At 72.7% G+C, this 56,208-nt stretch carries 51 protein-coding genes (1 of these 51 only partly in view); 28 read left to right on the top strand and 23 right to left on the bottom strand.

The genetic code is table 11. The annotated features are described in order from the left end of the window. Positions 1–101: 101 nt before the first annotated feature. A complete protein-coding gene (locus tag BKA18_RS21890; RefSeq protein WP_366048543.1) occupies positions 102–3,047 on the bottom strand; it encodes an FAD-binding and (Fe-S)-binding domain-containing protein in 2,946 nt (981 codons plus the stop codon). A 318-nt stretch (positions 3,048–3,365) separates the two neighbouring features. Between BKA18_RS21890 and serC the strand changes: the two genes are divergently transcribed. Then, positions 3,366–4,484 carry a phosphoserine transaminase gene (serC, locus tag BKA18_RS21885; RefSeq protein WP_366048544.1) on the top strand — a complete coding sequence of 373 codons (1,119 nt, stop codon included), beginning with the start codon at positions 3,366–3,368 and terminating at the stop codon, positions 4,482–4,484. A gap of 151 nt (positions 4,485–4,635) precedes the next feature. After that, entirely contained in the window at positions 4,636–5,076 is a 441-nt protein-coding gene (locus tag BKA18_RS21880) for a PPOX class F420-dependent oxidoreductase (protein ID WP_366048545.1), read from the top strand. Positions 5,077–5,112: 36 nt separating this feature from the next. Here BKA18_RS21880 and BKA18_RS21875 read toward each other — a convergent pair whose 3' ends face one another. Further along, on the bottom strand, positions 5,113–6,108 hold the full coding sequence (locus BKA18_RS21875) for an SdiA-regulated/phytase-like domain-containing protein (protein WP_366048546.1): 996 nt from the start codon (positions 6,106–6,108) through the stop codon (positions 5,113–5,115). Between the two features lie 131 nt (positions 6,109–6,239). On the opposite strand from BKA18_RS21875, the gene BKA18_RS21870 reads away from it, so the two are divergent. Further along, a complete protein-coding gene (locus BKA18_RS21870) occupies positions 6,240–6,941 on the top strand; it encodes a GDSL-type esterase/lipase family protein (RefSeq protein WP_366048569.1) in 702 nt (233 codons plus the stop codon). A gap of 30 nt (positions 6,942–6,971) precedes the next feature. On the opposite strand, the gene BKA18_RS21865 is transcribed toward BKA18_RS21870, so the two are convergent. Next, positions 6,972–7,559 carry a TetR/AcrR family transcriptional regulator gene (locus BKA18_RS21865; protein ID WP_366048547.1) on the bottom strand — a complete coding sequence of 196 codons (588 nt, stop codon included), beginning with the start codon at positions 7,557–7,559 and terminating at the stop codon, positions 6,972–6,974. Between the two features lie 372 nt (positions 7,560–7,931). Between BKA18_RS21865 and BKA18_RS21860 the strand changes: the two genes are divergently transcribed. Beyond that, positions 7,932–8,930, top strand: a complete 999-nt coding sequence (locus BKA18_RS21860) for an aldo/keto reductase (RefSeq protein ID WP_366048548.1) — start codon at positions 7,932–7,934, stop codon at positions 8,928–8,930. A gap of 289 nt (positions 8,931–9,219) precedes the next feature. On the opposite strand, the gene thpR is transcribed toward BKA18_RS21860, so the two are convergent. After that, positions 9,220–9,789 carry an RNA 2',3'-cyclic phosphodiesterase gene (thpR, locus tag BKA18_RS21855; protein WP_366048549.1) on the bottom strand — a complete coding sequence of 190 codons (570 nt, stop codon included), beginning with the start codon at positions 9,787–9,789 and terminating at the stop codon, positions 9,220–9,222. 118 nt (positions 9,790–9,907) lie between these two features. Further along, positions 9,908–10,300, bottom strand: a complete 393-nt coding sequence (locus BKA18_RS21850) for a nuclear transport factor 2 family protein (protein ID WP_366048550.1) — start codon at positions 10,298–10,300, stop codon at positions 9,908–9,910. Between the two features lie 102 nt (positions 10,301–10,402). Between BKA18_RS21850 and BKA18_RS21845 the strand changes: the two genes are divergently transcribed. Further along, complete coding sequence (locus tag BKA18_RS21845; protein WP_366048551.1) at positions 10,403–10,846, top strand: MarR family winged helix-turn-helix transcriptional regulator; 444 nt, start codon at positions 10,403–10,405, stop codon at positions 10,844–10,846. A gap of 153 nt (positions 10,847–10,999) precedes the next feature. Here the strand turns inward: BKA18_RS21845 and BKA18_RS21840 are convergent, their stop codons facing one another. Then, the gene (locus BKA18_RS21840) at positions 11,000–12,430 is read right to left on the bottom strand and encodes an MFS transporter (RefSeq protein ID WP_366048552.1); all 1,431 of its coding nucleotides are present in this window, start codon (positions 12,428–12,430) and stop codon (positions 11,000–11,002) included. Between the two features lie 29 nt (positions 12,431–12,459). After that, positions 12,460–12,924: a MarR family winged helix-turn-helix transcriptional regulator gene (locus BKA18_RS21835; RefSeq protein WP_006603817.1), complete on the bottom strand. Its 465-nt coding sequence runs from the start codon at positions 12,922–12,924 to the stop codon at positions 12,460–12,462. A gap of 124 nt (positions 12,925–13,048) precedes the next feature. Here BKA18_RS21835 and BKA18_RS21830 point away from each other — a divergent pair, with 124 nt between their 5' ends. Continuing rightward, positions 13,049–13,228: a ribbon-helix-helix protein, CopG family gene (locus BKA18_RS21830; RefSeq protein WP_366048553.1), complete on the top strand. Its 180-nt coding sequence runs from the start codon at positions 13,049–13,051 to the stop codon at positions 13,226–13,228. A gap of 12 nt (positions 13,229–13,240) precedes the next feature. Here the strand turns inward: BKA18_RS21830 and BKA18_RS21825 are convergent, their stop codons facing one another. Next, entirely contained in the window at positions 13,241–14,713 is a 1,473-nt protein-coding gene (locus tag BKA18_RS21825) for an NCS2 family permease (RefSeq protein ID WP_366048554.1), read from the bottom strand. A gap of 272 nt (positions 14,714–14,985) precedes the next feature. On the opposite strand from BKA18_RS21825, the gene BKA18_RS21820 reads away from it, so the two are divergent. From BKA18_RS21820 to BKA18_RS21800, 5 genes are all read left to right on the top strand, one after another. Further along, positions 14,986–15,249 carry a DUF2530 domain-containing protein gene (locus tag BKA18_RS21820; RefSeq protein WP_093484657.1) on the top strand — a complete coding sequence of 88 codons (264 nt, stop codon included), beginning with the start codon at positions 14,986–14,988 and terminating at the stop codon, positions 15,247–15,249. A gap of 74 nt (positions 15,250–15,323) precedes the next feature. Then, on the top strand, positions 15,324–17,738 hold the full coding sequence (locus BKA18_RS21815) for an HAD-IC family P-type ATPase (protein ID WP_366048555.1): 2,415 nt from the start codon (positions 15,324–15,326) through the stop codon (positions 17,736–17,738). Positions 17,739–17,882: 144 nt separating this feature from the next. Further along, entirely contained in the window at positions 17,883–18,092 is a 210-nt protein-coding gene (locus tag BKA18_RS21810; RefSeq protein ID WP_366048556.1) for a hypothetical protein, read from the top strand. Between the two features lie 51 nt (positions 18,093–18,143). Then, complete coding sequence (locus BKA18_RS21805; RefSeq protein WP_366048557.1) at positions 18,144–18,320, top strand: hypothetical protein; 177 nt, start codon at positions 18,144–18,146, stop codon at positions 18,318–18,320. 79 nt (positions 18,321–18,399) lie between these two features. Beyond that, positions 18,400–19,047, top strand: coding sequence for a class I SAM-dependent DNA methyltransferase (locus BKA18_RS21800; RefSeq protein WP_366048558.1), 648 nt, complete (start codon positions 18,400–18,402; stop codon positions 19,045–19,047). Between the two features lie 149 nt (positions 19,048–19,196). Here the strand turns inward: BKA18_RS21800 and BKA18_RS21795 are convergent, their stop codons facing one another. After that, the gene (locus BKA18_RS21795; protein WP_366048559.1) at positions 19,197–19,931 is read right to left on the bottom strand and encodes a TetR/AcrR family transcriptional regulator; all 735 of its coding nucleotides are present in this window, start codon (positions 19,929–19,931) and stop codon (positions 19,197–19,199) included. A gap of 117 nt (positions 19,932–20,048) precedes the next feature. On the opposite strand from BKA18_RS21795, the gene BKA18_RS21790 reads away from it, so the two are divergent. Both BKA18_RS21790 and BKA18_RS21785 read left to right on the top strand, forming a co-directional pair. Further along, positions 20,049–20,645 carry an NADPH-dependent FMN reductase gene (locus tag BKA18_RS21790; protein ID WP_366048560.1) on the top strand — a complete coding sequence of 199 codons (597 nt, stop codon included), beginning with the start codon at positions 20,049–20,051 and terminating at the stop codon, positions 20,643–20,645. 28 nt (positions 20,646–20,673) lie between these two features. Next, positions 20,674–22,239, top strand: a complete 1,566-nt coding sequence (locus tag BKA18_RS21785; protein WP_366048561.1) for a DHA2 family efflux MFS transporter permease subunit — start codon at positions 20,674–20,676, stop codon at positions 22,237–22,239. A gap of 181 nt (positions 22,240–22,420) precedes the next feature. Here the strand turns inward: BKA18_RS21785 and BKA18_RS21780 are convergent, their stop codons facing one another. Continuing rightward, positions 22,421–23,008: a GNAT family N-acetyltransferase gene (locus BKA18_RS21780; RefSeq protein ID WP_366048563.1), complete on the bottom strand. Its 588-nt coding sequence runs from the start codon at positions 23,006–23,008 to the stop codon at positions 22,421–22,423. A gap of 235 nt (positions 23,009–23,243) precedes the next feature. On the opposite strand from BKA18_RS21780, the gene BKA18_RS21775 reads away from it, so the two are divergent. After that, positions 23,244–23,465: a DUF397 domain-containing protein gene (locus BKA18_RS21775; protein ID WP_366048564.1), complete on the top strand. Its 222-nt coding sequence runs from the start codon at positions 23,244–23,246 to the stop codon at positions 23,463–23,465. Positions 23,466–23,537: 72 nt separating this feature from the next. Here BKA18_RS21775 and BKA18_RS21770 read toward each other — a convergent pair whose 3' ends face one another. Both BKA18_RS21770 and BKA18_RS21765 read right to left on the bottom strand, forming a co-directional pair. Beyond that, positions 23,538–26,744 carry a sacsin N-terminal ATP-binding-like domain-containing protein gene (locus BKA18_RS21770; protein WP_429638759.1) on the bottom strand — a complete coding sequence of 1,069 codons (3,207 nt, stop codon included), beginning with the start codon at positions 26,742–26,744 and terminating at the stop codon, positions 23,538–23,540. 726 nt (positions 26,745–27,470) lie between these two features. After that, the gene (locus tag BKA18_RS21765) at positions 27,471–28,376 is read right to left on the bottom strand and encodes a DUF3027 domain-containing protein (RefSeq protein WP_366047651.1); all 906 of its coding nucleotides are present in this window, start codon (positions 28,374–28,376) and stop codon (positions 27,471–27,473) included. A 393-nt stretch (positions 28,377–28,769) separates the two neighbouring features. Between BKA18_RS21765 and BKA18_RS21760 the strand changes: the two genes are divergently transcribed. The 4 genes from BKA18_RS21760 to BKA18_RS21745 all read left to right on the top strand — a co-directional run bounded on the left by BKA18_RS21760 (position 28,770) and on the right by BKA18_RS21745 (position 32,422). After that, complete coding sequence (locus tag BKA18_RS21760) at positions 28,770–30,203, top strand: MFS transporter (protein WP_429638501.1); 1,434 nt, start codon at positions 28,770–28,772, stop codon at positions 30,201–30,203. Positions 30,204–30,272: 69 nt separating this feature from the next. Beyond that, positions 30,273–30,776, top strand: coding sequence for a hypothetical protein (locus BKA18_RS21755; protein ID WP_093484647.1), 504 nt, complete (start codon positions 30,273–30,275; stop codon positions 30,774–30,776). Positions 30,777–30,792: 16 nt separating this feature from the next. Next, positions 30,793–31,560 (top strand): futalosine hydrolase, encoded by a 768-nt coding sequence (locus BKA18_RS21750; RefSeq protein ID WP_366047650.1) that lies wholly within the window; start codon positions 30,793–30,795, stop codon positions 31,558–31,560. Positions 31,561–31,570: 10 nt separating this feature from the next. After that, the gene (locus tag BKA18_RS21745; RefSeq protein WP_366047649.1) at positions 31,571–32,422 is read left to right on the top strand and encodes a 1,4-dihydroxy-6-naphtoate synthase; all 852 of its coding nucleotides are present in this window, start codon (positions 31,571–31,573) and stop codon (positions 32,420–32,422) included. Between the two features lie 39 nt (positions 32,423–32,461). On the opposite strand, the gene BKA18_RS21740 is transcribed toward BKA18_RS21745, so the two are convergent. Continuing rightward, positions 32,462–32,845 carry a cold-shock protein gene (locus BKA18_RS21740; RefSeq protein WP_283112432.1) on the bottom strand — a complete coding sequence of 128 codons (384 nt, stop codon included), beginning with the start codon at positions 32,843–32,845 and terminating at the stop codon, positions 32,462–32,464. A 194-nt stretch (positions 32,846–33,039) separates the two neighbouring features. Between BKA18_RS21740 and BKA18_RS21735 the strand changes: the two genes are divergently transcribed. Next, on the top strand, positions 33,040–33,318 hold the full coding sequence (locus BKA18_RS21735) for a hypothetical protein (RefSeq protein WP_078568803.1): 279 nt from the start codon (positions 33,040–33,042) through the stop codon (positions 33,316–33,318). Here BKA18_RS21735 and BKA18_RS21730 read toward each other — a convergent pair. Both BKA18_RS21730 and BKA18_RS21725 read right to left on the bottom strand, forming a co-directional pair. Next, positions 33,255–33,920, bottom strand: a complete 666-nt coding sequence (locus tag BKA18_RS21730) for an HAD family hydrolase (RefSeq protein WP_366047648.1) — start codon at positions 33,918–33,920, stop codon at positions 33,255–33,257. The genes BKA18_RS21735 and BKA18_RS21730 overlap by 64 nt on opposite strands. 167 nt (positions 33,921–34,087) lie before the next feature. Then, positions 34,088–35,266 carry a serine/threonine-protein kinase gene (locus BKA18_RS21725; RefSeq protein ID WP_366047647.1) on the bottom strand — a complete coding sequence of 393 codons (1,179 nt, stop codon included), beginning with the start codon at positions 35,264–35,266 and terminating at the stop codon, positions 34,088–34,090. 176 nt (positions 35,267–35,442) lie between these two features. Between BKA18_RS21725 and BKA18_RS21720 the strand changes: the two genes are divergently transcribed. After that, entirely contained in the window at positions 35,443–37,959 is a 2,517-nt protein-coding gene (locus BKA18_RS21720) for a helicase-associated domain-containing protein (protein WP_366047646.1), read from the top strand. A gap of 200 nt (positions 37,960–38,159) precedes the next feature. Further along, on the top strand, positions 38,160–39,812 hold the full coding sequence (locus BKA18_RS21715) for a DNA repair helicase XPB (protein ID WP_366047645.1): 1,653 nt from the start codon (positions 38,160–38,162) through the stop codon (positions 39,810–39,812). A 34-nt stretch (positions 39,813–39,846) separates the two neighbouring features. Here BKA18_RS21715 and BKA18_RS21710 read toward each other — a convergent pair whose 3' ends face one another. Both BKA18_RS21710 and BKA18_RS21705 read right to left on the bottom strand, forming a co-directional pair. Further along, positions 39,847–41,130 (bottom strand): glycosyltransferase 87 family protein, encoded by a 1,284-nt coding sequence (locus BKA18_RS21710; RefSeq protein ID WP_366047644.1) that lies wholly within the window; start codon positions 41,128–41,130, stop codon positions 39,847–39,849. A gap of 236 nt (positions 41,131–41,366) precedes the next feature. Then, positions 41,367–41,576, bottom strand: a complete 210-nt coding sequence (locus tag BKA18_RS21705; protein WP_040898647.1) for a hypothetical protein — start codon at positions 41,574–41,576, stop codon at positions 41,367–41,369. Positions 41,577–41,948: 372 nt separating this feature from the next. Between BKA18_RS21705 and BKA18_RS21700 the strand changes: the two genes are divergently transcribed. Further along, a complete protein-coding gene (locus BKA18_RS21700) occupies positions 41,949–44,069 on the top strand; it encodes a HelD family protein (protein WP_429638499.1) in 2,121 nt (706 codons plus the stop codon). A 40-nt stretch (positions 44,070–44,109) separates the two neighbouring features. Here the strand turns inward: BKA18_RS21700 and BKA18_RS21695 are convergent, their stop codons facing one another. Both BKA18_RS21695 and BKA18_RS21690 read right to left on the bottom strand, forming a co-directional pair. Beyond that, on the bottom strand, positions 44,110–45,138 hold the full coding sequence (locus tag BKA18_RS21695) for a hypothetical protein (RefSeq protein ID WP_366047643.1): 1,029 nt from the start codon (positions 45,136–45,138) through the stop codon (positions 44,110–44,112). A 165-nt stretch (positions 45,139–45,303) separates the two neighbouring features. Next, the gene (locus BKA18_RS21690; protein WP_366047642.1) at positions 45,304–46,014 is read right to left on the bottom strand and encodes a copper homeostasis protein CutC; all 711 of its coding nucleotides are present in this window, start codon (positions 46,012–46,014) and stop codon (positions 45,304–45,306) included. A 327-nt stretch (positions 46,015–46,341) separates the two neighbouring features. Here BKA18_RS21690 and BKA18_RS21685 point away from each other — a divergent pair, with 327 nt between their 5' ends. Both BKA18_RS21685 and BKA18_RS21680 read left to right on the top strand, forming a co-directional pair. Next, positions 46,342–47,025 carry an HD domain-containing protein gene (locus BKA18_RS21685; RefSeq protein WP_366047641.1) on the top strand — a complete coding sequence of 228 codons (684 nt, stop codon included), beginning with the start codon at positions 46,342–46,344 and terminating at the stop codon, positions 47,023–47,025. Between the two features lie 227 nt (positions 47,026–47,252). After that, positions 47,253–48,548, top strand: a complete 1,296-nt coding sequence (locus tag BKA18_RS21680; protein WP_366047640.1) for a Cmx/CmrA family chloramphenicol efflux MFS transporter — start codon at positions 47,253–47,255, stop codon at positions 48,546–48,548. Between the two features lie 95 nt (positions 48,549–48,643). On the opposite strand, the gene BKA18_RS21675 is transcribed toward BKA18_RS21680, so the two are convergent. From BKA18_RS21675 to BKA18_RS21665, 3 genes are all read right to left on the bottom strand, one after another. Continuing rightward, positions 48,644–49,186 carry a pyridoxamine 5'-phosphate oxidase family protein gene (locus BKA18_RS21675; protein ID WP_366047639.1) on the bottom strand — a complete coding sequence of 181 codons (543 nt, stop codon included), beginning with the start codon at positions 49,184–49,186 and terminating at the stop codon, positions 48,644–48,646. A gap of 188 nt (positions 49,187–49,374) precedes the next feature. Continuing rightward, the gene (locus tag BKA18_RS21670) at positions 49,375–49,650 is read right to left on the bottom strand and encodes a DUF4031 domain-containing protein (RefSeq protein WP_366047638.1); all 276 of its coding nucleotides are present in this window, start codon (positions 49,648–49,650) and stop codon (positions 49,375–49,377) included. A 51-nt stretch (positions 49,651–49,701) separates the two neighbouring features. Continuing rightward, a complete protein-coding gene (locus tag BKA18_RS21665) occupies positions 49,702–50,064 on the bottom strand; it encodes a hypothetical protein (RefSeq protein ID WP_006603849.1) in 363 nt (120 codons plus the stop codon). 129 nt (positions 50,065–50,193) lie between these two features. On the opposite strand from BKA18_RS21665, the gene BKA18_RS21660 reads away from it, so the two are divergent. From BKA18_RS21660 to BKA18_RS21645, 4 genes are all read left to right on the top strand, one after another. After that, the gene (locus BKA18_RS21660) at positions 50,194–51,141 is read left to right on the top strand and encodes a MurR/RpiR family transcriptional regulator (protein WP_429638498.1); all 948 of its coding nucleotides are present in this window, start codon (positions 50,194–50,196) and stop codon (positions 51,139–51,141) included. Between the two features lie 200 nt (positions 51,142–51,341). After that, on the top strand, positions 51,342–52,280 hold the full coding sequence (gene murQ / locus BKA18_RS21655; RefSeq protein WP_006603851.1) for an N-acetylmuramic acid 6-phosphate etherase: 939 nt from the start codon (positions 51,342–51,344) through the stop codon (positions 52,278–52,280). 80 nt (positions 52,281–52,360) lie between these two features. Further along, a complete protein-coding gene (locus tag BKA18_RS21650) occupies positions 52,361–54,181 on the top strand; it encodes a PTS transporter subunit EIIC (RefSeq protein WP_366047637.1) in 1,821 nt (606 codons plus the stop codon). A 49-nt stretch (positions 54,182–54,230) separates the two neighbouring features. Then, positions 54,231–54,521, top strand: coding sequence for a hypothetical protein (locus BKA18_RS21645; protein WP_366047636.1), 291 nt, complete (start codon positions 54,231–54,233; stop codon positions 54,519–54,521). Positions 54,522–54,835: 314 nt separating this feature from the next. Here the strand turns inward: BKA18_RS21645 and groL are convergent, their stop codons facing one another. Then, a protein-coding gene (groL, locus tag BKA18_RS21640; RefSeq protein ID WP_006603858.1) for a chaperonin GroEL crosses the window boundary here: on the bottom strand, positions 54,836–56,208 show its 3' portion. 253 nt of this gene lie beyond the right edge of the window; the window shows 1,373 of its 1,626 coding nt (coding positions 254–1,626); its start codon lies off the right edge, out of view — the gene reads right to left on this strand; it ends in the stop codon at positions 54,836–54,838.

Genomic DNA, 56,208 nt, shown 5'->3' with positions numbered 1-56,208 from the left:
GCGCGCCCGGCGCACACCACGGCGGCGGGTTCCCCGCTCTCCTCGGATCCAGCGCCACGGCGGCCTCCGTACCCGCCCCCCCGCGCCACGTCCGGCTCCCCCTACCCCTCCGCCCCTCCCGCCCCGGCCGAGTCGTCCTCACCCAGCTCCTCCTCCAACGCCTCCGCCAGCACCTCCGCCAGATGCCGGCCGGGGCGATCGCCCAGCTGCTCCAGCTGCGTGCGGCAGGAGAAACCATCGGCGAGGATTTCCGTGTCGGGGGTGGCTTCCCGGACGGCCGGGAGGAGTTGGTCCTCGGCGCAGGCCACCGACACCTCGTAGTGGCCGCGTTCGAAGCCGAAGTTGCCGGCCAGACCGCAGCAGCCGCCGGTCAACGAGCCGGTGAGTCCGGCGCGTTCGCGTAGCCGGCGGTCGGCGGCGTCGCCCAGGACCGCGTGCTGGTGGCAGTGGGTCTGGCCGGCGACGGGGCGGTCGAGGTGCGGGGGGCGCCAGTCGGGGGCCAGTTCCTCCAGGGCCTGGGCGAAGGTCCGTACGGAGGTGGCCAGGTGGGCTGCCCGAGGGTCATCGGAGAGCAGTTCGGGCAGGTCCGTGCGGAGGGCGGCGGCGCAGCTGGGTTCGAGGACGATCAGGGGGCGGCCGTCCTGGAGGAGCGGGCCGAGCACGTCCACCGTGCGGCGCATGACGGCGCGGGCCTGGTCGAGCTGGCCGGTGGAGACGTAGGTCAGGCCGCAGCACAGCGGGCGGTGGCGGCGCGGGAGGGGGGCAGCGCCCGTGCGCAGGGGCGCGGTCGGCGGGAGGAGGGGGCGCAGGCCGGCCGCTTCCAGGACGCGGACGGCGGAGCGGCCGACCTGGGGGGAGAGGTGGTTGGTGAAGGTGTCGGGCCAGAGGACGACCGTACGGCCGGAGGCGGAGTCGGGGGCCCCGGTGGTCCGGCGCCGGTGCCACCACCAGTGGGTGAAGGTCTCGGTGGCCAGGGTGGGGATCGGGCGCTCGGGGGCGATCCCGCCGAGGCGTTTGCCGAGGGCGGCCAGGGGCGTACGGGCGAGGGCGTTGAGGGCCGGGGCCAACGGGGCGGCGGCGTGCAGCCACTGGGGGAGGCGGCCCATGGAGTAGTGGGCGGCGGGGCGCCGCCGGCCCTCGTAGTGGTGGTGGAGGAACTCCGCCTTGTAGGTGGCCATGTCGACGCCCACGGGGCAGTCGCTGCGGCAGCCCTTGCAGGAGAGGCAGAGGTCGAGGGCGTCGCGTACCTCCGGCGACTGCCAGCCGTCCGTGATCACCTCGCCGGCCAGCATCTCGTGCAGCAGCCGGGCCCGGCCCCTGGTGGAGTGCTGCTCCTCGCCGGTGGCGCGGAAGGACGGGCACATGACGTCCGCCGAGGCCGGACCGGTGGTGGTGTTGCGGCATTTGGCGACGCCCACGCAGCGGCGGACGGCCGCGGAGAAGTCGCCGTGGTCGTGCGGGTAGCCGAACTCGACCGGGACCGGGCGCTTGGGCAGCAGCTCGAAGCGGAGGTTCTCGTCGAGCCGGGCGGGACGGACCAGCATGCCGGGGTTGAGGCCGGCGGCCGGGTCCCAGAGCGACTTGAACCGCTCGAAGAGGCCGACCAGCTCCGGGCCGTACATCTTCGGGAGGAGCTCGGCGCGCGCCTGGCCGTCGCCGTGTTCGCCGGAGAGCGAGCCGCCGTGCGCGACGACCAGCTCGCCCAGGTCGTAGGAGAACTCCCGGAAGCGGCGGATGCCGGGGGCGGTCAGCAGGTCGAAGTCGATACGGATGTGGATGCAGCCGTCGCCGAAGTGGCCGTACGGCGTGCCGCGCAGGCCGTGCTGGGCCAGCAGGGCACGGAAGTCCCGCAGATACGGGCCGAGTCGGGCCGGGGGAACGGCACAGTCCTCCCAGCCGGGCCAGGCTTCGCTGCCGTCAGTCAACCGGGTGGCGGTGCCCGAGGCATCCTCGCGGATCCGCCAGAGCGCGCGCTGTCCGGCCGGGTCGGTGACGAGGGCGTGGTCGGTGGTGCCGTCCGCGGCCGCCGCCCGGCACAGCGCCTCGGCACGGGCCGCCGCCTCGCCGGGGCTCGCGCCGCCCATCTCCACGAACAGCCAGGCGCCGCCCTTGGGCAGCCCGGCCGCGCTGCCCACCAGGTCGGCGGCCATCCCCTCGACGGTCATCGGGCGGTGCGGAAGGAGGGTGTGCGCGGCCTCGGCGGCGGCGCTCTCGTCGGGGTAGCCGAGGACGGCGAGGGCCCGGGCGGCGGGGGTCTCCACCAGGCGTACGGTCGCCTCGGTCAGCACCCCGAGGGTGCCCTCGCTGCCGGTCAGGGCGCGGGCGAGGTCGGTGCCCGCTTCCGGGAGCAGCGCGTCCAGGGCGTATCCGGAGATCCGGCGGGGGAGGTCGGGATAGCCGGTGCGCAACAGCGCCAACTCCGCGTCCACCAGCGCTTTCACGCCGTCCCGCAGCCGCGGCGGAAGGCCGGTGGGGGCGCCGGTGGGGTCCGTGCCCCGGCCGGCCCGTACCTGCTCGCCGCCGTAGGTGAGCAGCTCCAGCGCGCGGACGCTGTCGGCGGTGGTGCCCCAGGCCACCGAGTGCGAGCCGCAGGAGTTGTTGCCGATCATGCCGCCGAGGGTGCAGCGGCTGTGGGTGGAGGGGTCGGGTCCGAAGGTCAGCTGATGGGCACCGGCCGCCGCCCGCAGGTCGTCGAGGATGACGCCGGGCTGGACGACGGCGGTGCGGGCGGCGGGGTCCAGCGACACGATGCGGTTCAGGTGCCGGGTGAAGTCCAGCACCACGCCCACCCCGGTCGCCTGCCCGGCGATGCTGGTGCCGCCACCGCGCGGCACCACCGGCACCGCATGCTCCCGGCACACCCGCAGCGCCGCCGCGACGTCCTCGGCGTCCCGTGGCGCGACGACCGCCATGGGCACCCGCCGGTAATTCGAGGCGTCCATCGTCACCAGCGCCCGGTCGGCCGCGGCGAACGAGACCTCCCCCCGCACCGCGGCCGCCAACTCCTCCGCCAGATTCCGCTTCTCCGTCTCCGTGCGATCAGCCATGTCCCCAGCCTGCCCACTGGGACGGGGGCGTGGCCCGTCGGCGGGGCCGTTAATTGGGGAGGGCGGGGGCAAATTTCGGACGGTGGCCGGCAGGCGGTCCCCCGGCCGCGAAGCGTCCGGCCGGTCCCCGTGGCCGTCGACCCGGCGGTACGGCTCTTGGGGCGGGGCGCTGGCCGGGGCGCCCCATACGGGTGACGGCGGGGACGGCGCGGAGGGCTAGGACGGGCCGCCGCCCGGCCGTCCACCGTACGGGCGGCCGGCATCTCACCCGCTGGACGCGCCGCCGAACCCCGCAGCGCGACGGATTAGGCTTCCCCCGTGGCTGATATCCAGATCCCCGCTGACATCAAGCCCGCCGACGGACGCTTCGGCGCGGGCCCCTCCAAGGTGCGTACGGAGGCGCTCGGCGCCCTGGCCGCCACCGGTAGCTCCCTTCTCGGCACGTCCCACCGCCAGGCCCCGGTCAAGAGCCTGGTCGGCAAGGTGCGCGACGGCGTGCGCGACCTCTTCCAGCTCCCCGAGGGTTACGAGGTCGTCCTCGGCAACGGCGGTTCCACCGCGTTCTGGGACATCGCGACGCACGGTCTGATCGAGCGCAAGTCCCAGCACCTCTCCTTCGGTGAGTTCTCCTCGAAGTTCGCGAAGGCCGCCAAGCTGGCCCCGTGGCTGGACGAGCCCACCGTCATCTCCGCCGACCCGGGCAGCCACCCGGACCCGGAGGCGGAGGCGGGCGTGGACGTCTACGGCTTCACCCACAACGAGACCTCGACCGGTGTCGCCGCGCCCATCAAGCGCGTCGCGGGCGCGGACGAGGGCGCGCTGGTGCTGGTCGACGCCACCTCCGGCGCCGGCGGTCTGCCCGTGGACATCACCGAGACGGACGTCTACTACTTCGCCCCGCAGAAGTCCTTCGCCTCCGACGGCGGTCTGTGGCTGGCGGCCTTCTCCCCCGCCGCCCTGGAGCGCGCCCGCGCCATCCACGCCTCGGGCCGCCACATCCCGGAGTTCTTCTCGCTCCCCACGGCGATCGACAACTCCCTGAAGAACCAGACGTACAACACCCCGGCGCTGTCGACCCTCTTCCTGCTCAACGAGCAGCTGGAGTGGATCAACGGCCAGGGCGGCCTGGACTGGGCGGTGCGCCGCACCGCCACCTCCTCGCGCACCCTCTACGGCTGGGCCGAGGACTCCAAGTACGCCACCCCGTTCGTCGTCGACCCGGCCAAGCGCTCGCAGGTCATCGGCACCATCGACTTCGACGAGGGCATCGACGCCGCCGCCGTCGCCAAGGCCCTGCGCGCCAACGGCATCGTCGACACCGAGCCCTACCGCAAGCTCGGCCGCAACCAGCTGCGGATCGCGATGTTCCCGGCGATCGACCCGGCGGACGTCGAGGCCCTGACGGCCTGCGTCGACTACGTGATCGGCAAGCTGTAGCGGCGGGTCCGGCCCGGCCGGACCCGCACCACAGGCCCCGGCGGGCTTCCCGCCGGGGCCTGTGCCGTCGGGGTGGGCCGCACCGCCGGACTCCCCCGAACGGACGCATCGCATTGTGACCGAACGGGCCGGATATGCCTGTATGGGTGCCATGACGAATCCCCCGGTGCCCGGCCTCGCACCCTTCGAACGGCAAGGCACGATCCTGCTGACCACGTACAAGCGGGACGGCACGGGCGTCGGCACACCCATCAATATCGCCGTCGACGGCGATCACGCCTATCTGCGGACGTACGGCAGCGCCTGGAAGGTCAAGCGGATGCGGAACTTCCCGGAGGTGGAGATCTGCGCGTCCACCTGGCGGGGGCGGCCCACCGGGCCCCCCGTCCGGGCGCGGGTGCGGCTACTGGATCCGCAGACCCGGGAGTACCGCCGCGCGGAGCGCTCGCTGACCCGGAAGTACCCGCTGATCCACGGACTGCTGGTACCCCTGGCCCACCGGCTGAAGAAGGAGCCGACGCTCCATTACGAGCTACGCCTGGCCGAGGAGGCGGGAGCAACGGGCGAGGGCCAGGGCCAGGGCCAGGGCTAGGGCCAGGGCTAGGGACTGTCCCCGGCTCCTGCCGGCCTACCGCCGCCGGAACAGCCTCCGCACCCCGACCACCAACGCCGTCGCCACGCCGAGAACCATGGCCCCCTTGATGAAGGACGGGTCCATATCGGTGCCCGAACTCCCCTTCCCTTCCCGCCCGTTGGCGCCGTCCCCGTTCGCCGGGTCGTCCTTCACCGAGTCCGGCAACTGCCCCTCGCTCAGGCCGACCGGCTTGACCTCGCTGGACTCGCCCTCGGAGCCGTACATCAGGGTGCGGCCGTCGAGGGTGAAGGTGACCGATTCGCCCTGCTGCTGCACTGGTACGCCCACGCTGCCGAGGTCCTTGGGGCGGCCGTTCTGCCAGCGGTAGATCCGGGCGCCGAAGTAACTGCGCAGCACCAGCCGGCTGCCGTCGGGGGAGAACGCACCGTCGGTCACCCACAGGTCGATCGGGGCGACCTTGCGGAAGGTGTTGGTGGTGCCGGCGGTCAGCCGCTGCGGGCCCTCGTAGAGCGCGCCGCCGCCGTCCTGTTTCTTGCTGGCGATGTAGACCCGGCCCGTCTTGGGGTGCACCATCAGCGCCTCGGCGTCCCGCGGGCCGTCCGCGTACTTCACGGTGAACTGGGTGGCGGTGACGGTGGCATCGCGCAGCGTCTTCGGTTCGGGGAGGCGGTAGATCCAGACGTGGTCCCAGGAGCCGCCGAGGTTGTCGCCGATGTCGCCGACGTAGAGGTTGCCGTCCGGGCCGACCGAGATCGCCTCGACGTCGCGGGGCGAGCCGATGCCGCGCAGCGTGATCCTGGCGACCGTGCGGCCCGATCGTGCGTCGACGGCGTAGAGGTACGGGCCGTCGTCGCTGTCGTTGTGGGTCCAGTAGATCCCGGGGTGCGCACGGCTGGCGGCCAGGCCGCTGGACTCGGTGATCCGGGGGTCGCCGATGGTGAAGCCGTCGGGCTCGTCGGCGGCGGCGGGCACCATGGACGCCGACCACAGGATTCCCGCGGCACCGGCCGCGCACAGAAGCGAACGCATGGGCACAGACTGCCATCCCGGACGGCGGCAGGCGGACCGACGGCGGTCGTCGCGGGGCCGGACGGGCGGGCGTGGCCAGCGTCACGTACCCGGGAGTAGGGGTTCTCGGCCATCATGACCGGATGAGGATCATGTTCGTCGGTGACTCGATGACGATAGGGAGCACCGGCGATTTCACCTGGCGCTACCGGATGTGGCAGCACCTGAACGCGACGTCCGGCGACCCGTACCGCATCGTCGGCCCGCGCCGGGCGCTCCATGACCCCGCCACCGGCACCGCCGCCTCGTCCGCCTACGCCGACCCGGACTTCCCCGAGGAGGCCCGCTGCCATCTCGCCGGCTGGGGTGAGGGCTGGCTGCACATGGCCCCGCTGATCGGCGACGTGGTGCGCCGGTACGAGGCCGACACCCTGCTGGTCTCGCTCGGCCTGATAGACCTCGGCTTCTACACGAACGCCGAGCAGACCGCGGAGAACGTCCGGCGCTTCGTGGCCGCGGCACGGCAGGCCGCGCCGCACGTGCGGGCGGTGCTGATGCCGGTGATACCCAATGTGCGGGCCGCGACGGACGCCGCGTTCGGTGTGCAGTGCGCGCGCTTCAACGAGCTGCTGGCCAAGGCCGTCGCCGATCTCTCCGTCCCCGGCTCGCCGTTGCTGCTGGCCTCCGTACCGGACGGGTGGGACATCGAGCGCGCCACCTACGACGGGACGCATCCCTCGGCGCGGGGCGAGCGGCTGCTGGCGGGGGCGTTCGCCGATGCGCTGCACCAGGCGTGGGGCGTCGGCGGCCCGTACTCCGCCACCGGGCTCCAGGAGGCCCTGCCCGCACCGTGAGGTCGGGTCGCCGGTACGGTCCGGCACCGCTCAGGAGGCGGCCGGCGCCGTCCACGAGTCGGCCAGCGCACACAGCTCCGCCAGCGCCGCCTCCGTCCGCGCACGGTCGCCGGTGACCAGGAAGTCGGCCCGCAGGCCCGCGTAGGCGCTGTTCAGAAACGTGGCGTGCACCCGCGCCGGGCCGGGGGCGAGGCCGCGGGCGCACAGGGCGCCGGCGACGAAGTCGGCGCGGTCCGCAAGGAACTTCGGGACCCGGCCGCCGAGCCGGCCGGCCGCCGCCAGCCCCTCGATCTCGTGCAGGAGTCTGGTCGCGCCGAGGTGTTCGGGCTCCAGGTGGCGCCGCCAGGAGTCCTGTATGAGCGCACCGATGCCGCGCGAGGCGTCGTCCCAGCCCTCGGCGGCCCGCAGCTGGGCGTGCTGGATCTCGTCCAGCCGTGCCAGGACGGCGGTGAGCAGATCGTCCTTGTCCGCGAAGTGGTGGGTGAGCACCCGGGTGCTGTGCCCGAGCGCCCGGGCCAGCGGGCGCAGGGAGAGGTTGACGAGCCCGGTCTCGGCGAGATGGCCGATGGCCGCATCGAGGATCTCGGTACGGCGGTGGGGGTCGCGGGGCCTGGCCATCGGTCGGACTCCTCGTGAGGCGGGGATCGCTGGGCGGGCGTGGGGGCTCTCCGGGCACTGCGAGCTGCACGGACACTGCGCGGACCCACCACCTACCCTAATTAAGGAAACAGACGTTGCGGCAAGGGCCTGCCGTTGCGCCCGCCGGTCGCGGAGGCGTCACCCTCCCCCCTCGCTCTGCGTCCTGACACCCCGTACCGTCACCCTCCGGACCAGCGCCTTCGCCCGACGTAGGCGTACTTCCCATAGCCAGCTGTCACATGACGACCTGTCAGGCATCGAGGAAGAGGCCATGCCCTCCGCACCGAACACCCGGAGGCGCTCCCCTGGGTCCTTGCTTCGAGCGCACTTCAAGGCGTTGGCTGAACAACCATGAAGTACACGCAGCTCGGACGTACCGGACTCAAGGTCAGCCGACTCGTCCTCGGCACGATGAACTTCGGACCCCAGACGGACGAGTCCCACAGCCACACGATCATGGACGCGGCGCAGACCGCGGGCATCAACTTCTTCGACACCGCCAATGTCTACGGCTTCGGCGCCGACAAGGGCCGTACCGAGGAGATCGTCGGCTCCTGGTTCGCCAAGGGCGGCGACCGGCGGGACAAGACCGTGCTGGCCACCAAGGGCTACGCCAACATGGCGCCGGAGGGCGGCAAGGTCTGGCCCAACCACGACAAGCTCTCCGCGCTCAACATCCGGCGCTCGGTGGACGCCAGCCTCAAGCGGCTGGGCACCGACTACATCGACCTCTACCAGTTCCACCATGTCGACCGGGACACGCCCTGGGACGAGATCTGGCAGGCCATGGACGTCCTCGTCCAGCAGGGCAAGATCCTCTACGTCGGTTCCTCCAACCACGCCGGCTGGCATCTCGCCCGCGCCAACGAGACCGCCGCCCGTCGCGGTTCGTTGGGCCTGGTCAGCGAGCAGTGCCTGTACAACCTCGCCGAGCGGCGCGCCGAGATGGAGGTCATCCCGGCCGCCGAGGGCTACGGCCTGGGCGTCATCCCCTGGTCGCCGCTGCACGGCGGACTGCTGGGCGGCGCACTGCGCAAGGAGCGCGAGGGCGGAGGGGGCCGCTCGACCGTCGGACGCTCGGCCGATGCCCTCGCCAACTCCGCGATCCGCGCCCAGATCCAGTCCTACGAGGATCTGCTCGACAAGCACGGTCTGGAGCCCGGTGAGGTCGCGCTGGCCTGGCTGCTCACCCGTCCCGGCGTCACCGGCCCGATCGTCGGCCCGCGCACCGCGGACCAGCTCGCCTCCGCACTGCGCGCCGTCGAGCTGACCCTCCCGGACGAGCTCCTCGCCTCGCTCGACGAGATCTTCCCCGGCCCCGGGCCGAGCCCGGAGGCCTTCGCCTGGTGAGCAGGGCGGGCGCCCGGAGCCGGCACCGGCCGGACGCCGGGCGCCCGTCGGCGGGCGCGGCGGTGCTCAGCGCAACGCCGCCGCCACGATCACGACGATGAGCAGCACGGCGAGAAGTCCGGACATGATCCGGTTACGGGTTTTGGGATCCACCCCCTGAGCGTAACCGGGGCAGATCCGAACGATTCAGCGGCCCGGGTCGGTATCGCCCGGCGCCCGGCCGGGGACGAGCAGCCGGACGGGGACGGGCCGCCGGACGGGGACGGGCAACCGGACCGGCCCCGGCGGCTCAGTGGCCGAGCGGCCAGGACCCGACCTCTTCGTACCTGGGCTGGCGGCCCGCCTCGCCGGGTGCGGGGAGGCGGCTGTGCATCAGCGAGAGGGCGTCGACGGTCCAGGTGGTGCCGGCGAACTCCTTGAGCGCGTGTGCATACGGGCGCAGATCCAGGTGGGGGACCCGGTTCCGGGCCAGGGTGAGGTGCGGCGTGTAGGGGCGGTGCTCGTCGTCCATGGCGAGGCCGGCCCGGCGGCCCGCCGCCGACGCCGAGTCGGCGAGCCGGCGCATGGCGGGGCGGTCGCCGTCGGCCCCGGCCCACACCACCCGGTCCGAGAAGCGGCCCCCGCCGGCGATCCGCAGCTCGTACGGGTCACGGCGATGCGCGGCGCGGGCCAGGCGCTCCCGGAGCCCGGGGACCAGGTCCTCGGGCACCTCGCCGTAGAAGGCCAGGGTGAAGTGCCAGCCGTCGCGGCCGGTCCACCGCAGCCGGTCGGCGGCCGGGAGGGCCTTCAACTGCGCGACCTCGGCGGCCAGTTCTTCCAGCGCGCGAGGGGAGGGCAGGACGGCCGCGAAGAGTCTCATGCGGCCAGTGTGGCGCAGCACACCGCCCGTCCAGCGGATGCCGGACCGACCTGGCGCCGCGGACGGCCGTGTTGAGCAGCACGGCCGACCGCCCCCGCATACCGCTCGTCATCCCACCTCAGCGGGCGCTGCCCAGGTCCCGGTCCGCGTCGGACCCTTCGAGCATGAGGGTGGTCTCCTCGATGCGGCGAAAGCGGCCGTCGGCTGCGAATTCCCCGAACACATAGACCTCCGTGCGCACGGCGGATCCGTCCTTCTTCGTGACGTGGACCGTGTGCCGGTCGGCGTAGCGGAGGCCGTCGGACAGCTCGTCGTGGACCTCGATGGAGCCGTCGACCACGACCGTGCGGAGGTGGGCGATGTGCTGGAGGAATTCGTTGCGGTCGGCCCACCCTCCGTCCGTGCGCTGACGGTAGTCGGGGGCGAAGTGCCGGTCGGCGGCTTCGTCGAGGCCGAGTGCGGGAGTGAAGAGCAGGTCGGTGAGTGCGGCGGCGATACCGGTGCGGCTCATGGCGCGATCCTTTCGGGCGTCCCTCACGGGAATGCGTGCGCTGCGCACGCTTCTCGCTCACCATAGCGCACATGCGTGCGCAGCGCACGCTAATCTGGCGAGATGAAGACCGCTGTTGGAGACGAGATCGCCGATGCCCTGGGCGTGCTGCTCAGGCGCAGCACCCGCACGAAGCTGTATCGCACGCTGACCGACGGCATGGGGGACGCCGTGGACGAGCTGACCTACCCGGTTCTCAGCGGGCTGGCCAGGACCGGGCCGCGCAGCGCCGCCCACCTGGCCCCCGATGTGGGACTCGACCGCTCCGGCGTCACCCGCCGCGCGTCCAGACTGGAGGAGGCCGGTCTCGTACGGCGCGAACCGGACCCCGCGGACCGGCGCGCGACGCTGCTCGCCCTTACGGAAGAGGGCGAACGCACGGTGGAGATCCTGCGCCGGCGCCTGTCCGCCCATATCGAGGCCAGCCTCGCCTCCTGGCCGGCCGGCGAAGCCAAAACCTTCGCGCGCCACCTCCGGCGCTTCCTCGCCGAGGGGCCGTTCGCCTAGGGACGAGGTGCGGTGCCAGCCCCCGCGAGCCCTGCAAGATCCAAACGACAGCCCCTAGCCACCACCGGCCGGCGCCCCATCACGCGGGCGCCGGCCGGTCGTCCTCCACCAGGGCGGAAAGCCCTGCCAGGCGGCCCAGGGCGGAAAGCCCCGCTAGGCGGCCGGTGCCAGGTCCCTCTCTGCGGACGAGGTGGTCGGGCAGCTGCGGGGGACGACGGCGACGTGCCGTCGGCCGCGGCGCAGGTCGATCTTGAGGCGCAGACCGCCCACCCGCGCGAGGATCAGACCGATGACGAGCGCGGCACCCATGGAGATCGCGCCGCCCGCCACGAAGCCGGTGCGGGGGCCGAAGGTGTCGGTGACCCAGCCGACGACCGGGGCGCCGAGCGGGGTGCCGCCCACGAAGACCATCATGAACAGGCTCATCACCCGGCCCCGCATCAGCGGATCGGTGGCCATCTGGATGCTCGCATTCGCGGTGACGTTGATCGTCAGGCCGACCATGCCGATCGGGGCGAGCAGCGCCGCGAAGACCCAGAACGACGGGGCGAGCGCGGCGGCGATCTCCAGGGCGCCGAAGAGCAGTGCCGCACCGACCAGCAGCCGCAGCCGGGAGCCGGCCCGGCGGGCCGCGAGCAGCGCGCCGATCAGCGAACCGGCCGCCATCAGCCCGTTGAACAGGGAGTACGTGCCGGCGCCCTGGTGGTAGACGTGGTGCGCGAACGCGGTCAGCCAGATCGGGAAGTTGAAGCCGAAGGTCCCGATGAAGCCGACCAGCACGATCGGCCAGATCAGGTCGGGGCGCCCGGAGACGTACCGCAGGCCCTCCCGCAACTGCCCCTTGCTGCGCGGGGCCCGCTCGACCTCGTGGAGCTCGGACGTCCGCATCATCAGCAGTCCGGCGATCGGGGCGAGGAACGACAGGCCGTTGAACAGAAAGGCCCAGCCGCTGCCGAACGCGGTGATCAGCACACCGGCGACGGCGGGCCCGATCAGCCGCGCGGACTGGAAGTTGGCGGAGTTGAGGCTGACGGCGTTGCTCAGCTCGTCCTGGCCGACCATCTCGGAGACGAACGCCTGCCGGCAGGGGTTGTCGACGACGGTGACCATTCCGAGGGCGAAGGCGACCAGGTAGACGTGCCAGACCTGCACCTCTCCGCTGAGCGTGAGCACGGCGAGGGCCAGGCCGGTCAGGCCCATGGCGGACTGGGTCAGGAACAGCAGCGTGCGCTTGGCGAAGCGGTCGGCGATGACGCCGCCGTAGAGGCCGAAGAGCAGCATCGGCAGGAACTGCAGCGCGGTGGTGATACCGACCGCGGCGGAGGAGCCGGTGAGGCTGAGCACCAGCCAGTCCTGGGCGATGCGCTGCATCCAGGTGCCCGTGTTGGACACCATCTGGCCGGTGGCGAAAAGGCGGTAATTACGTATACGGAGCGAGCTGAACGTGCCCTTGCGCGGCGTGGCGGCGGGGCCTGCGGCGAGCGCCGGGGCAGTGCCCGGGGCGGTCGCGGTCGCGTCGTCGGAAACCGTGTCGTGGTGGGAGTTCGGTGCGGGGGCGGAAGGTGCTCCGGATCCCGTACTCAAAGTGGGTTCGCCTCCTCGGGCTCGGTGTTCTACAACTGGGCGAGCTTCTCCAGTACCGGCGCGGCGGCGCGCACCTTCGCCCACTCGTCCTCGTCCAGCCCGGAGGCCAGCTCGGCGAGCCAGGCGTTGCGCTTGCGGCGGCTCTCTTCGAGCATCGCCTCGGCCTGCTCGGTCTGGGTGACGACCTTCTGACGGCGGTCGTCGGGGTGCGGTTCGAGCCGGACCAGCCCCTTGGCCTCCAGCATGGCCACGATGCGGGTCATCGACGGCGGCTGCACATGCTCCTTGCGGGCCAGCTCCCCGGGGGTGGCGTGGCCGCAGCGGAACAGGGTGCCGAGCACCGACATCTCGGTGGGGCTCAGCGACTCATCGACCCGCTGGTGCTTGAGCCGGCGCGACAGGCGCATCACGGCGGACCGCAGCGCGTTCACCGCGGCTGCGTCGTCTGGGGGCACCTCGCGGCCGTCAGGCTCGGGGCGGGACAGTTCCGGCATGTTCCTTAGCGTAACTCATTACCTTACCTAAGGAAAGCCGGAACCCCCATGCAAATCACCCGAACGAGTGAGGGCGCGGGGGAAAGTGACGCACCTGACCGCAGGAGGACGGGACCGTGTCCGCATGGGATCGCGAGTGCTCAGCGTGCGGGTGGACGGGGAACTGCTGGAGCGCATACGGCAGCACGCCGCAAAACGCGGAATGAGCGTCCAGGACTATGTGGTCCGGACGCTCATTCGCGAGGACTTCGACGAGCGGTTCCACTCCTCGCTCGACAAGTCGGAGAAGCTGGGGTTCCAGTAGCCGGCTACTTGGCTACTTGACTCCGAGTGCCTGCTCGATCGGATGGAGCAGGAAGTAGACCAGGAAGAACAACCCGACGACGTTCAGCAGCCAGGGAATCTCCTTGACCCGCCCGGTCGCCGCGCGCAGCAGGATGAAGGCCAGGACGCCGATGCCGATGCCGTTGGTGATGCTGTAGGAGAACGGCATCGAGATCATCGTCAGGAACGCCGGGATGCCGATGGTGAAGTCGCCCCAGCCGATGGCCTGCACGTTCGAGGCCATGATCAGGAAGCCGACTACCACCAGCGCGGGCGTCGCGGCCTGCGAGGGGACGACGGTCGCCAGCGGCGTGAAGATCAGCGCGAGCAGGAAGAGACCGCCGGTCATCAGGTTCGCCAGACCCGTGCGGGCGCCCTCGCCGACACCGGCGGTGGACTCCACGAAGCAGGTGTTGGCGGAGGCGGAGCCGAAGCCGCCGCCGGCGACCGCGAGGCCGTCGACCATGAGGATCTTGCCCATGTTCGGCAGCTGGCCGGTCTCGTTGTTCAGCAGACCGGCCTCCTCGCCGACGCCGATGATGGTGCCCATCGCGTCGAAGAAGCCGGACAGCAGCACGGTGAAGACGAACAGGCAGCCGGTCAGTACGCCGACTTCCTTGAAGCCGCCGAACAGGCTGATCTGCCCGATCAGCCCGAAGTCCGGGGTGTCGACGATCTTGCTCGGGACGTTCGGGACCGCCAGGCCCCAGGCCGCGTCCGGGATGTTCGCGACGGCGTTGATGACGATCGCGAGGACGGCCATGCTGACCATGCCGATCAGGATCGCGCCCTTGGTCTTGCGGACGACCAGCACGCACATCAGCACCAGACCGATCACGAAGACCAGCACCGGCCAGCCCTGGAGCTGTCCGCCCTGACCGAGACCCATCGGGACGGTGGTGTGCGCGGCGTCCGGGTTACGGGTCACAAAGCCCGCGTCGACCAGGCCGATCAGCGAGATGAACAGGCCGATGCCGATGGCGATGGCGCGCCGCAGACCGTTGGGGATCGCATCCATCACCCGCTGCCGCAGGCCCGAGGCGACCAGGACCATCAGCACCAGACCGGCGAGCACGACCATGCCCATCGCGTCCGGCCAGCTCATCTTGGGCGCGAGCTGCAACGCGACCACGGCGTTGATGCCCAGGCCCGCCGCGATGGCGATCGGCACATTGCCGATGACCCCCATCAGGACCGTGCTCAGACCGGCCATCAGCGCGGTGGCGGTGACCAGCTGGGCGTTGTCGAGGTGATGGCCGAACTTGTCGACACCGGAGCCGAGGATGATCGGGTTCAGCACGATGATGTAGGCCATCGCGAAGAACGTCGCCAGCCCGCCGCGCAGTTCGCGGCCGACCGTCGACCCCCGCTCGGAGATCTTGAAGAAGCGGTCGAAGGCGTTCTTGGGCGGCTTCGGACCGGGGCTTTCGAGGGTGTCGACCGGCGTGGTGGCCGAGGGGGGCATGCGGGGACCTCAGTAGGACGGGCCTGGGCAGGCGCGGGGGCCCGAGGGCCCGGAACACGGACGGATGCAGAAGCTGAGGGATCAGCTTGGATGAATCGACGACCCAATCCGGCCAGTCCCAGAAAGGTTCAGTATGAATAAACAATTCGTTGATCGCTATCTCCGCGCGTAGACCCTTGGGGGGCATGCCTTCGCGCCCGCTCTCGTACGCCCCGCACCCTGCCCTTACACCGCCCGCGGCCCCCGCACCCCCTCCCCGTAAGCTGAGCCCCATGTGGAAGAAGTCCGAACTGCGCGAGGCCCCGGCGCCTCTGGAGGGCCCCGTCGTCGGCACGGTCATCGGCGGCACCATCATCTGGTTCGTGCTCTTCCTCGGGCAGCTCCCCTTCTACGGCTGGTACGCCGACCACGGCCACGCCTGGTGGGTGTGGAGCTGTCTGGCCGGCGGCGGCCTGGGACTGGTGGGCATCTGGTACGTCCGCAAGCGCGACGCCGCGATCAAGCGGGCCGCCGCGGCGGCCGACGCCGAATCCTGAGCGCCGCAACTTCTCGCTCCGGCCTCCGCCCATCCAGCGGGTGAAGTGCACCTTCCGCCCGTAACGTCGAGGGCATGACGGAGCGGGCGAGGGCCGACGCCGAGCACCCCGGCCCCGGCGGTGAGCCGGCCGGCCGGCCGGTCCGGCAACCGGTCAACCCCGGGCTGACCGCCGCCGAGGTCGCGGAGCGGGTCGCCCGGGGCGAGGTCAACGACGTCCCCGTACGGTCCTCCCGCTCGGCCGTCGAGATCGTCCGGGCCAATGTCTTCACCCGCTTCAACGCGATCATCGGCGTGCTGTTCGTGATCATCCTGATCGTCGGGCCGCTCCAGGACGGCCTGTTCGGCTTCGTCATCGTCGCCAACACCGGCATCGGCATCGTCCAGGAGCTGCGCGCCAAGAAGACACTGGACAACCTGGCGGTCATCAGCGAGGCCCGACCGACCGTGCGGCGCGACGGCACCGCCGGGCAGATCCCCACCGCCGAGGTCGTCCTCGGCGACCTCATCGAACTCGGGCCGGGCGACAAGGTCATCGTCGACGGCGAGACCCTGGAGTCCGACGGCCTGGAGATCGACGAATCGCTGCTGACCGGCGAGGCCGACCCGGTCCTCAAGAAGCCCGGCGAGACGGTGATGTCGGGCAGCTTCGTGGTGGCCGGCGTCGGCGCCTTCACCGCGACCAAGGTCGGCCGGCAGGCGTACGCGGCCCAGCTCGCCGAGGAGGCCAGCCGGTTCACCCTGGTCCACTCCGAACTGCGCACCGGCATCAGCCAGATCCTCAAGTACGTGACCTGGATGATGATCCCGACCGCGATCGGCCTCATCCTGAGCCATCTGCTCACCCTCGGACTGCCCGGCGACGCGGCCATCCGCCGCATGGTCGCCGGCATCGTGCCGATGATCCCCGAAGGCCTGGTGCTGCTCACCTCCGTCGCCTTCGCGATCGGCGTGATCCGGCTCGGCCGCAAGAAGTGCCTGGTCCAGGAGTTGCCCGCGATCGAGGGGCTGGCCCGGGTCGATGTGGTCTGCCTGGACAAGACAGGCACGCTGACCGAGGGCGGGATGGACGTCAAGGCGCTACGGGTCCTCGACGGCGACGAGGCGTACGCCGCCCAGGTCCTGGGCGCGCTGGGCGCCTGCGATCCGCGCCCCAACGCCTCCCTCCAGGCGGTCATCGACGCCTATCCGGCGGACGGCACCTGGCGCTGCACCCGGTCACTGCCGTTCTCCTCCGCACGCAAATACAGCGGCGCGACCCTCAGCGGCCCGGACGGCGAGCACGCCGGCTGGCTGCTCGGCGCCCCCGATGTGCTGCTGCCGCCCGGCGACCAGCGCCTCACCGACGTCGACGACCTCAACGCACAGGGCCTGCGGGTACTGCTGCTGGCCCGGTCCGCACGGGAGCTGGACGACCCCGAGGTCGCCCAAGGTGTGCGGCCCGTCGCCCTGGTGGTCCTGGAACAGCGGCTGCGCCCCGACGCCCCCGACACCCTGCGCTACTTCGCGGAGCAGGGCGTCCAGGCGAAGGTCATCTCCGGCGACAACGCCGTGTCGGTCGGCGCGGTGGCCGCCCACCTGGGGCTGCCGGGCGCCGAGGCCCCGGTGGACGCGCGCGAACTGCCCGCCGACAAGGCCGAGATGGCGTCCGTACTCGACCGGGCCGCGGTCTTCGGCCGCGTCACCCCGCAGCAGAAGCGGGACATGGTCGCCGGCCTCCAGCTGCGCAGCCACACGGTCGCGATGACCGGTGACGGCGTCAACGACGTCCTCGCCCTCAAGGACGCCGACATCGGCGTCGCCATGGGCTCCGGCTCCGAGGCGACCCGCGCCGTCGCCCAGATCGTCCTGCTCAACAACAGCTTCGCCACGCTGCCTTCGGTCGTCGCCGAGGGCCGCCGGGTGATCGGCAACATCACCCGGGTCGCCACCCTCTTCCTCACCAAGACCGTCTACTCGGTCCTGCTGGCGATCCTGGTGGCCTGCTGCCAGATCCCCTACCCCTACTTGCCGCGGCACCTGACGCTGCTCTCCACCCTGACCATCGGCATCCCCGCGTTCTTCCTGGCGCTGGCCCCCAACAAGGAGCGCGCCCGCCCGCACTTCGTCCGCCGGGTGATGCGCTACGCCATCCCCTCCGGCCTGATCACGGGCCTCGCCGCCTTCGCCACCTACCTCCTGGCCCGCAGCTACTACACCGGCCCCGGCTCCCTCTCCGCCGAGACCAGCACCGCGACCCTGACCCTCTTCCTCGCCGCCCTCTGGGTCCTGGCGATCATCGCCCGCCCCTACACCTGGTGGCGGATCGCCCTGGTCCTGGCGATGGGCCTGGCCTTCGTCCTCGTCCTGGCCACCCCCTGGCTGCAACACTTCTTCGCGCTGCGCCTGGTCGGCACGACGATGCCCTGGGCGGCCGTCGCCATCGCGCTGGTGGCGGCGGCGCTGCTGGAGATCACGTGGCGGTGGGTGGGGCGGCGGTTCCCGGCGTGAGGGTGGGGCTTCGCGGCCTGAGGGTGGCGCGACGAATTCCCGGCCTGAGGGCGATGGTTCCCGGGCTGAGCGTGGGGCGACGGTTCCCGGGCTGAGGGGGCCCGGCATGCCCTCGCCCGCCCGTCTCCCCTAGAGTCCGTGTGCATGACATTCCATCCGGGGGACCACGCGTACGAACTGCTGGCGCGCTCGCACCACCACTCCACCACCCACAAATCCACCAGCCATGTCAGCCACTACTCGACCGGCCACCACACCCCCGGCGTCAGCTTCGGCGGCTGGTGGATGATCGTGGTCGGCGCCGTCATCGCCTTCATCTGGGTCTTCGCCAAGCGGAAGTTCGGCTCCCGCTGACGGCGGACCGCGACGGCCCGACCTCCGGCCTGCCCACTACACTCCGGCCCCATGACATTCCACTCGGGGGACCTGGCCTACAGGGTGCTGGCCCGCTCGCATCACCACTACCACCACTACAGCGGCGGCACCGGTGACGGCGCCGTCGACTGGTGGGTGTGGCCCCTCCTCGCCCTCTCCGCCCTCGTCGTCATCTGGAGCCTCGTCAAGCGGTTCCGCTCGAACTGACCCCGCGCCGCCGGGTCCGAGAGCTGCTCGGTCCACCGTTCTTGAAACGCAGGCCCTCCCCTCCCACTACGGTCTCCGGGTGACCGAACTCGACACCGTGCACGCCACCCGCGAGGCCTACGACGCCATCGCCCCCACCTACGCGCAGATGTTCCACGACCCCTTGGGCGACCGTCCTTTGGAGCGCGCCCTGCTGAGTGCCTTCGCGGAGCTGGTGCGGGCGAACGGCGACGGCGGGGTCGCGGACCTGGGCTGCGGACCGGGCCAGCTGACAGCTCACCTCCACGGGCTGGGCCTGAACGCCTTCGGCGTCGACGCCTCCCCTGTGATGGTCGGGCTCGCCCGCGAAGCCCACCCCGGGCTGCGGTTCGAGGTCGGCTCGATGGCCGCGCTGGACATCGAGGACGGCGCGCTCGGCGGGGTGCTCTCGCGGTGGTCCGTCATCCACACCCCGCCGCAGGACCTGCCCGCCGTCTTCGCCGAGATCGCCCGGGTCCTGGCTCCCGGCGGGCCCCTGTTGATCGAATTCCCTGCCACCGACGGTCCCCACCACGAGACGCAGGCCTACGACCACACGGTGGTGACGGCCTACCGCTGGTGCCCCGACCGCCTCTCCGAGCTCCTGCGCGATCACGGACTGGCAGAGTCGGCCCGCCTGGTGATCGAGCCGAAGCCCACCGACCGGCGGCAGTTCCAGGAAATCCAGCTCCTCGCGCACAGGGCGTAGACCGAGGAACCACTCAGCCGATCACGTGACGACATCGGCTCGGATCGCTGGTCCGGGCAACGGGCGGGATCAGCAAAACGAGACGAAGCAGCCCAGCGGGACACGTGATCGCCCGGACCGCCGCTAGGGGGTGTCCGATGGGACAGACCCTAGCTGTCGATCCTGACCGCGATGCCGTCGAGTACGTAGTCGAGTCCCGTCTCGAACTGCCAGGCCGCGTCGTCTTTGCGCCCGGCCCCGAGGGCGTAGCGCCGGTAGGTCGGGTAGCGGCCGGTCTCCATCAGATAGGTCATCTGGGGTGCGAGCGCGCGGCGGGTCTCGTCGCCGCTGGCCCAGCCGTTGTCCTCCATGTACTGGCGTAGCGCCACCTCGGACTGTGCCGCGCCGTGCACATAGGCGTTGACCGCGCGGAAGGCGGCCATCATCGAGTCGGTGTCCATGCCGTGGCCGTCGAGCGCGGCAAGCTGGCGTTCCGCGACCGCCATCCGGTTCGGCGTCAGCACGAAGTGCGGTGTGGGCAGCTGGGCCAGCCAGGGATGCCGCAGCATCATGTCGCGACTGGCCAGTGCGTAGGCGCGCAGGATGTCGCGCCAGCCGGTCACCTCGTCGGGTACGGCGAGTTCGGCCGTGACCTGGTCGACCATCAGCGCCCACAGGTCGTCCTTGCCCGAGACATGGCGGTACGCGGCCATGGGTGCGACGCCCAGCTCGGTGGCGAGGCGGCGCATGGTGACGGCGGCGAAGCCCTCGGCGTCGGCGACCTGCACCGCCACAGCGGCGATCTTCTGCGGCGTCAGTGAGGCGCGAGGCGCGGCGGCGGGGCGCTCCATGCGCTCCCACAGCACGGGCGCATCCGCATCTCTGCTCTTCTTCTGGGCTGCCACGAGTGGGCTCCTCTCCGGCCGACCGTCCGTGTACAGCGTATCGCCAGTAGACGGCGTACACAGTGACGTGTACGTTGTACGCATCCCAATACGTCGTACACATCAGGGGGATTTCCCATGAGCGAGCAGCCGCAGCAGCTCCGCGTGGCGGTCGTCGTCGGCAGCACCCGGGAGGGCCGCTTCGCACCGGTCGTCACACGGTGGATCAAGAGCCACCTCGACCAGCGCGACGACATGAGCATCGACGTCGTCGACCTGGCCGAGACACCGCTGCCCACCGTCTTCCCGGCCTTCGGTCAGCCGCCCGCGCCCGGCACCGAAGAGGCCCTCGCCGAGGTCTCACCGCGCCTGGCGGCCGCCGACGCGTTCGTGTTCGTCACGCCGGAGTACAACCACAGCTTCCCGGCGTCCCTGAAGAACGCCATCGACTGGCACAACGAGCAGTGGCACGCCAAGCCGATCGGCTTCGTCTCCTACGGCGGCATCTCGGGCGGCCTGCGCGCGGTCGAGCAACTCCGGCTCGTCATGGCGGAGTTGCATGCGACCACCATCCGCAACACGGTCAGCCTGCACCACGCCTGGGGCCTGTTCGACGAGGAGTACGCGATGAAGGACACGCAGAGCGACGCCGCGGCCAAGACGATGCTCGACCAACTCGCCTGGTGGGCCCAGGCACTGCGGGACGCCAGGAACGCCCGCCCCTATACCGCCTGATGCTGCGTCAACAACACTGGGGGAAACCATGAATCAGCGCAGGGGAGAAGCCGCGCCCAAGACGGCGGAGCCCGGTGCCGACCAGCCGCCGACCGCGGCGCCGGCCATGGCGCCACCGTCGCGCCTCGCCATCCTGGGACTGCTGCTCGGCATCATCCTGGCGACACTCGACGGCACGATCGTCGGTACCGCCCTGCCCACGATCGTCGGCGACCTGGGCGGCCTGGACCACTTCTCCTGGGTGGTGACTGCCTATCTGCTCACCACCGCCGTCTCCACCCCGATCTGGGGAAAGGTCGGCGACCTGTACGGCCGCAAGGGCAGCTACCTGACCTCGATCGCGGTCTTCCTCGTCGGGTCGGTGCTCTGCGGACTCGCCCAGGACATGGGGCAGTTGATCGCTTTCCGGGCACTCCAGGGGCTCGGCGCGGGCGGCCTCTTCGTGGGTGCGCTCTCCCTCCTCGGGACGCTCCTGCCGCCCGCGCAGGCGGGACGCTCCCAGTCGATGATCGGCGTACTGCTGCCGGTCGCCATGATCGGCGGCCCACTGCTCGGCGGCTTCCTCACCGACCGGCTGGACTGGCGCTGGGTCTTCTACGCCAACGTGCCCGTCGGCGCCGCCGCACTCCTGATCGTCGGGCTCTGCATCCGACTGCGCGGCGAGCGCGGCCCGGCCCGCATCGACTTCGTGGGCGCCGCACTCCTCACGGCGGGCGTTCTGGCGCTCACCCTGATCGGGACCTGGGCCGGCACGGCGTACGACTGGATCTCACCGCAGATCGCGGGGCTCGCCGCACTCTCGGTGGGCGCCCTCGGCTGGTTCGTCCACGTGGAGCGACGAGCACCCGAACCCATCATCCCGCCGCGCCTGTTCCGCGACCGCAACTTCACGCTCGCCCAGGTGCTGAGCTTCCTGGTGGGCGCGGCGATGCTGGCCGCGGCGAGCTATCTGCCGCAGTACATGCAGTTCGTACGGGGCATGTCGTCGACGGAAAGTGGGCTGCTGCTGCTCCCACTGATGCTCGGCATGATGGGCGCGCAGCTGTTCATCGGGCGGGCGGTGGCCAACGGCGGCGGGTACCGCGGGTACCCCGTCGCGGGCGGCGCGGTCGCCACGGCGGGCGCCCTGGCCCTGCTCATGGTCGGCGCGGACACCGCCACGGCGGTGGCCTCCGCGCTGACGCTCGTCCTCGGCCTGGGCCTCGGCTGTCTGATGCAGCCCGCGATGCTCATCACCATGAACAGCGCGGAGCCCCGCGACATGGGCGCGGCCAGCGGCACCACCACGCTGCTACGGACCATCGGTGGCTCGCTCGGCGTCGCCGTGCTCGGCTCCGTCTACACCGGCCGCATGGCCGCCACCCTCACGGACCGGCTCGGCCGGGACGGGGAGCGGCTCGCCGGCGGCCACGAAGTGACCCCCGCGGTGCTGCTCGGGCTGCCCGACGGGGTGCGGGACGCCTTCCGTGCCGGGGTCACCGGCGGACTGCACAGCGTCATGATCGGCACGGCCGCGCTGTGTGCCGTCGCCCTCGCGGCCGCCTGGCTGATCCGCGAGGTGCCGCTGCGGACGGCCCCGGGGGCGGCGGACTAGGGGGTGTCCGGCGGGTCAGGGGCGAAGCCACAGCCGGATCGCGGCGACGGTCACAGTCCATGGAAGATGTAGGCCCTCTTGTCGTAACGCGTCGCCACAGCCGCATCTGAGGCACAGCGCCACGCACGACGCAAAAATCGGCCCCCACCGCACCGTCGCGACGGGGACCGACCGCGCCAGGTCAAGCGTCGCCCTCGACCCGGGCATGGAGGTGCATGTCATGCCAGCCGTCCTGTTGCAGGTGGGCGCTGCGGCGGGTGCCCTCCAGGAGGAAGCCGGACTTGGCGGCGACGCGGCAGGAGGGCTCGTTGGCGGTCGAGTGGGCGAGTTCGAGGCGGTGGAAGCCGGCCTCGTCCAGCGCCCAGGCGGCCAGCGTGGCGAGGGCGCGCGGGGCGACGCCGGTGCCACGGGCGTGCGGCAGGACCCAGTAGGCGCACTCGGCTTCGCCGTGGTCCAGATCCATCCGGCGCAGGCCCGCCCGGCCGAGGATCTCGCCGCTGTCGGCCCGGGTGATGGCCCACTGGGCGTCCCGCTCCTGCCGCCAGGAACGATGGGCGGCCGCGATCCACTCCTGCGCTTCGGCCGGGGACGTCACATGGCGCATGTGCCAGCGCCGGATCCCCTCGTCCTGGTAGGCGGCTTGCAGGACGGGGGCGTCGGCCGTCTCCCAGGGGCGCAACAGCAACTCGCCGCCGGGGGAAGGGAGAGAAGGCTGAGGGGCGGCCGAGAGGGATCCGGCGGGGAGGGCGGGCGTGATCGCGAGGGGCATGGGCGGCATCATCTCCCTGCCCTGGCGTGCGGCGCCACGGTGTGCGGTCGGGGGCCGGTGCAGCCGCCGCGGTCCGGGGACCGGGGGCCCGGGGGGACCGCGGACCGGCAACCGGCAACCGGCAACCGGCAACCGGCGACCGGCGACCGGCGACCGGCGACCGGCGACCGGGCCATTCCAACTCGGTGGTGTCGTCGGGGCCACCTGATGCGCAGTTACCCGAGAGAGTACGAGCATGACGACGACGATTCCCGACGCGTCCTCCCTGACCCACTGGCACAAGTCCAAAAGCCACAGCAACGGCCAGGTAGCCGAATGCATCGAGGTGGCCGACGGCTACCCCGGTGCCGCACCGGTGCGCGACGCCAAGAATCCGCACGGACCTGTCTGTGTGTTCTCCCAGGCAGGCTGGTCCAGCTTCGTCGCCGCCCTCAAGGGCGGCGAGTTCGGCGCCTGAGGCTCCCGCGGCACCACGCGTGACGCAGGGTCGGTCCCGTCGCGCCTCCGCGACGGGACCGACGCCGCTCCGTCAGTCGAACCAGCGCGCCCGCGCCAGTTCCTCCCCCCGGTCCGGGTCCTCCAGCAGGGCCGCGACCTCGAAGCGGCGTGGCCACTGGCCGGCGGCCCAGGCCAGGCCCGCTGCCACGCCCTCCAGGGTCGCGGCGTGCACGGTGCCGTCCGGGGTCCGGCGCCAGTCCAGTTCGGTGGTGCCGTCGGGGCCGTCGACGAGTAGTTCCTCGTGCTCCACGTATGCCTCGGGGGTGGTGGCGCCGAGCAGGACCCGCACGGCCTCCGGGACCTCGTGGCGTACGCCCTCGGAGCGCACGCCGACGGCGAGCGCCTCGCTCAGCCGGGGTACCTGGAGCAGCTCCGCCAGCGCGGCGGCGCGGCCCGGGCGCACCGGCAGCAGGGCCAGGTCAGAGGCCAGCGGCATCAGGTCCGGTGCGTCGGCGACCACCGCATCGGCCGCGTCCACCACCCGGATCTCGCGGTCGACCAGGGCGCGCAGCTCGTCGGGCAGGGTCACCTGATCTGGGTCCAGGCCGGCCAGCATGCCGTAGAGGGCGTGCAGTTGGGCGGCGCCGACGGGCAGGTCCGGGTCGGCGAGCCGGGAGAGCAGCTCCGCCGCGCCGCCCGGCTCGTCCAGGAGCGCGGAGACCGAGGTGCGGACGCCGAGCGCCCGCAGGACCTGCGCATCGACCTCCCCCGCGTCCGCGGACTCGTACAGCCCGGCCAGCAGCGGGTCACCGCCGGCGGACCGCAGACCGGCGGGCCGGCGCCCGTCGAGCACCGGGTGCCCGCGCAGCCACCAGGCGGTGTACGGGCGGACGGACTCGGTGGTGCCGTCGGGGAGCAGGACCCGGACGGGCGCGGTCAGGGCGTCGCGCAGCGGCGGCTGGGACAGCATCGCCAGCACCTGGGGCCAGGCGTCGTCGTGGACCAGGTCGAGGTCGCGGACCGCGACGAGTTCGGTCACCACCGGCGGTACGGGGGTCTCCGGCAGCGCGTCGAGGATGTCCTCGCACCACACGTCCACCGCGTCCAGCAGGCCGACGTCGTCCGGCTCGGCGAAGTCCCCGTCCCGCGGCTCCATTTCGTCCGGGTCGAGTACGACATCGGTGGCCCGGACGAGCGCGAAGGCGGCCATGACGCCCACGGCCGTCAGCGGCTGCTCGCCCCACCGGTCGGCCAACTCACCGTCACAGGCGGCGAGTTCGTCTTCCCTGATGACCCGCTCGAAGTCGCTTCCCGGGTACACCAGTTCGCCGGCGGGCGCCAGCTCACCGTCCTCGTCGGGCAGCGCGAGCGCTCCCAGCCAGGGCTCGTCGCCCGGCGCGAGGTTGGCGTCCCGGACCAGGCCGAGCACCGTCTCGGCCAGCTCCTCGGCGCCCAGCGGGGCCCCGCCCGGCTCGTCGGCGAAGACGTCGTACGCGTCCTCGTCCGCGTCCAGCGAGTTGGCCACGGCCGCCCGCACCTGGGGCGTGGTCAGCACGGCGCGCGGGGCGGCCGGGGTGGCGCCCAGCTTCTCCAGCAGCGGGTGCACCGCGTCGGGGTGGGCGACCTTCAGCCCCAGCCGGGCCAGGGTGCGGTGCCGTGCCGCGGCGTCCTCCTCGGGGCCGGCGGCGGGCTGCGGCAGCAGCACCTGGCGCGGCCCGATCGTGGTCCGTACGGTGCCCTTCGCCCCGCCGGGGCCCTGGCCCGCGGTGCCCGCGAGCGGCACCGGCAGCCCGCTGAGCCGGTCCGGGTCGGTGCCGGCCAGCGCGTCGTAGAGCCGCCACCACCAGCCGGGCGACCGTTCGACGCCCGCCAGCCGGTCGACCATCTCACCGAGCGGCACCCGGGCCACGCCCAACGCCCGCAGCTCCGGGCGGCGTTCGAGGCCGGCCGGCAACAGGCTCGGGAACAGCTCGGCCAGCACCCCGACCGTCGCCGCGCCCGCGCCCTCCACCAGCTCGGCGTCCACCGGCCGCAGCACATAGCGGTCCACGCCGCCGTCGCCCTCGTCCCACTCGCCCGCCGCCGGCACCTCGGGTTCGGCCCGCTCGCCGTCGCGCGGCGCGCCCGCGCTCGGCAGGAACCGCACCCGCGGCAGCAGCTCCAGCACCTGGCGGCGCAGCTCACCGTCCAGACCGCCCTTGCCCAGCGGCCCCGGCACCAGGTCGAGGGTGCCGACCGACACCGGCTGCCACTCGCCCAGCAGCGACGCGTAGGCCGCGGCCGCCCGGCCCACCAGGAAGTCCGCGAGCGGGCCCGGGGCGACATGCCGCCGGGTCGGCTCCAGCGGGAACGAGGCGATCAGCAGCGCGGGCAGGCCCAGCGGCTCATCCGTCGGCGTCGGCGCATGGACGACCGGCGCCGTCCCCGGCCGGGCCGGTGCGCCCGCGTCGTCCACCGGCACCGCCCAGGTCACCGACCAGACCGGCCGCAGCCGCTCCTCGACCGGCCGGTCCGCCAGCAGCGCCGGGTCCAGCGGACCACCGTCGCTCGCCACCCGCCACCGGGTGGCACCCCGCTCGCTGTCCTCGATCAGGACGTACGGACCGTCCTGCCGGCGCCGCAACTCCCGTACGCCCTCGGGGGTCTCGACGACGACCTCCGCCAGCCCCGGCAACGTCAGCAGCAGCGCCGCATCGATCCCCGCCAGCAGCCGCTCGGCGAGATCCTGCGCCGCGACGTCCCGCAGCGGCAGCACGACGGCGGTGTCGTACCCCTCGGGCGCCCCGCCCTCCGCGGGCAGCGGCAGCCGCAGCAGCGGGACGTGCCCGTCCCGGCGGCGCAGTTCCCCGCCCAGGCCGGGGCTGTGCGCCGCCACCTCTTCCGCCATCGCCCGGGCCTCGGCCAGCGACCAGCGCACGCCTCCGGTGCGGCCCACCAGCGCCGGCTCGTCACTCACGGACAGCACCGCGGCGAAGCCCACACCGAACCGGCCGACCGCCCCGGCCGCCACACTGGGCTCCCGCTTCGCGGAGGCCCGCAGCGTCGACAGCGACTCGACGCCGGTCGCGTCCAGCGGGGCACCGGTGTTGGACGAGACGAGCACGGCGGGCGCGTCGCGGTCGGCCGCGTGCAGGGTCAGCCGGAGCCGGCCGGGGACACCGGCCCGGGCCGCCGCGTCCGCCGCGTTCTGCGCCAGCTCCACGACGAGCCGGTCGCGGTAGCCGCCGAGGGCGAGGTCCTCCTCGGCGTTGGCATCCTCCCGGAACCGGGCGGGCGACGCGGCCCAGGCATCCAGCACCCCACGCCGGAGCCGGCCCGTCCCGAACGGGTCTCCGGCTGCGCCTCGCACCCAGGACGTAGCTGTCACTGTCCGTCTCCCTATGTGTGTCCGTGGCGTGTCGGTGACCCGACGGTATCGCCCCACGTTGCCGGGTTCCGCGCCGTGTCTCTTCTGTGGTTTGCTGCCCGCCTTCGGCAGGAGCGGGGTGGGTTTGTGGGGTGGGGCCCCGGTCCGTGGGTGGTGGGTGGCGGGGCAGGGGCTCCGGGGTGTGTTGTCGGACTGCTTCGCTTTACGTCCGACAACACACCCCTCCGCCCCTGCCCCCTCCCGTAGCGATGGGGCCCCACCCCGGTGGGGGTGCAGAAGAAAAACAAAGACAAAGACCCGAAGCTCGGCCGGAGTGCGACGCGGCTGGGCTTCTGGTTTTTCACAGATCCCCCACCGGGCGGGCGGTCGCCTCCCGAGCGGGAGGTGGTGGGCCGGAGGGGCCTGTGTTGTGGACGTAAAGCGAAGCAGTCCACAACACAGGCCCCGGAGGCCCACCACCGCCACCCACCACCCACACCCAGCGGCCCCCGCCCAAACCCCCGCCCCGCCGAAGGCGAAAACAACCGACGAGGCCCGGCGGGACACCCCGCCGAAGGCGAAAACAACCGACGAGGCCCGGCGGGACACCCCGCCGAAGGCGAAAACAACAGACGAGACACGGCGCCGCAGCCGAAAACGTACGCCGGGCCGCCAGGCTTAGCTGTGGCCGAGTTCCTCCGCCGGCCCCGTCTCCTCCACCGAGCCACCGTCCCGCTCGGGACGCAACGCCAACGGCTCGACCACCGTCTCGTCCACCACCGGCGCCGCCGGCCGCGGCGGCTTCGGCATGACGGCGGCCTCGGAGTGCGCCCCGCAGCCGTACGCGAGGGAGACGACCCGGCCGTCGGCGGGGGCGAACTCATTGGCGCAGACGCCGAAGGCCTGGCGCAGGGAGCCGGTGAGCGGGGTGAGGAAACCGCAGGTCATGCAGGTGGCGGGGGCCGCCTGGGCCATGGGGGTCTTGGCGCCGTAGGCCTCTTCCCAGCGGTCGGCGGCGATGTGCAGGCCGTAGCGGGACAGGACCCGGGCGCGGCGCATGCCCAGTTCCTCGGCGACGGCCGCGATGCCGCCGCGGTCGGGGGCGGGCTGGATCGCGGGCGAGCCGGGCAGGACGGTGGCCTCCTCGGTGTCCGCGACCTCGGCGGCCATGCCCTCCGCGACGGCGGAGTTCGGCGGCGGGACGTCGTCACCGGAGAAGCCGGCCTCCAGCCGCAGGTCGTCGGCCTCGGTGGGCAGCAGGTCGCCGGGGCCCATGTCGCCGGGGCGCAGCCGCTCGCTCCACGGCACCCACTCCGGCGCGAGCAGCGCGTCGGGGCCGGGCAGCAGGACCGTCTCGTCGAGCGTGACGATCTTGGCGCGGGAGGCCCGGGCGACCGTCACGCCCCAGCGCCAGCCGCGGTAGCCCGGCTCGTTGCAGACGAAGAGGTGGGTGACGACGCGGTCTCCGTCGGCGACGGCATCGATGTGCTCGCCGACCATTCCGGGCAGCGCGGCTTCCTCCGCTGCCGCCCGTGCAAGGTCGACCGCCTCGGCGCACAGGCGGTCGGGGGTACGGCTTCGCATCGCAGCACTCACAAGAATCGATTCTCTCTTCTACGCCAGTCTCACGAGCGCGCCAGCCGGAGCTGTCCTTGTCCTGTCCGGACGACCGGCGGTACCGGGGCGGGCGGAGCGGACCTGGGGACCGCGTCGACGTCCGCGCCCGGTCGTTTCGGTCGAGCGCACCTCTCACATCCCATTCTGCGGGATCGCGAGGAGGCACGCGGCCAAAAACGACCGCCGGTGGCGCGCTACACACGCTACCCCTTCAGCGGTGTACGACCCCTCGGCGGGAGTGGCAAATGTCCGCGGCGACGATCACGAGCCGGTGCGCCCCGCGCGGCCGTACCGAGAAAGTGCCCCCTCGTGGGCGAGTTGGGGCACTATGGCCGGGTGACCGCCGCCAGGGTGCCGAAGGTGTCGAGGGCCTCACGGAAGTCAGCACGAACGCCGTCCGGGGGGTCGCGCGCCTCGACGCGGAGCGGATACGGGGGCAGCCGGGCACGCCGCGCCGGACGGGCTCTGGGCCGGGCACTGCACCGTCCGTTCACGGGCGCGGCGCGCGGCCTGCGGCGCGCCACGCATGCACACGGCGCGGGCGAATCGGGTCTGGGCAAGCTGATCGAGCTGCATGCGGTGAACTCCGCCGGCGACATGATGATCACGGTCGCGCTGGCCTCGACGGTGTTCTTCTCGGTGCCGACGAACGAGGCGCGGGGCCGAGTGGCGCTGTATCTGGCGGTGACCATGGCCCCGTTCGCGCTGCTCGCGCCGGTGATCGGGCCGCTGCTGGACCGGGTGCCGCACGGCCGGCGGGCGGCGATGGCGGGCTCGATGCTGGCGCGGGCGCTGCTGGCGCTGACGATGTCGGGCGCGGTGGCGACCGGCGGTCTGCAGCTGTATCCGGCGGCGCTGGGGGTGCTGGTGTCGTCGAAGGCGTACGGCGTGATTCGCAGTGCGGTGGTGCCGCGGCTGCTGCCGCCACGGATTTCGCTGGTCAAGGCCAATTCGCGGGTGACGCTGGCGGGGTTGCTGGCGACCGGGGTGGCGGCGCCGACAGGTGCCGGGCTGCATCTGCTCGGGCCGGCCTGGCCGCTGTACGGGGCGTTCGTCGTGTTTGCCGCCGGTACGTTCCTGTCGTTCTCGCTGCCGCACAAGGTCGACTCGGCGAAGGGCGAGGGCCGGGCCCGGCTGACGTCCCGGGAGGCATCGGCGCGGGCCGCGGCGGGCGGCGGGCGGAAGCCCGGGCTGCGCACCGTCGGGCCGTCGGTGCTGCACGGGCTGCAGGCCAATGCCTGTCTGCGGGCGCTCTCCGGTTTCCTGACGTTCTTCCTGGCCTTCCTGTTGCGGGAGCATCCGCTGGGCGGGCTGGGGGCGGCGGCCTCGCTCGGTCTGGTGGCGGTGGCGGCCGGTACCGGCAATGCGCTGGGGACGGCGGTCGGTGCCTGGCTGAAGGCCCGCGGGCCGGAGGCGATCATCGCGGCGATGCTGGGGCTGGCGCTCTGCGCGACGGTGCTGGCGGCGGTGTTCTACCAGGTGGTGGCGGTGGTCGTGGTCACCACTGCGGCGGCCGCCGCGGGGCTGTGCCAGGCGCTGGCGAAGCTGTCGCTGGACGCGATGATCCAGCGCGATGTGCCGGAGGAGGTGCGGACCTCGGCGTTCGCCCGGTCCGAGACGGCGCTGCAGATGTCGTGGGTGGTGGGCGGGGCGATCGGGATCTCGCTGCCGCTGATCGGCACGGTGGGGATGGCGGTGGCCGCGGGGCTGGTGATGCTGGGGGTGGCCCTGGCCGTACGGGGACTGCTGAGCGCGGCCCGGCGCGGCAGTACGCCGACCCCCCGGGTGGCCTGACTTCCCGCGGGCACGCGGCACGCCGTACCCGGGCGTGGCGTGTGCCGGGGCGCCCGATAGCCTGCCCGTATGACCGCTGCGTTGATCTCCTGGGGCAAGGGCCGCCGTGCCGCTGCCGCCATCGGTGCCGTGTCCCTGGGTGTCATCACCCTCTCCGCCTGCGAGAAGCCGACCGCGCTCTCGACCGTGACCGTCGGGTCGACGACGGTGCAGGCCGAAGCCACCCCCGGCTGCAACGGAGACGGCAAGGTCCTCTCCAAGAAGGCCATCTCCGCCTGCCTGACCAAGAAGGGCGAGAAGACGATCACCGTGCACCCCGGTGAGAAGGTGCGCGTCGGCGTCGACCCGCAGATCGCCAAGTCCGGCTGGATCGTCATCGGCGCCGGCCCCGTCATGCGCGAGCCCAGCAAGCAGACGTACCGCAGCTTCGACGCGGACACGCTCTTCATGCAGCAGAACCCGCAGACCGGGCAGACCACGTACAGCAAGGACGTGACGCTCCAGGTCGCGGAGCTGAACGCGGGCGACGGCCCCAAGGCCATGTGGCACTTCACGCTGAAGCAGGAGAACTGAGCCGGAGGGCCGTCTGATGCGGGTCCTGGTCGTCACGGCGGTGGCCGCCGAACGCGACGCGGTGTGTGCCGCGGCGGAGGCCTGCGACGAGGCGACGCTGCCGGGCGGATACCCGCTGCGGCGGGTGCCCGGCCCGCCGGTGGCGCTCGATGTGCTGGCCGCCGGTGTCGGCCCGGCCGCCGCGGCCGCCGGGACGGCCACCGCGCTGACCGCCGCCGCGCTCACCGGAGCGCCGTACGACCTGGTCGTCTCGGCCGGTATCGGCGGCGGTTTCCCGCCCGGTCCCGGCGATGCTCGACCGGCGGGAGCCCCCTCCGGCGCGCCCGTGGGGTCGGTGGTGGTCGCGGACGCGATCGTCGCGGCCGACCTGGGCGCCGAGACCCCCGACGGCTTCGCCCCGGTCACCGAACTCGGCTTCGGCAGGGTGCTGCACCGTCCCGACGAGGCGCTGGTGAAGGCCGCCGCCGCGGCGGCCGGTGCGGCCAGCGGCCCCGTCGTCACCGTCTCGACGGTCACCGGCAGCGCGGCCCGTACCGCCGAGCTGGCGGAGCGTCACCCGGGTGTGCTGGCCGAGGCGATGGAGGGGTTCGGGGTCGCCGAGGCGGCCGCCGCGCACGGGGTACCGGTGCTGGAGATCCGTACGATCTCCAACGCGGTCGGCCCCCGGGACCGCGGCGCCTGGCGCATCGGCGCCGCCCTGGCCGCCCTGACCGACGTCTTCCGTACGCTTCCCGGAGCCCTGACGTCCGCCACCCGGGCGGCCGGGGAGTCGCACCATCCCTGAGGAGGACCCCGTGACCCGGCCGCTGAACATCGCGTACTCGCCGTGCCCGAACGACACCTTCGTCTTCGATGCGCTGGCGCACGGCCGCGTCCCGGACGCGCCGGAGCTGGCGGTCACCTTCGCCGACATCGACGTCACCAACGGCATGGCCGAGCGCGGTGAGTTCGATGTGCTGAAGGTGTCGTACGCGGTGCTGCCGTGGGTGCTCCAGGAGTACGCGCTGCTGCCCTGCGGCGGGGCGCTGGGGCGCGGCTGCGGACCGCTGGTGCTGACCCGGCGGCAGTCCGCGGCCGCGGATCTGGCCGGCAAGACGGTCGCGGTGCCCAGTGAGCGCGCCACCGCCTATCTGCTGTTCCGGCTGTGGGCGGCGGCCGAGGTGCCGGGCGGCGTCGGGGAGATCGTGGTGCTGCCGTTCCACGAGATCATGCCGGCGGTGCGCGACGGCAAGGTCGATGCGGGCCTGGTCATCCACGAGGCGCGCTTCACGTACCAGAACTACGGTCTGTTCTGCCTGGCCGACATGGGCGAGCACTGGGAGCTCACCACCGGCCTGCCGATCCCGCTCGGCGCAATCATCGCCAAGCGATCGCTGGGCGCGCCGACGCTGCGCGCGCTCGCGGCGGCGATCCGCACCTCGGTCCTGATGGCCTGGGACGATCCCGAGGCGTCCCGGCCGTACGTCCTGGAGCACGCCCAGGAGATGGACCCGAAGGTCGCCGACCAGCACATCGGGCTGTACGTCAACGAGTTCACCGCCGACCTCGGCGAGGACGGCTATGCCGCGGTGCGCGGGCTGCTCACCCGCGCCGCGGCCGAGGGGCTCGTACCGCCCCTCGGCCGCGATGCGCTCAGCTTCGTCTGAATCGTGCCGGCCGGGCCGGCGGGTGCGGGGCCGCTCGCCTCAGACGTCCAGCTGGTCGGCGACAGCGCGCAGCATGCCGGCGATCTTCGCGCCGTGCACCTTGTCGGGGTAACGCCCGCGCTCCAGCTGCTGGGTGACGTTCTCCAGGAGGGTGGTGAGGTCCTGGACGATCGAGGCGAGTTCATCGGGCTTGCGGCGCTGGGCCGCGGCCACCGAGGGTGCGGGGTCGAGGAGAGTCACGGTCAGCGCCTGGTCGCCGCGCTGGCCGGCGACGACGCCGAATTCGACGCGCTGGCCAGGCTTGAGGGCGTCCACGCCGTCGGGCAGCACCGACGAGTGTACGAAGACGTCACCGCCGTCATCGCGGGAGAGAAAGCCGAAGCCCTTCTCACTGTTGAACCACTTGACCTTGCCGGTAGGCACGTCTGTCCTCGTCCTCGTACTCGTGGGAAAAAAATGGGCTGGGATACTGGAAAATTCTGCGGCAGAAAACGGTCCGGATAACAATGCAGCGGGCCGCAGGACCCGCCACCACCAAGGCTAATGGTCCCAAGGCCGGTGACAAGACGCCGCCGGGTGGATCCTCGGTGCTTCTGGCCCGGACTTACCCTGGTCAGGTGTCTGACGAAACTCCCCAGGCCGGGGATCTACTGGTCCGAATCGGCGCGATCATGTTCCTAGTTGGCGCAGTGGCCACTCTCGCCACGGTGACGCCGCTGTTCCTCGGAACCGAACCGCTGCCGTCCGTTTTCTACTGGCTGTGCATGCTGATGGGCGCCGGATTTCTGGTGGCCGCGGCCGGAGTGATCCGCTCCGCTGTCGCGCAGCGCCGTCAGGCGGAGGCCACTTCCGAGGCATCCGCCCCGTCCGCCCCCTCGGCCCCTTCCGCCACGTAGCGCTTCAGCCACGACGGGAAGTCGGTCAGATCGGCGAGCAGCACCTCGGCGCCGGCCGCCCGCAGCTCGTCCGCGTCGCACGGGCCGGTGGCGACGGCCACGGACAGCGCACCCGCGGTGTGCGCGCCCCGGACGTCGCCGGTGTGGTCGCCGACGTAGATCTGTGCCTCGTGTGCGCGCAGCGCCTCGGCCTTGGCCTCCGCCCACAGGTCGCCGATGACGGCGTCCGCCGCGAGGCCCAGGTGGGTCAGGTGCAGCTTGGCGTTCGGCTCGTATTTGGCGGTCACCACGATCGCCCGCCCCCCTGCCGCATGCACCGCGTCGAAGGCCTCCCGGGCGCCGGGCATGGCCGTGGTGGCCGTGATCGCGTGGGCCGGGTACAGCGCGCGGTAGAGCTCGCTGATCTCCGCCACCCGCTCCTCGGGGAACCACCGGCTGATCTCCTGCTCCAGCGGCGGGCCCAGCCGGGTCACCGCGGCCTCGGCGTCGACGAAGGTGCCGGTCCTGGCGGACAGCTCCTGATAGGCGGCCTTGATGCCGGGTCGGGAGTCGATCAGCGTCATGTCGAGGTCGAATCCGACCGTCAGGGGGTGCGCAGCCATGCCTGCCATTGTGCCTGCGGGGGCAAGGGGGGCCGGAGGTGGCCGGTGCCCGGAGGTGGCCGGTGCCCGAGCCGGGCGGGCCGTACGTGGCCGATGCCCGGAGGGGGCGGGCCCGCAGCACGCCGGCCGGGACCCGGCAGGCGGTGCGTCCGCGCGGCGGGCGTCGCTCAGCGCGGCCCGCGCCGCATCCGCCACACCAGGAACAGCGCCGAGGCGACGGCCGCCACCCGGACCATCCCCGGCAGCCCGTCGAGCATCTCCTGCCCCAGCCGGCCGTGCGCGATCGGCGCGCCCCAGCGCCCCTCGAACCGGCCCCACAGCCACACCACCATCCCGCCCACGACGGCCCCCGGCACGCCGAGCGCCGCGAACTTGGCCTCGGGACGGCTCAGCCGCCGCGAGGCGTAGGCCAGCCCCCAGCCGCCCGCCAGCGCCAGCCACGACCCCAGCGCCGCCCCGGCCACCAGCAGCAGCACGGCCAGCGTCAGGGCCGGGCTGAGCGGCGGGCGGGCCGGGGCGGCCACCACCTCGTCCTGTTCATCGGCCCCGGCCGGTGCGACGACCGGGACGGGGGGCCGGCCGAGCGCCCGCCGCAGCAGCCGGGGCAGCGGGCGGCCGCGCGGTACGGCGCCGGTGCCGTCCGCGTCCGGCGCCTCGTCCCCGTCGGCCGCCGGTGCGCCGTCCTTCCGGAGCGACAGCGGGCGTTCGCTCTCCGGCCGGTCCCACATCTCGGGGATCTCGATCCCGCCGACGAACCCCGGCACGGTCTCGCCGGGACCGAACGGCCCCGGCTCCACCCGCCACCAGTCGGGCGCCGCGCCGTCCCCCAGCTCGTCCGCGCCGGCCAGATGCGGCGGCAGGCCGACCGCCGGCGGGGAGTCCGGCGCGCCGTCCCGCGGGCCGGGCACCGTGCCGCGGGCGGACGCCTTGTCGTTCAGGGGGTTTTTGCCGGTCAGCCCGCTGCGCCGGGCCAGGCCGGTGAGCCGCTCGCGGGCGGTGGGGCGCGAGGGCTCCGGCTGCGACGGCCCGCCGGACAGCGGGCCGAGCGGCACGGCGGGCCCGTCGGCACCCGGCGCGGTGCGGGCCGCCGGGCCCTGCGCCGCCCCCGAAGCGCCCGGCGTCCGGTCGCCGGCACCCCCCGCGGCCTCGACCACCGCTTCCGGGGTGCCCAGCCGCGCCAGGGCCCGCTTCACACCGGAGACCGAGTCGGGCCGCTGGCCGTCGAGCTCGGCCCGCAGCCCGCTCACCAGCCGCATCCGCGTGCCGGAGGGCAGGCCCCGCTGCTGAGCCAGGTCGCCGACCCGGCTCAAATAGTCAAAGACGAGCTGATCACTCTCGATCCCCACGAAATCCCCTGCGGCGTCCGCTGGTTGCTCCCTCGACGGTACCCCGTCGGCCGGCGGCCGGGCCGGAGGGCGCGGCACTGAGGTGGGTGGCGTGGGGGCGGTGCCGGGGTGGTGTGCCACGAAACCGCGCCGCCACCCGGTCCCCTGTCCTCCCCCGCCCCGCTAACGTAGGACGAATGACCGGTACACCCCGCACCCTCGCCGAGGAGCTCAGGACCCGCCCGGACGGCGGGCTCGTCGGGCTGCTGCGGGCCCGGCCCGATCTGCTCAATCCGGTGCCGGGCGATGTCACCCAGCTCGCGACCCGGGCCGGGACACGGGCGTCGGTGGTGCGCGCGGTGGAGCGGCTGGACCGGTTCGTGCTGCAGACCGCGGAGGCGCTGGCGGTGGCGCCCGACCCGTGTCCGTACGAGACGCTGGGCGCGCTGATGGGCGGGGACGCCGGGGACCGGGCGGTCGCCGCCGAGCTGCCCCGGGCGGTGGCGGAGCTGCGGGCGCAGGCGCTGGTGTGGGGCCCGGACGACCGGCTGCGGCTGGTGCGTACGGCACGTGAACTGCTCGCGCCCAGCGCCGCGCACCCGTCGCCGACCGGCCTGGGCCCGACCGTCACCGAGGCCGTGGCGGGGATGTCGCCGGGGCGGCTGCAGGAGATCATCGCCGCGGCCGGGCTGCCCACCACCCATGACCCGGTCACCGCGGCCGCCGCGCTCACCGCGCTCTTCCGCGACCGCGACCGGATGGCGGCGCTGCTGGACACCGCGCCCGCCGAATCCGTCGCCGTCCTCGACAAGCTGCTGTGGGGCCCGCCGTACGGCGGGGTCACCGACCGCCCGGCCCCGCATCTGCAGTGGCTGCTGGACCGGGGCCTGCTGCTCCCGGCGGGCGCGCGCAATGTCGTCCTCCCCCGGGAAGTGGCGCTCCAACTGCGCGGCGGGCGCGCCCATCACACCACCGAGCCGTCCCCGCCCCCGCTCGCGCCCACCACGGAACGTGATCCACAGCTTGTGGACAACGCCGCCGCGAGCCAGGCGTTCACCGCGCTCGCCACCGTCGAGGAGCTGCTCAAGGAGTGGGACCTGGGCGGCCCGGCCGTGCTCCGGGCCGGTGGGATGAGCGTCCGCGACCTCAAGCGGACCGCCGCCGCCCTGGACACCACCGAGCAGCTCGCCGCCTTCTGGCTCGAACTCTCCTACGGGGCCGGGCTGATCGCCTCGGACGGCGAGGCCGACGAACGGTTCGCGGCCACTCCGGCCGCCGAGGAGTGGCTCCAGCTGCCCGACCCCGAGCGCTGGGCGGCGCTGGTGGCAGGCTGGCTGCGCGCGACCCGCGCCCCCGGGGTGGTCGGCACCGCCGACGCCAAGGGCCGCGCGCTCGCCGCCCTCGGCCCGCACCTCGACCGCTCCCCGGCCCCCGAGGTCCGCCGCCGCACCCTCGCCCTCCTCGCCGGCCTGCCGCCCGGTACGTCCGTACCGGCCGCGGCGGTGCTCGCCCGGCTGCAGTGGGAGCGTCCGCTGCGCGGCGGCCGCCCGGCCGCGGGCCAGGTGCCCGCGGACGGCGCCGGCGACGCCGCGGGCCCCACCGGCGCCCCCGCTCCGGCCGACGACCTCCGCTCGCGACTGGCCCAATGGACCCTGACCGAGGCCGAGTTGCTCGGGGTGACCGGGCGCGGTGCGCTCTCCTCCCACGGCCGCAGCCTGCTCGACATCCCGGCGGACACCGCCGCCCCCACCCCCGCCGAGACGGACGCGGCAGCGGCCCGCGCCGCCGCCCGGCTCGCCCCCCTGCTGCCCGAACCCCTCGACCACGTCCTCCTCCAGGCGGATCTGACCGCCGTCGCCCCGGGCCCGCTGCACCGCCCGCTCGCCGAGGCCCTGGGCGTCCTCGCCGACATCGAGTCCAAGGGCGGCGCGACGGTCTACCGCTTCACGCCCGGCTCCGTACGCCGCGCCCTGGACGCCGGCCGCTCCGCCGCCGAACTCCAGGAGTTCCTCACCGCCCACTCCCGCACCCCGGTCCCCCAGCCGCTCGCCTACCTCATCGACGACGTGGCCCGCCGGCACGGCCATCTGCGGATCGGCGCGGCCGCCGCCTACGTCCGCTGTGATGACGACGCCCTGCTCTCCGAGATCCTCGCCGACCGCCGCGCCGCCCCCCTCCGGCTGCGCAGGCTGGCCCCCACCGTGCTCGCCGCCCAGACCGCCCCCGACCAACTCCTCGACGGGCTGCGGGCGATGGGCTACGCCCCGGCCGCCGAGTCCGCCGCCGGTGACGTACTGATCGCCCGCGCCGACTCGTACCGCACCCCGCCGCGCACCGCCCCCACGCCGGTCCCCGACGGCCCGCCGTCGCCCGACCCCACGCTGCTCGCGGCGGCGGTACGCGCCATCCGCGCCGGCGATCTCGCCGCCACCGCGGAACGCAAGCCGGTGCACGCGCCGGCTGCGGCCCCCGGCTCGCTCCCCCGCACCACCTCCGCGGAGACCCTCGCCACCATGCAGGCCGCGGTCCTGACCCACTCCGCGCTCTGGATCGGCTACGTCAACGCCGACGGCGCCGCCAGTCAGCGCGTGATCGCCCCGGTGCGGGTCGAGGGCGGCTTCGTGACCGCCTACGACCACACCGCCGACGAGGTCCGGACGTATCCGCTGCACCGGATCACGGGGGTGGCGGAGCTGGCGGACGACTCGGTCTGAGGGCGTGGCCCGAGGCCGCTCCGGGGCGCGGCGGTGCCCGGCCGCGACCAGCGTCGCCGAGCGTGCGCCCCTTGCCGCACAAGGGCCGTCGGCCCATCGCTATCGGTGCCGCGCGCCGATGCGGCACACTGGACGTTTGGCCGTATGTGGCCGATGTCTGCGGCCGCTCCCCGACGGCCGGGAAGCGAAAGGCGAGGCGCGTGAACGGACCCCTCATCGTCCAGAGCGACAAAACGCTGCTCCTGGAGGTGGACCACGAGCTGGCGGATGCCTGCCGGCGGGCCATCGCGCCCTTTGCCGAGCTGGAGCGGGCACCCGAGCACATCCACACCTACCGGGTGACGCCGCTGGGACTGTGGAATGCGCGGGCCGCCGGGCACGACGCCGAGCAGGTCGTCGATGCGCTGGTGCAGTTCTCGCGGTATCCGGTGCCGCATGCGCTGCTGGTCGACATCGCGGAGACGATGTCCCGCTACGGGCGGCTCACGCTCACCAAGCACCCCGCCCACGGGCTGGTGCTGACCTGCACGGACCGCCCCGTGCTGGAGGAGATCCTGCGGTCGAAGAAGGTAGCGCCGCTGGTCGGGGCGCGGCTGGACCCCGACACCGTCGTCGTCCACCCCTCCGAGCGCGGGCAGATCAAGCAGACGCTGCTCAAGCTGGGCTGGCCGGCCGAGGACCTGGCCGGCTATGTCGACGGGGAGGCGCACCCGATCGAGCTGCACGAGGACGGCTGGGCGCTGCGGCCCTATCAGCAGCAGGCCGTGGAGGGCTTCTGGCACGGCGGCTCGGGTGTCGTCGTACTGCCCTGTGGCGCGGGAAAGACGCTGGTGGGGGCCGGTGCGATGGCCCAGGCGAAGGCCACCACGCTGATCCTGGTGACGAACACGGTCTCGGCCCGGCAGTGGAAGCACGAGCTGGTGAAGCGGACCTCGCTGACCGAGGACGAGATCGGCGAGTACAGCGGGACGAAGAAGGAGATCCGGCCGGTCACCATCGCCACCTACCAGGTGCTGACGACCAAGCGGAAGGGCGTCTACCCGCACCTGGAGCTGTTCGACTCCCGGGACTGGGGCCTGGTCGTCTACGACGAGGTGCATCTGCTGCCCGCGCCGGTCTTCAAGTTCACCGCCGATCTGCAGGCCAGGCGGCGGCTGGGGCTGACCGCGACGCTGGTGCGCGAGGACGGGCGGGAGTCGGACGTCTTCTCGCTCATCGGGCCGAAGCGGTTCGACGCCCCGTGGAAGGAGATCGAGTCGCAGGGGTACATCGCCCCGGCCGACTGCGTCGAGGTACGGGTCAATCTGACCGAGACGGAGCGGCTGGCGTATGCGACGGCCGAGACCGAGGAGAAGTACCGCTACTGCGCGACGACCGCGAGCAAGCAGTACGTGACCGAGGCGCTGGTCCGCCGGCACGAGGGCGAACAGACCCTGGTCATCGGGCAGTACATCGACCAGCTGGACGAGCTGGGTGAGCATCTGGACGCGCCGGTGATCAAGGGCGAGACCACCAACGCGCAGCGCGAGAAGCTCTTCGGCGCGTTCCGGGAGGGCGAGATCTCGGTGCTCGTGGTCTCCAAGGTCGCGAACTTCTCGATCGATCTGCCCGAGGCCACGGTGGCGATCCAGGTGTCCGGCACCTTCGGCTCCCGCCAGGAGGAGGCCCAGCGGCTGGGCCGGGTGCTGCGTCCCAAGGCGGACGGGCACGAGGCGCGGTTCTACTCGGTCGTCGCCCGCGACACCATCGACCAGGACTTCGCGGCGCACCGCCAGCGCTTCCTGGCCGAGCAGGGCTATGCGTACCGGATCGTGGACGCGGACGAGCTGCTGGCGGCGGACGAGGACGTCTGAGACGGCGGCCCGGCGGCAGCGCGCCGGGCCGGGCTCACCCCGCCGGGGAGCGGTCGGACAGTTCCTGCGCGGCGCGCGGCGCGGGGAGGCGGCCGCCGTGCAGGGCGGCGGGGACGCCGGCCGCGCGGCGCGTCCACCAGACCACTGCCGCCAGCAGGGCCAGCCCGAGCACCGGGTACGGGGCCGCGAACGGCTGCTGCCACCAGGGCAGATGGAGATCCAGGTCGCCGGTGTGCGGAGTGATCCACATCGTGCGGGCGGCGAAGACGAGGGTGACGGCGGCCAGCAGCGCTCTGCGCCACGGTATGCGCCGGGTGTGCGCGGCGAGCGTGATGAGCAGCGGCACGCACCAGACCCAGTGGTGGGACCAGCTGATCGGCGAGACCAGCAGCGCCGTGACGGCCGTACACAGCACACCCCAGTGGTCCAGGCCGCGCCGCACATACACCCGGCGGGCGGCGAAGAGCCCGGCCGCGGCGGTCAGCAGTGCGGGCACCGCCCACAGGAGACCGGGGTCGGGGTCGTGCAGCACCCGTGCGATCAGGCCCTGGAGGGACTGGTTGTCGACGATCCATGCCTTGCCGACCCGGCCGGTCTCGAACACCCGGCGGGTCCAGTACTCGACGCTGGCATCGGGCAGGGCCAGCCACCCCAGCAGCACCGAGCACAGGAACCCGGCGAGGGTGGTGCAGGCGGCCTTCACCCGGCCGGTGACCAGGAGGTAGACGGCGAAGAGCGCGGGGGTGAGTTTGATGCCGGCCGCGATGCCGGTGGCGAACCCCTTGAGGCGGGCGCCGTCGGGACGCGAGAGGTCCCACAGGACCAGGCAGGCCAGTGCGAGGTTGACCTGACCGAAGACGAAGGTCTGGAAGACCGGCTCCAGCCAGAGGCCGAGGGCGATGACGGCGAGCAGGAAGGGCGCGCTGTACGCGGCCTTGTGCAGGCCGGCGGTCTTGGCGGAGAGATGGCCGAGCAGTGCGAGGAGGGCCGCGTTGACCAGCACGCCGAAGATCTTGAGGACGCCGAGCGAGAGCCAGGTGGTCGGTATGAACAGCACGGCGGCGAACGGCGGGTAGGTGGCCGGAAGGTCCCACTTGCTGACCGTGAAGCCGTAGAGGTCACCACCGGCCGCGGCAGCCTCGCCCTCGGCGCGGTAGACGACTATGTCGGACATCGGCATCTGCTGGACCTGGTACAACGCCCAGAATCCGGCGACCGACACCATGAGCAATGCCGCTGCGAGCAGCAGGCGGCGGGGGCGGGCGATGCTCTGTGCCCAGGTCCGTCTCCACGTCCCCGATCCGTCGGCGGCAGACACCCGTTGACCCCTCCCCGTTGCGCTGAGCGCGCGCTCGCCGCGACGCTAGTGGATCGAGGCCGACCGGCCGCAACGGTTTCCGGTCATTTGGATGTCGACACGGGTCGGCCGCTCAGTGGTGAGCGCACACCTCGCATGCCGGTGGGGTGCACCGGTCTCCCGTCCGCGATCGTGCGCGGTTTGGCCGGTGGAGAGCGGAATGATGACGCGCTCGGCACCTTGCGGCGGCCGCGGGGTCAATCGTCGACGTACTCACCCATGACGACGACGCCGAAGGCGGCCGTGGCGAAGACCTTGATCGCACGGAGGGCGTTGCCCACGACATGGCGGTGCGGAGGGACGGACGCCGCACCGTGCCCGGGGTCGTCGCCGAGGGCCGTGGCACCCTTGACCGGGTGCACGGAGGCGGGGTGGACAGAGGCTGGGGGAATCGCTGCGCTGCTCATGCCTCCATGATGAAATTCACGCGATTGCAGCACATCGGTCCATAGGCCCATCCCTTGTAGGCCGGAAGTCAGACTCCAGGCCCATCCGGCCCCCTACGGGAGATCTACCCGCCGTAAGGGCCACTCGTCCCCGGCTCTGCCGCCATGGGCCCCGATTTAATCCGTTGGCGCCGTCCTGAGCCGCCCACTACACTCGCGCGTCTGCCTGCCTCCCGCCGAGGAGTGCCGCCGCCCGGTCGGAAACCGGCCGGCTCTTCGCTTCACGCCGCTGACCCGCGCACCGCAGGACCTGCGCTACGCACCGCCACCGGCCCGCCGCGCCCGTGCACCCCGGCGCGCGCCCGCCGACGTATCGCCACCGGAGGCAACGCCGTGCCCTCGCACGCCCACCGTCCCGCACCACAACCGCCGCGCGCCGAGCGCCCCGACCCGGCGTCCGAGGACCCGCTCCCGCGCGACCCCCTCCAGCGCGAGAGGGCCCACCTCGCCGCCTCGCGCTCCGCGCTGCGGGCCATGCGCGCGGACGCCGAGGCGCTGAACATCGCCGATGTGACCGCGAACTGGGTCAACGCCGAGGTGCTCCAGGGTGAGATCGACGCCCGGATCAAGTCGCTCGCCGACCTGGCCCACACCCCGCTCTTCTTCGGCCGCCTCGACTACCTCCACGCACCCGGCCTCGACGTCGCCGAGGGTGCGGCGGGAGAGAACTTCTACATCGGCCGCCGTCATGTCCACGACGCCGATGGCGACCCCATGGTCATCGACTGGCGCGCCCCCGTCTCCCAGCCGTTCTACCGGGCCTCCAAGAAGGACCCGATGGACCTCCGGCTGCGCCGCCGTTTCGGTTACACGGCGGGCGAGTTGACCGCCTACGAGGACGAGCACCTCACCGACCCGGCCGAGGCGGAGCAGACCAGCCGCCTCCTCCAGACGGAGATCGAGCGCCCGCGCGTCGGCCCCATGCGGGACATCGTCGCCACCATCCAGCCGGAACAGGACGAGATCGTGCGTGCCGGCATCGGCGGCTCGGTCTGCGTCCAGGGCGCGCCGGGCACCGGTAAGACGGCGGTCGGCCTGCACCGGGTCGCCTATCTGCTGTACGCGCACCGCGAGCGGCTGGCCCGCTCCGGCACCCTCGTCATCGGCCCGAACCGCTCGTTCCTCCACTACATCGAGCAGGTGCTGCCGGCCCTGGGCGAACTGGAGGTCAAACAGGCCACGGTCGACGACCTGGTCGGGCATGTGGAGGTGCGCGGCACGGACGAGGCGGCCGCCGCGACGGTCAAGGGCGACGCACGGATGGCCGAGGTGCTGCGCCGGGCGGTCCGCTCGCACATCACGCTGCCCCAGGAGCCGTGCGTGGTCGTGCGCGGTTCCCGGCGCTGGCGGGTGCCGGCCTACGAAATCGAGGAGATCGTCCGGGAGTTGATGGACCGCGACATCCGCTACGGCGCGGCCCGCGAGGCGCTGCCGCAGCGGATCGCGCACGCCGTACTCGTCCGCATGGAGCAGGCCGGCGAGGCCCCGGACGACCGGGTGCAGGACGCGGTGGCCCGCAACGCCGCGGTGAAGGCCACGGTCAAGGCCGTCTGGCCGCCGGTCGACCCGGCGAAGCTGGTGCTGCGGCTGCTGGGCGACGCGGAGTTCCTGGCCGCACAGGCCGAGGGGATCCTCACGCCCGAGGAGCAGAAGACGATCCTGTGGACCAAACCGGCCCGCAGCGCGAAGAGCGCCAAGTGGTCCTCCGCGGACGCGGTGTTGATCGACGAGGCCATGGACGTGGTCTCGCGCACGCACTCGCTGGGCCATGTGGTGCTGGACGAGGCGCAGGACCTCTCCCCCATGCAGTACCGCGCGGTCGGCCGCCGCTGCAGCACGGGTTCGGCGACGATCCTGGGGGACATCGCCCAGGGCACCACTCCCTGGGCGACCGACACCTGGGAGGAGGCGCTGGCCCATCTGGGCAAGCCCGGTGCGGCCGTCGAGGAGCTCACCCAGGGCTTCCGCGTGCCGCGTGAGGTCATCGCCTATGCGTCGCGGCTGCTGCCCGCCATCGCCCCCGACCTGACGGAGGCCACCTCGATCCGCGAGTCGGCGGGCGACTTCGAGATCCGCACCGTCGCTCCGGCGGAGCTGGACTCCGCCACCCTCGCGGCCTGCGACGACGCGCTGCGGAAGGAGGGCTCGATCGGCCTGATCGCCGCGCAGGCCCGTATCCCGGCGCTGCGCACGGCCCTGGAGGAGGCCGGCGTGACCTGCCTGGCACCGGGCGAGGAGACCTCGGCCGCCGCCCGGCTGACCCTGGTGCCGGCCACCCTCGCCAAGGGCCTGGAGTACGACTACGTGGTCCTGGACGAGCCGGCCGCGATCGTCGACGGCGAACCGGACGAACGGACCGGGCTGCGCCGGCTGTACGTGTGCCTGACCCGGCCGGTGTCCGGGTTGACGGTGGTGCATGCGGCGGCGCTGCCGGACCGGCTGGCGGACGGCTGAGGCCGGGACCGCCGCCGGCCGGGGGCGGGGAGACGGGGCGCTATCGTGCCGCCGGCTGGTGGAGCCAGGGCGCACTGGTGGCCCAGAACATGGCGTCGGCTCCGAGGGTCTTCGAGCCGAAGTCGGTGAACTCCTGCCGGGTGTACGGCTTCTTCGTCTTGGGGTTCTTGTACTGGAAGTCGGGTTCCTGGACGGCCATGGCCACCATGGGGAGCTGTCCCCGGTACTTCTTGAAGAAGGGGTACGAGTTCTCCATCTGCGCCTGGCGGTTCGGCAGGACGTCAGGCCCGCCCAGGCCGATTCCGTGCTTCTTGGCGAACTCGAACGTGCGGCTCATGTACTTACGGCTGTTGTTCCATTCACCGGGCCAGAAATTGACGTACTGGATGAACGGCGTCTTGGTGAAGACCTTCTTGCCGTAGGCCATGTTGTCGAGCTCGGCCTTGAAGTAGGCGTCATTGCTGTAGCCGGTGTGGTCCTTCTTGGTATCCACCTCGGTGGCGGTCTCCGGCAGGTTCACCCCGGCGAGTCGACCGTCGAACCGCTGCGACATCGCCTTCAGCAGCTGCTGGAAACGGCCCCGCACCTGCGGATTCCACTGCGCCGCGACCGCCCCGGGCTCACCGGGACCAAGGCCGTTCTCGTTCTTGGTCGGCGCCGCGCCTCCCTTGTACTCCGGGTCCTTCAGCAGATAGTCCGGGAGCCTGGTCGGCGGCGCGAAGAACCGGTCCTGGACCTGGATGAACAGCTTCTTGTGGCGGCCCTGCACATATTTCAGCGCCCGGTCGATCTCCGAGAAGTCGTACTGATTCTTCTTCCGTTCCATCGCCTTCCACGGCACCACCAGCTGCACACCGGCGACGTCCGGGCGATCGATCAGCGGCTTGACCTTGGCGTCGAAATCCCCGATGGAGGAGTACAGGTAGTTCTTCGCCGTCTTTTTGCCGGGTGCGGCGGCGGAGGCCTTGCCGGCCTCCGGAGCGGGAGCCCCGGAGGCCACGGCGGCCGCGCCCGTCAGGCCCATCGTCACGAGAATTCCGACACCGACAGCGATGCGTTTGGTCATCATGACCCCTACGTTGCGGCGCAGTTATGAGAGGGATGTAAGAAGGCCGCCGTACCCAGCTCCTTGAGCCGCCTCACCTCCCAGGCATCTTCCTCCGGCCGCCTGATGAGGCGAAAGCAACCGCCTAAGGGGACCCCGCGAGCCCGGCGTGATCCAAACGAGCAGCTCCTAGCCCATTGCGCGGTCCAGCGCCTCCCGCCACTGCGCCACCGCCGCCGCGTCCACCGGCGCGGACCAGCCGGCAGGCCGGGCGGCACCGCCGATGTGGAAGGCGTCGAGGCCGGCCGCGCGCAGCGCCGGCAGATGGCCGAGCCCGAGGCCGCCGCCGACCAGGATCTGGGGCGCGTACCCGGGCTCGCCCGCCGCCGTACGCGCCTGCTCGGCCAGCAGCGTCGGCAGCCCGTCGTCCACGCCCTGCGCGGAGCCGGCCGTCAGATAGGTGTCGAGCCCCGTGGCCCCGGCCGCCGCCAGCTCCTTGCGCAGCGCGTCCCGTTCGGCCGCCCGGTCGATGGCCCGGTGGAAGGTCCACCGGCAGCCCTCGATCACCTCGGTCAGCGCCGCCAATGCGGCGAGGTCCGGCCGCCCGTCCGGCGTCAGGAACCCGAGGACGAACTCCTCGGCGCCCTCCGCCCGGAGCGCCTCGGCCTCCTCGCACAGCGCCCCCACCGCGCCGGCCGCGAAGCCGTCCGTGGCGCGCAGCATCACCCGCAGCGGAAGGCCGACGGCCGCCCGGACCGCCGCGAAGGTGGCTCGCGGCGGGGTGAGCCCGTCGGCCGCCATGTCGGTGACCAGCTCCAGGCGGTCGGCTCCGCCGGCCTGGGCGGCGACCGCGTCCTGCGGGCCGAGCGCGATCACCTCCAGCAGCGCGCGCTTGCTCATATGACCCAATCCTTCGATGACGGCATGACGGGACGGAGCCCCCCAAGAGGTCTAGTCCAATATCCCAGGGTACGGGCCCTCCGGCCTCCCGGGGACCGGATCGCCGCCGGCACGACCGGAATCCGCCCGAACGCCGTCCGCTCCCGCCCGGAGCACCGGCCACCGGCCACCGGCCACCGGCCACCGGCCACCGACCGGACCGTCCGCCCCTACCGCCCACCGCCCGGACCGCTCGCCCCCGCCCCCTGCCACCGGGCGCACCCCGGGGCCGCATCGGGGCGCCCCGCCCCCGTTCCGGATCACCCCGCACGGGGCACAATGGCTCGCATGACTCCCGTGTCCCGTACGGCAGACACCACCGACCCGACGCCGGAGCTGCGGCAGCGCTGGACCCTCACCATCGCCGAGGCCCGCGGCCGCAAGCACCCCACGGCCCCCGACCCCGCCCCGTATGCGGACAACCTGCTGTCCCGTTGGAGCGAACCACAGCGCCGCTACCACACCGTCGAGCATCTGGCCGCGGTCCTCTACCGCATCGACGAACTGGCCGAGCACGCCGACGACCTGGCCGTCGTTCAGCTGGCGGCGTGGTTCCATGACGCGGTCTACCGCCCGGACCGCTCCGAGAACGAGGAGCGCAGCGCGGCCCTCGCCGAGCGCGCCCTGCCCGAACTCGGCGTCGGCGCGGCCCGTACGGCCGAGGTCGCCCGCCTGGTGCGGCTCACCGTCACCCATGACCCGGCGCCCGACGATCCCGACGGCGAGGTGCTGTGCGATGCCGACCTCGCCGTACTGGCCGGCTCCCCCGACCGCTACGCCGCCTACGCCGCCGCGGTCCGCGAGGAGTACTCCTTCGTCCCCGACGCCGATTTCACGGCCGGCCGCTCCGCCGTACTGGCCCAACTCCTGGCCCTGCCACGCCTGTTCCGGACCCCCCGCGGCTACGACCTCTGGGAACACACCGCCCGCCGCAACCTCGCCACGGAGCTGGACCTGCTGGGCGGCGCGTAACGGGGGTCCCGTGGGCAGCGGCGCGTAACGGGGGTCCCGTGGGCGGCGGCGCGTAACGCGGGCTCGTCAGCAGCCCGGCGCGTAACGCGGGTCCGTAGGCGATCCGGCGCGTAACCGGGTCCGTAGGGGCGGCCCGGCGCGAAACGCGGGTCCGTAGGGGCAGCCCGGCGCGAAACGCGAGCCCACCTGCGGGAATGTGCGGGGTCCTACCGTGGTTAGTAGCTGATATGCCCGCACCGCCCGACCGCACCCGCCTGCCCCTCGCCGTCTACGTCCTCGGCCTGTCCGTTTTTGCCCTCGGCACCTCCGAATTCATGCTCTCCGGCATCCTCCAGCCGCTCGCCCGCGATCTGCGCGTCTCCATTCCGCAGGCCGGGCTGCTGGTCTCCGCCTTCGCGATCGGCATGGTGGTCGGCGCACCCGTACTCGCCGCGGCCACGCTCCGGCTCCCACGCCGGACGACGCTGATCGCGCTGCTCGCCCTCTTCGGCCTGGGACAGGTGGCCGGCGCACTCGCACCGTCCTACGGCGTGCTGTTCGTCTCGCGCGTGCTGAGCGCGCTGGCCTGCGCCGGTTTCTGGGCGGTCGGCGCGGCGGTCGCGGTCTCGCTGGTGCCGGTCACCGCGCGGGCCCGGGCGATGGCCGTGATGGTCGGCGGCCTGAGCATCGCCAATATCGCGGGCGTCCCGGCCGGTGCGCTGCTCGGCGAGCACGCCGGCTGGCGCGCCGCCTTCTGGGCCGTGGCCGGTCTGGCCGCGCTCGGCCTGCTCGGAGTGATCGCGGCGGTGCCGCACACGGCCGTACCGACCGGCGAGGACCGCCCGCAGCTCCGCCGTGAGCTGGCCATCTACAAGGACACGCAGGTCTGGCTGGCGCTGTCCGCCACCGCGCTGAACGCCGCCGCGGTCTTCGCCCTCTTCTCGTACCTCTCGCCGCTGCTGACCGACACCGCGGGCCTCGCCGAGAGCTGGGTGCCGACGGTGCTGGCGCTCTTCGGGGTCGGCGCGCTGATCGGTACGTTCATCGGCGGGCGGATCGCCGACGCCCATCTCTTCGGCACGCTCTTCGGCGGTATCGCCGCCTCCGCCCTCGTACTGGCCGTGCTGGCGCTGACCGCACACAGCCCGGCCGCCGCGGTCGCGCTCTCGCTGCTGCTCGGGGTCACCGCATTCACCACGGCCCCGGCCCTCAACGCCCGGATGTTCAACGTGGCGAACGCCGCGCCGACGCTGGCCGGGGCGACCACTACTGCCGCCTTCAACATCGGCAACACCATCGGCCCCTGGCTCGGCGGGCTGACCATCGGGGCGGGCTGGGGCTATCCGTCCGTGGCCTGGACCGGCGCCGTGCTGGCGGCGGCGGCCGTCGTCCTCACCGCCTTCGCCTTCCGACTGCACCGCGCGAGGAACACCTCCCGGCTGATCGCCTCCTCGTCGGCCACCACCCACGCGGCGCAGAAGGCGCGGAGCGCGGAGGCTGTGGAGGCGACAGCTGAGGCGGCCGGGGCAGCAGACCGGCATTGAGCCACGCGGGGCGTGACCGGACGGCGCGGGGTGCCCGACCCCGGCCGGTCACGCCCCTGCCGGTCATGGAAACCGGCCGGTCATGAACCTGCCGGTCACGTCCCGCCGTCGAACCTCCATCGGGTCTGGCTGTAGGTCTCGCCCCGCCCGAATCCGAAGGCCGTGACCGGCTCGACCCGGAACACCAGGGCCCGGCCGCCCTGTCCGTGGAAGGCGCCGTCGCGGACGTCGAAGTGCCAGTCGCTGCCGTACTTCTCGACGTACAGCTCGGCCAGCCGGCGCAGCGCCGCCTCGTCCTGGAGCTGCACCGCCTCGCCCTCGACGACCACATCGAGCCCCGCATGCAGGTCGTTGCCGCCGGCGGTCGAGGTCGTCAGCACGCAGTGGGCGTTGGCCGCGAGGTTCTTGGCCTTGCGTTCGCCGGGGCCGGTGCAGAAGTGGAGCGCGTCGTCCGCCCAGACGGCGAGCAGCGGGGTGACATGGGGGCGGCCGTCGGGGCGGACGGTGGTGAGCCAGAAGATGTCCGCCTCGGTCATTCCGCCGACGGCCGCGGACCAGCCGGTCGCCGTGGCCCCCTCACTGCTGTAGTCCGGGGCGAGATCGGTGGCCGGCTCTCTGCCCGGTTCGACGGCTGGCATGGCGCTCCCCTTTCGGTACGGCACGCGCTCAGGCCCATCGTGCGCGGGCACGCCACCCTGCCGCCGCTGCGACGCGCCGCAACGGGACCGGACGGACGGGACTGCCACGCGGCGCAACGGGACCGGGCAGCAGGGGCTGCGGCGAGGTGCGGCCGGGGTGCGGGTCCCAGCCGGCCCGGGGCCGCGCCCTACTGCGGGGGCGCCGGCCGGTGCTTGGGGCGGCGCAGTCCCGCCTCCGTCAGCCGGCGCAGCAGCTCCTTGCTGCCGACCGCCACGGCTCCGGCCCGCAGCGCATCGGCGTACCGCTCCGCCGGCAGGTCGTAGTGGTCACGCTCGAACGCCCGCCGGGGCGCGCCGATACCCGCCGCGAACTCATGCAGCTCGCCGAAGGAATGGTCGCTGACCAGATGCGACCACATCCGGCCGTGCCCCGGCCACGTGGGCGGATCGATATAGATCGCCACGTCAGTTCTCCGGCCGGATCGCCGTGTCAGCCCGCCGCACCATCAGCCGCCTCAGCCCTCCAGCGGAGCGCCGAGCCGCCCGACGCGGGCCACCGCCACGGCCGTCTTGGGGCAGACCCAATGCGGATCGGGCCCCAACTCCGGTTCGACGTCGAGCGCATGGGGATCGCCCGACTCCGTGCACACGGGGCACAGCGGCCAGCGGCCGTACCGGTCCAGGAGGGCGTCCTGGACGTCCTGCGCTATCAGTCCTGCGACGAATGCCGCGCCCTCAGGCCATTGCTCCACCCACCACCGGCGATGGACGACCGCGTCCTCCACGAGCGAGACGATGTCGGCGTCGGCCACCTTGTCCGCCATCAGGTCGGCGAGCACCAGCGCCCGCGCGGCATGCAATGCCTGTTCCATCTCCATGCCCCCCATTGTCTCCCGACGGCTCGCCGGCGAGCGGAGTTGTCCACAGCCCTCGGCGGATCATGCGCGCTGTCCACAGCACTCACAGAGGGTATTGACGCCGGCGCTCGATGAAATTACTTTTCAAGAGTGAGTAGCAGCGTGAAGGAAACTTTCAAGGGCGTGCCCGTCGAGCCCCGACCGGCCCCGGCCCCACCCGCCCCCGCGGCGCTGGCCGCCAAGGTCCGCACCCTCGCCCCGACGATGACCCGCTCCATGCAGCGGGTCGCCGAGGCCGTGGCAAGCGACCCGGCCGGCTGTGCCGCCCTCACCGTCACCGGCCTCGCGGAGCGCACGGGCACCAGCGAGGCAACGGTCGTACGGACGTCCCGGCTCCTCGGCTACCCCGGCTACCGGGATCTGCGCCTCGCGCTCGCCGCGCTCGCCGCCCAGCAGGCGGCCGGCGGCGCCCCCGCGGTGACCGCCGACATAGCGGTCGACGACTCCCTCGCCGATGTCGTGACGAAGCTGGCGCAGGAAGAGCAGCAGTGCCTGGCCGACACCGCGGCGGGGCTGGACGTCACCCAGCTCGAAGCCGCCGTCACCGCGCTCGTCGGCGCCCGCCGTATCGATGTGTACGGCATCGGGGCCTCCCATCTCGTCGGCCAGGACCTCGCCCAGAAGCTGCTGCGCATCGGGCTGATCGCGCACGCGCATGCGGACCCGCATCTGGCCGTGACGAACGCCGTACAGCTGAAAACCGGTGATGTCGCCCTCGCCATCACCCACTCCGGACGGACCACCGATGTCATAGAGCCACTGCGGGTGGCCTTCGACCACGGCGCCACCACGATCGCCATCACCGGCCGTCCGGACGGCGAGATCGCCTCCTACGCCGACCACATCCTGACCACGTCCAGCGCCCGCGAGAGCGAGCTGCGGCCGGCCGCGATGTCGTCCAGGACCAGCCAGCTGCTGGTCGTGGACTGCCTGTTCATAGGCGTCGCGCAGCGTACGTACGAGACCGCGGCCCCGGCGCTCTCCGCCTCCTACGAGGCCCTCGCCCACCGCCACTCCCCCCGCAGCCCCCAGCGCTGACACCGCTCGCACCGCTGGGAGCCGGTATGCCGCCGGACGGCCCGGACGGCCGGGACGGGCACCGCGGCAGCCGCTCGCCCAGCGACGGCCGAAGCGGTCCCCCGGCCACCGTCCGCACCCCGGACGGCCGGCCGCCACGCCCCCTACCCATCCGGCCGCCACCGCCCTTACCCATCCGTCCCGGAAAGAGCCGCCACGCCATGACCTCCCCCACCGACTACGGACATCTGCGTGCCGAGCTGGACAGCCTCACCACCGAGGCCTTCCGGCCCGAACTCGCCGAGATCGACCGCCGCTCCACCCTGGACATCGCCCGCACGATGAACGCCGAGGACGCCACCGTCCCCGCTGCCGTCGCCGAGCGGCTCCCGGAAATCGCCGCCGCCATCGACGCCCTCGCCGCCCGTATGGCCCACGGCGGCCGGCTGATCTATGCGGGTGCGGGCACGGCCGGCCGCCTCGGCGTGCTGGACGCCAGCGAATGCCCGCCGACGTTCAACACCGACCCGTCCGAGGTGCTCGGGCTCATCGCCGGCGGCCCCACCGCGATGGTCACCGCCGTCGAGGGCGCCGAGGACAGCAAGGAGCTCGCGGCCGAGGACCTGACCGCGGTGAAGCTGACCGACGAGGACACCGTCGTCGGCATCTCCGCCTCCGGCCGCACCCCCTACGCCATCGGGGCCGTCGAGCATGCCCGCTCGCTGGGGGCGCTGACCATCGGCCTGTCCTGCAACGCCGGTTCGGCCCTGGCCGCGGCCGCCGAACACGGCATCGAGATCGTGGTCGGCCCCGAGCTGCTGACCGGCTCCACCCGGCTCAAGGCGGGCACCGCCCAGAAGCTGGTGCTCAACATGATCTCGACCCTCACCATGATCCGTCTGGGCAAGACTTACGGGAATCTGATGGTCGACGTCCGCGCCTCCAACGAAAAGCTGCGGGCCCGCTCGCGCCGGATCGTCGCGCTCGCCACCGGCGCCGGTGACCGGGAGATCGAGACGGCTCTGAGCAGCACGGACGGCGAGGTGAAGAACGCCATCCTCACCCTCCTCGGCGGAGTCGACGCCCCCACCGCCGCCCGTCTGCTCGACGCCGCCGACGGCCATCTCCGCGCAGCCCTCGAAGCCGCCCGGCCCCACTGAGGCCGCCCGCCCCGCAACACCCCGCCCTGCCGAACCCCCGACTCCTCCGCCGGAATTGTCAGCACAGCAAGGCACCGCCCATGTCCGAAGACAAGAACCGCGCCACCGCCGCCGCGCTGCTCCCCCTCGTCGGCGGCGCCGGGAACGTCCTCTCCATCACCCACTGCATGACCCGGCTCCGCCTCGGCATTCGGGACCCTGTCCTCGTCCAGCACGAGGCCCTCAGGGCGCTCCCGGCCGTCCTGGGCGTGGTCGAGGACGACACGTACCAGATCGTGCTGGGCCCCGGCACGGTCGCCCGCGTCACCCCCGAGTTCGAGCGGCTGGTGGAGCGAAACCGCGCCGGACGGCCGGCCGCAGAACCGGCCGCCACCACACCGGCCGCCACCACACCGGCCGCCGGTCCCGCGGCCGCGGGGGAGGCCGTCGCTCCCACGCCCGTCGAGCCGCCCCGCGGCCCCGAAGCCGCCACACCGCCCTCCGGCCCGGCATCCACACCTCGGCCCACCGCACCGGCCCCACCACCGGGCCCGGCCGGCGCCCCTCCCACCACCGCTGACGAACTCGCCGCCCAGGGCGCCGCCCTCAAGGCCCGGCAGAAGTCCCGGAACGCCACCCCGGCCAAGCTGTTCCTCCGCCGGATCGCCCAGGTCTTCGTGCCGCTGATCCCGGCCCTGATCGGCTGCGGCATCATCGCCGGAATCAACGGTCTGCTGGCCAACCTCGGCTGGCTGCCCTCCCTCGTCCCGGCACTCGCCGCCCTCGCCTCCGGCTTCATGTCCCTCATCGCCGTCTTCGTCGGCTACCACACCGCCAAGGAGTTCGGCGGCACACCGATCCTCGGCGGCGCGGTCGCCGCGGTCATCGTCTTTCCGGGCGTCACCCACGTCACCGCCTTCGGCCAACCACTCGCCCCGGGCCAGGGCGGGGTGCTCGGCGCGCTGGGTGCGGCGCTGCTCGCCGTCCAGGTGGAGAAGTGCTGCCGCCATGGGGTCTTCCCCGGCCGAGCGAAGTCGAGAGCGTGGGGCAGGGTCCCCGAGGCACTGGACGTCCTGGTCACCCCCACCCTGACGGTCCTGATCACGGGCCTGGTCACGCTCTTCGGCCTGATGTACGCCGCAGGCGCGGTCTCCACCGCCACCGGCACCGCCGCCACCTGGCTGCTGGCCCACGGCGGCGCGTTCGCCGGCTTCGTCCTGGGCGGCCTCTTCCTCCCCCTCGTGATGCTGGGCCTCCACCAGGCCCTGATCCCGCTCCACACCACCCTCATCGAGCAGCAGGGCTACACGGTCCTGCTCCCGATCCTCGCCATGGCCGGCGCGGGCCAGGTCGGCGCCGCCCTCGCCGTCTACCTCCGCCTCCCGGGCAACCGCTCGATCCGTACGACCATCAAGTCCGCCCTCCCCGCAGGCTTCCTGGGCGTCGGCGAGCCGCTGATCTACGGGGTCTCGCTCCCCCTGGGCCGCCCCTTCATCACCGCCTGCATCGGCGGCGCGTTCGGCGGCGGCTGCCTCGGCCTGTTCAACCAACTCGGCGACACCGTCGGTTCCACCGCCATCGGCCCCTCCGGCTGGGCCCTGTTCCCCCTGGTCAAGGGCAACCAGAGCGTCACCACCACGCTCGCCGTCTACGCCCTGGGCCTGGCCGCCGGCTATCTCGCCGGTTTCCTCGCCACCTACTTCTTCGGCTTCAGCAAGTCCATGCGGGCGGAGCTGAACGCCGATCAGCACCCCACCGCCGGCACCGCTCCAGGCATCCTCGCAGACACGGACGCCACGGCCCTGGCGGACGCCACCGACCCCACAAGCCCCGCCCCGACAAGAAGCGGCCGCACCACCGGTCCCCGAGCCGACCCCACCACCGATCCGGCCATCGGCCCCACCACCGTCAGCCGCCCCTGAGGTCACCATCCCGCGGTGCGCCGTCAGACCCCGGCAGTAGGGTCACGCCATGCTGATCCGATTACGCCGCCCCTGGCACGCCCGGCTGGTCGTGGCACTCACCGTTCTCCTGCTGGCCGTCGGCGGAGTGGCGCTGATTCTGTGGGGCGAGACGCCGCCCTCGTACCCGCCGCTGCCCCATCTGCCCGCCGCACACGGCAATGTGGGCATCCAGGTCGCCTTCGAAAGCACCCTCAACCGCGACGCCCCGCCCGCACCGGCCACCCTCTGCGGCGCCGTGCTGCTGTCCGTGGCCGGGGCCCTGTCCCTCGCGGGCTGCCTGATCGCCCGCCGCCGATAACACCGCCGACACGCGATCGGTCGAGCGAAACCCGGGGAACGCCCCCACCCGCCCCCACCCGGCCCCGCGAAACCCAGCGAACGCACACCCACCCGGCCCCCGGCCCACCGGCACTCGCGCCCACCACCCACACCGGCACCGCACCCGCACTCGCACCCGCACCGCGTGCGGCGGTCCCACCAACCGACCAACCACCCCACCCGGCCTGCCCCCCCCAAAAACGCCGCCGGGGCGGCACCCCCTGGGAGGAGGGTGCCGCCCCGACGTACGTCTGGACGTGCGGTCCGGGAGGACCAGCGTCTGATCCGCGAGGATCAGAAGTCCATGTCACCGCCCGGCATGCCGCCCGGAGCGCCCGCCGCGGCGGCCTTCTCCGGCTTGTCGGCGATGACGGCCTCGGTGGTGAGGAACAGCGCCGCGATGGAGGCGGCGTTCTGCAGCGCGGAACGGGTGACCTTGGCCGGGTCGATGATGCCCTCGGCGATCATGTCGACGTACTCACCGGTCGCGGCGTTCAGGCCGTGGCCGACGGCCAGGTTGCGCACCTTCTCCACCACGACGCCGCCCTCAAGGCCGCCGTTGACGGAGATCTGCTTCAGCGGGGCCTCCAGGGCCAGCTTCACAGCGTTGGCACCGGTGGCCTCGTCACCGTCGAGGTCCAGCTTCTCGAAGACCGAGGAAGCCTGGAGCAGGGCGACGCCACCGCCGGCGACGATGCCCTCCTCGACGGCCGCCTTCGCGTTGCGAACGGCGTCCTCGATGCGGTGCTTGCGCTCCTTGAGCTCGACCTCGGTGGCGGCACCGGCCTTGATGACGGCCACGCCGCCGGCCAGCTTCGCCAGACGCTCCTGGAGCTTCTCGCGGTCGTAGTCCGAGTCGCTGTTCTCGATCTCGGCGCGGATCTGGTTGACGCGGCCCTGGACCTGCTCGCTGTCACCGGCACCGTCGACGATGGTGGTCTCGTCCTTGGTGATGACGACCTTGCGGGCGCGGCCGAGCAGTTCGAGACCGGCGTTCTCCAGCTTGAGGCCGACCTCCTCGGAGATGACGGTGCCACCGGTGAGGATGGCGATGTCGCCGAGCATGGCCTTGCGGCGGTCACCGAAGCCCGGGGCCTTGACGGCGACGGACTTGAAGGTGCCACGGATCTTGTTGACGACCAGGGTCGACAGGGCCTCGCCCTCGACGTCCTCGGCGATGATCAGCAGCGGCTTGCCGGACTGCATGACCTTCTCCAGGAGCGGCAGCAGGTCCTTCACGCTGCTGATCTTGGAGTTGACGATGAGGATGTACGGGTCGTCGAGCGCGGCTTCCATGCGCTCCATGTCGGTCGCGAAGTACGCCGAGATGTAGCCCTTGTCGAAGCGCATACCCTCGGTGAGCTCCAGCTCCAGACCGAAGGTCTGGGACTCCTCGACGGTGATGACGCCTTCCTTGCCGACCTTGTCCATGGCCTCGGCGATCAGCTCGCCGATCTGGGTGTCGGCGGCGGAGATGGAGGCGGTCGAAGCGATCTGCTCCTTGGTCTCCACGTCCTTGGCCTGCTCCAGCAGGGCGGCGGAGACGGCCTCGACGGCCTTCTCGATACCGCGCTTGAGAGCCATCGGGTTGGCACCGGCGGCGACGTTGCGCAGGCCCTCGCGGACCAGGGCCTGGGCCAGGACGGTCGCGGTCGTCGTGCCGTCAC

Source organism: Streptomyces auratus (assembly GCF_050433025.1).
Taxonomy (GTDB): Bacteria; Actinomycetota; Actinomycetes; order Streptomycetales; family Streptomycetaceae; genus Streptomyces; species Streptomyces sioyaensis.
This window is presented reverse-complemented; position numbering and strand designations above follow the sequence as displayed.

Excerpts from the sequence above, each read along its gene's own strand:
- BKA18_RS21890 (WP_366048543.1), bottom strand. The coding sequence starts at position 3,047 with ATGGCTGATCGCACGGAGACGGAGAAGCGGAATCTGGCGGAGGAGTTG.
- BKA18_RS21880 (WP_366048545.1), top strand. The coding sequence starts at position 4,636 with ATGACGAATCCCCCGGTGCCCGGCCTCGCACCCTTCGAACGGCAAGGC.
- BKA18_RS21875 (WP_366048546.1), bottom strand. The coding sequence starts at position 6,108 with ATGCGTTCGCTTCTGTGCGCGGCCGGTGCCGCGGGAATCCTGTGGTCG.
- BKA18_RS21870 (WP_366048569.1), top strand. The coding sequence starts at position 6,240 with ATGTTCGTCGGTGACTCGATGACGATAGGGAGCACCGGCGATTTCACC.
- BKA18_RS21865 (WP_366048547.1), bottom strand. The coding sequence starts at position 7,559 with ATGGCCAGGCCCCGCGACCCCCACCGCCGTACCGAGATCCTCGATGCG.
- BKA18_RS21860 (WP_366048548.1), top strand. The coding sequence starts at position 7,932 with ATGAAGTACACGCAGCTCGGACGTACCGGACTCAAGGTCAGCCGACTC.
- thpR (WP_366048549.1), bottom strand. The coding sequence starts at position 9,789 with ATGAGACTCTTCGCGGCCGTCCTGCCCTCCCCTCGCGCGCTGGAAGAA.
- BKA18_RS21850 (WP_366048550.1), bottom strand. The coding sequence starts at position 10,300 with ATGAGCCGCACCGGTATCGCCGCCGCACTCACCGACCTGCTCTTCACT.
- BKA18_RS21845 (WP_366048551.1), top strand. The coding sequence starts at position 10,403 with ATGAAGACCGCTGTTGGAGACGAGATCGCCGATGCCCTGGGCGTGCTG.
- BKA18_RS21835 (WP_006603817.1), bottom strand. The coding sequence starts at position 12,924 with ATGCCGGAACTGTCCCGCCCCGAGCCTGACGGCCGCGAGGTGCCCCCA.
- BKA18_RS21830 (WP_366048553.1), top strand. The coding sequence starts at position 13,049 with ATGGGATCGCGAGTGCTCAGCGTGCGGGTGGACGGGGAACTGCTGGAG.
- BKA18_RS21825 (WP_366048554.1), bottom strand. The coding sequence starts at position 14,713 with ATGCCCCCCTCGGCCACCACGCCGGTCGACACCCTCGAAAGCCCCGGT.
- BKA18_RS21820 (WP_093484657.1), top strand. The coding sequence starts at position 14,986 with ATGTGGAAGAAGTCCGAACTGCGCGAGGCCCCGGCGCCTCTGGAGGGC.
- BKA18_RS21815 (WP_366048555.1), top strand. The coding sequence starts at position 15,324 with ATGACGGAGCGGGCGAGGGCCGACGCCGAGCACCCCGGCCCCGGCGGT.
- BKA18_RS21810 (WP_366048556.1), top strand. The coding sequence starts at position 17,883 with ATGACATTCCATCCGGGGGACCACGCGTACGAACTGCTGGCGCGCTCG.
- BKA18_RS21805 (WP_366048557.1), top strand. The coding sequence starts at position 18,144 with ATGACATTCCACTCGGGGGACCTGGCCTACAGGGTGCTGGCCCGCTCG.
- BKA18_RS21790 (WP_366048560.1), top strand. The coding sequence starts at position 20,049 with ATGAGCGAGCAGCCGCAGCAGCTCCGCGTGGCGGTCGTCGTCGGCAGC.
- BKA18_RS21785 (WP_366048561.1), top strand. The coding sequence starts at position 20,674 with ATGAATCAGCGCAGGGGAGAAGCCGCGCCCAAGACGGCGGAGCCCGGT.
- BKA18_RS21780 (WP_366048563.1), bottom strand. The coding sequence starts at position 23,008 with ATGCCCCTCGCGATCACGCCCGCCCTCCCCGCCGGATCCCTCTCGGCC.
- BKA18_RS21775 (WP_366048564.1), top strand. The coding sequence starts at position 23,244 with ATGACGACGACGATTCCCGACGCGTCCTCCCTGACCCACTGGCACAAG.
- BKA18_RS21765 (WP_366047651.1), bottom strand. The coding sequence starts at position 28,376 with ATGCGAAGCCGTACCCCCGACCGCCTGTGCGCCGAGGCGGTCGACCTT.
- BKA18_RS21755 (WP_093484647.1), top strand. The coding sequence starts at position 30,273 with ATGACCGCTGCGTTGATCTCCTGGGGCAAGGGCCGCCGTGCCGCTGCC.
- BKA18_RS21750 (WP_366047650.1), top strand. The coding sequence starts at position 30,793 with ATGCGGGTCCTGGTCGTCACGGCGGTGGCCGCCGAACGCGACGCGGTG.
- BKA18_RS21730 (WP_366047648.1), bottom strand. The coding sequence starts at position 33,920 with ATGGCTGCGCACCCCCTGACGGTCGGATTCGACCTCGACATGACGCTG.
- BKA18_RS21720 (WP_366047646.1), top strand. The coding sequence starts at position 35,443 with ATGACCGGTACACCCCGCACCCTCGCCGAGGAGCTCAGGACCCGCCCG.
- BKA18_RS21705 (WP_040898647.1), bottom strand. The coding sequence starts at position 41,576 with ATGAGCAGCGCAGCGATTCCCCCAGCCTCTGTCCACCCCGCCTCCGTG.
- BKA18_RS21695 (WP_366047643.1), bottom strand. The coding sequence starts at position 45,138 with ATGATGACCAAACGCATCGCTGTCGGTGTCGGAATTCTCGTGACGATG.
- BKA18_RS21690 (WP_366047642.1), bottom strand. The coding sequence starts at position 46,014 with ATGAGCAAGCGCGCGCTGCTGGAGGTGATCGCGCTCGGCCCGCAGGAC.
- BKA18_RS21685 (WP_366047641.1), top strand. The coding sequence starts at position 46,342 with ATGACTCCCGTGTCCCGTACGGCAGACACCACCGACCCGACGCCGGAG.
- BKA18_RS21680 (WP_366047640.1), top strand. The coding sequence starts at position 47,253 with ATGCCCGCACCGCCCGACCGCACCCGCCTGCCCCTCGCCGTCTACGTC.
- BKA18_RS21675 (WP_366047639.1), bottom strand. The coding sequence starts at position 49,186 with ATGCCAGCCGTCGAACCGGGCAGAGAGCCGGCCACCGATCTCGCCCCG.
- BKA18_RS21665 (WP_006603849.1), bottom strand. The coding sequence starts at position 50,064 with ATGGAGATGGAACAGGCATTGCATGCCGCGCGGGCGCTGGTGCTCGCC.
- murQ (WP_006603851.1), top strand. The coding sequence starts at position 51,342 with ATGACCTCCCCCACCGACTACGGACATCTGCGTGCCGAGCTGGACAGC.
- BKA18_RS21650 (WP_366047637.1), top strand. The coding sequence starts at position 52,361 with ATGTCCGAAGACAAGAACCGCGCCACCGCCGCCGCGCTGCTCCCCCTC.
- BKA18_RS21645 (WP_366047636.1), top strand. The coding sequence starts at position 54,231 with ATGCTGATCCGATTACGCCGCCCCTGGCACGCCCGGCTGGTCGTGGCA.